At 41.8% G+C, this 57671-nt stretch carries 54 protein-coding genes, 2 pseudogenes and 2 other annotated features (2 of these 58 cut by a window edge); of the genes and pseudogenes, 3 read left to right on the plus strand and 53 right to left on the minus strand.

The genetic code is table 11. The features are described 5' to 3' along the window. Together secDF and I2484_RS07055 are read right to left on the minus strand one after the other, a co-directional pair. Positions 1–1974, minus strand: partial view of a protein translocase subunit SecDF gene (secDF, locus tag I2484_RS07050; protein WP_207150337.1) — the 5' portion only. 297 nt of this gene lie to the left of the window's left edge; 1974 of the gene's 2271 nt are visible here — the first part of the coding sequence; it begins with the start codon at positions 1972–1974; the stop codon falls past the left edge of the window. 181 nt (positions 1975–2155) lie between these two features. Next, on the minus strand, positions 2156–2476 hold the full coding sequence (locus I2484_RS07055; RefSeq protein WP_207150338.1) for a post-transcriptional regulator: 321 nt from the start codon (positions 2474–2476) through the stop codon (positions 2156–2158). Between the two features lie 96 nt (positions 2477–2572). Between I2484_RS07055 and I2484_RS07060 the strand changes: the two genes are divergently transcribed. After that, complete coding sequence (locus tag I2484_RS07060; RefSeq protein WP_207150339.1) at positions 2573–4090, plus strand: putative polysaccharide biosynthesis protein; 1518 nt, start codon at positions 2573–2575, stop codon at positions 4088–4090. Here the strand turns inward: I2484_RS07060 and I2484_RS07065 are convergent. The 44 genes and pseudogenes from I2484_RS07065 to I2484_RS07280 form a co-directional block, all read right to left on the minus strand. Continuing rightward, positions 4084–4725, minus strand: coding sequence for a DUF421 domain-containing protein (locus I2484_RS07065; protein ID WP_207150340.1), 642 nt, complete (start codon positions 4723–4725; stop codon positions 4084–4086). The genes I2484_RS07060 and I2484_RS07065 overlap by 7 nt on opposite strands. A 137-nt stretch (positions 4726–4862) precedes the next feature. Beyond that, on the minus strand, positions 4863–5129 hold the full coding sequence (gene yajC / locus I2484_RS07070) for a preprotein translocase subunit YajC (protein WP_255551177.1): 267 nt from the start codon (positions 5127–5129) through the stop codon (positions 4863–4865). 40 nt (positions 5130–5169) lie between these two features. Further along, positions 5170–6309 (minus strand): tRNA guanosine(34) transglycosylase Tgt, encoded by a 1140-nt coding sequence (tgt, locus tag I2484_RS07075; protein ID WP_207150341.1) that lies wholly within the window; start codon positions 6307–6309, stop codon positions 5170–5172. 1 nt (position 6310) lies between these two features. After that, a complete protein-coding gene (gene queA / locus I2484_RS07080) occupies positions 6311–7360 on the minus strand; it encodes a tRNA preQ1(34) S-adenosylmethionine ribosyltransferase-isomerase QueA (RefSeq protein WP_207150342.1) in 1050 nt (349 codons plus the stop codon). A 29-nt stretch (positions 7361–7389) separates the two neighbouring features. Beyond that, positions 7390–8400 carry a Holliday junction branch migration DNA helicase RuvB gene (gene ruvB / locus I2484_RS07085; RefSeq protein ID WP_207150343.1) on the minus strand — a complete coding sequence of 337 codons (1011 nt, stop codon included), beginning with the start codon at positions 8398–8400 and terminating at the stop codon, positions 7390–7392. Between the two features lie 194 nt (positions 8401–8594). Further along, positions 8595–9200, minus strand: coding sequence for a Holliday junction branch migration protein RuvA (gene ruvA, locus I2484_RS07090; RefSeq protein ID WP_207150344.1), 606 nt, complete (start codon positions 9198–9200; stop codon positions 8595–8597). Positions 9201–9489: 289 nt separating this feature from the next. Continuing rightward, positions 9490–10725: an ATP-binding protein gene (locus I2484_RS07095; protein ID WP_207150345.1), complete on the minus strand. Its 1236-nt coding sequence runs from the start codon at positions 10723–10725 to the stop codon at positions 9490–9492. Positions 10726–10998: 273 nt separating this feature from the next. Beyond that, entirely contained in the window at positions 10999–11868 is an 870-nt protein-coding gene (locus I2484_RS07100) for an aminoglycoside phosphotransferase family protein (protein WP_207150346.1), read from the minus strand. A 7-nt stretch (positions 11869–11875) separates the two neighbouring features. After that, positions 11876–13015, minus strand: a complete 1140-nt coding sequence (locus I2484_RS07105; protein ID WP_207150347.1) for a LysM peptidoglycan-binding domain-containing protein — start codon at positions 13013–13015, stop codon at positions 11876–11878. 857 nt (positions 13016–13872) lie between these two features. Next, complete coding sequence (gene pheA / locus I2484_RS07110) at positions 13873–14763, minus strand: prephenate dehydratase (RefSeq protein ID WP_207150348.1); 891 nt, start codon at positions 14761–14763, stop codon at positions 13873–13875. 15 nt (positions 14764–14778) lie between these two features. Beyond that, entirely contained in the window at positions 14779–15234 is a 456-nt protein-coding gene (locus tag I2484_RS07115; protein ID WP_275956876.1) for an ACT domain-containing protein, read from the minus strand. Between the two features lie 57 nt (positions 15235–15291). Further along, positions 15292–16584: a GTPase ObgE gene (obgE, locus tag I2484_RS07120; protein ID WP_207150349.1), complete on the minus strand. Its 1293-nt coding sequence runs from the start codon at positions 16582–16584 to the stop codon at positions 15292–15294. 11 nt (positions 16585–16595) lie between these two features. Further along, entirely contained in the window at positions 16596–17114 is a 519-nt protein-coding gene (locus tag I2484_RS07125) for a Spo0B domain-containing protein (RefSeq protein ID WP_207150350.1), read from the minus strand. 159 nt (positions 17115–17273) lie between these two features. Then, positions 17274–17564: a 50S ribosomal protein L27 gene (gene rpmA / locus I2484_RS07130; protein ID WP_207150351.1), complete on the minus strand. Its 291-nt coding sequence runs from the start codon at positions 17562–17564 to the stop codon at positions 17274–17276. 15 nt (positions 17565–17579) lie between these two features. Next, the gene (locus tag I2484_RS07135; protein WP_207150352.1) at positions 17580–17906 is read right to left on the minus strand and encodes a ribosomal-processing cysteine protease Prp; all 327 of its coding nucleotides are present in this window, start codon (positions 17904–17906) and stop codon (positions 17580–17582) included. A 6-nt stretch (positions 17907–17912) separates the two neighbouring features. Continuing rightward, on the minus strand, positions 17913–18221 hold the full coding sequence (gene rplU / locus I2484_RS07140; protein ID WP_067208153.1) for a 50S ribosomal protein L21: 309 nt from the start codon (positions 18219–18221) through the stop codon (positions 17913–17915). Between the two features lie 13 nt (positions 18222–18234). Then, positions 18235–18308: a sequence feature (ribosomal protein L21 leader region), on the minus strand. Positions 18309–18350: 42 nt separating this feature from the next. After that, complete coding sequence (locus I2484_RS07145; protein ID WP_207150353.1) at positions 18351–18962, minus strand: M50 family metallopeptidase; 612 nt, start codon at positions 18960–18962, stop codon at positions 18351–18353. Beyond that, positions 18959–19510, minus strand: coding sequence for a M23 family metallopeptidase (locus I2484_RS07150; RefSeq protein ID WP_207150354.1), 552 nt, complete (start codon positions 19508–19510; stop codon positions 18959–18961). Before I2484_RS07150 ends, I2484_RS07145 begins: the two co-directional genes overlap by 4 nt. Positions 19511–19780: 270 nt before the next feature. After that, positions 19781–20779, minus strand: a complete 999-nt coding sequence (locus I2484_RS07155; protein WP_207150355.1) for an NERD domain-containing protein — start codon at positions 20777–20779, stop codon at positions 19781–19783. 259 nt (positions 20780–21038) lie between these two features. Continuing rightward, on the minus strand, positions 21039–21836 hold the full coding sequence (gene minD / locus I2484_RS07160) for a septum site-determining protein MinD (RefSeq protein ID WP_067208143.1): 798 nt from the start codon (positions 21834–21836) through the stop codon (positions 21039–21041). Position 21837: 1 nt separating this feature from the next. Continuing rightward, entirely contained in the window at positions 21838–22509 is a 672-nt protein-coding gene (gene minC / locus I2484_RS07165) for a septum site-determining protein MinC (protein WP_207150356.1), read from the minus strand. A gap of 22 nt (positions 22510–22531) precedes the next feature. After that, positions 22532–23056 carry a rod shape-determining protein MreD gene (gene mreD, locus I2484_RS07170; protein WP_207150357.1) on the minus strand — a complete coding sequence of 175 codons (525 nt, stop codon included), beginning with the start codon at positions 23054–23056 and terminating at the stop codon, positions 22532–22534. Further along, the gene (gene mreC, locus I2484_RS07175; RefSeq protein ID WP_207150358.1) at positions 23053–23940 is read right to left on the minus strand and encodes a rod shape-determining protein MreC; all 888 of its coding nucleotides are present in this window, start codon (positions 23938–23940) and stop codon (positions 23053–23055) included. The genes mreD and mreC overlap by 4 nt, the downstream gene beginning before the upstream one ends. 19 nt (positions 23941–23959) lie before the next feature. Continuing rightward, positions 23960–24976, minus strand: a complete 1017-nt coding sequence (locus I2484_RS07180) for a rod shape-determining protein (RefSeq protein WP_207150359.1) — start codon at positions 24974–24976, stop codon at positions 23960–23962. A 146-nt stretch (positions 24977–25122) separates the two neighbouring features. After that, positions 25123–25269 (minus strand): annotated as a pseudogene (locus I2484_RS07185) (JAB domain-containing protein); the annotation flags it as partial. Between the two features lie 143 nt (positions 25270–25412). Continuing rightward, positions 25413–27335: a group II intron reverse transcriptase/maturase gene (ltrA, locus tag I2484_RS07190; protein WP_481886385.1), complete on the minus strand. Its 1923-nt coding sequence runs from the start codon at positions 27333–27335 to the stop codon at positions 25413–25415. Between the two features lie 729 nt (positions 27336–28064). Continuing rightward, positions 28065–28589: pseudogene (radC, locus tag I2484_RS07195) on the minus strand (RadC family protein); the annotation flags it as partial. A gap of 13 nt (positions 28590–28602) precedes the next feature. Continuing rightward, positions 28603–29217: a Maf family protein gene (locus I2484_RS07200; protein WP_207150361.1), complete on the minus strand. Its 615-nt coding sequence runs from the start codon at positions 29215–29217 to the stop codon at positions 28603–28605. A 95-nt stretch (positions 29218–29312) separates the two neighbouring features. Continuing rightward, positions 29313–29960 (minus strand): hypothetical protein, encoded by a 648-nt coding sequence (locus I2484_RS07205; RefSeq protein WP_207150362.1) that lies wholly within the window; start codon positions 29958–29960, stop codon positions 29313–29315. Between the two features lie 149 nt (positions 29961–30109). Beyond that, positions 30110–30865, minus strand: coding sequence for a prepilin peptidase (locus tag I2484_RS07210; protein WP_207150363.1), 756 nt, complete (start codon positions 30863–30865; stop codon positions 30110–30112). Positions 30866–30877: 12 nt separating this feature from the next. Further along, entirely contained in the window at positions 30878–31321 is a 444-nt protein-coding gene (locus tag I2484_RS07215) for a GGDEF domain-containing protein (RefSeq protein WP_207150364.1), read from the minus strand. Continuing rightward, a complete protein-coding gene (locus I2484_RS07220; protein ID WP_207150365.1) occupies positions 31273–32469 on the minus strand; it encodes a GGDEF domain-containing protein in 1197 nt (398 codons plus the stop codon). Before I2484_RS07220 ends, I2484_RS07215 begins: the two co-directional genes overlap by 49 nt. 317 nt (positions 32470–32786) lie before the next feature. Next, positions 32787–33470: a hypothetical protein gene (locus I2484_RS07225; RefSeq protein WP_207150366.1), complete on the minus strand. Its 684-nt coding sequence runs from the start codon at positions 33468–33470 to the stop codon at positions 32787–32789. Next, positions 33463–34107, minus strand: a complete 645-nt coding sequence (locus I2484_RS07230) for a PilN domain-containing protein (RefSeq protein ID WP_207150367.1) — start codon at positions 34105–34107, stop codon at positions 33463–33465. Before I2484_RS07230 ends, I2484_RS07225 begins: the two co-directional genes overlap by 8 nt. Positions 34108–34109: 2 nt before the next feature. After that, positions 34110–35069 carry a type IV pilus biogenesis protein PilM gene (pilM, locus tag I2484_RS07235; RefSeq protein WP_207150368.1) on the minus strand — a complete coding sequence of 320 codons (960 nt, stop codon included), beginning with the start codon at positions 35067–35069 and terminating at the stop codon, positions 34110–34112. A gap of 54 nt (positions 35070–35123) precedes the next feature. Next, positions 35124–35570, minus strand: a complete 447-nt coding sequence (locus tag I2484_RS07240) for a prepilin-type N-terminal cleavage/methylation domain-containing protein (protein ID WP_207150369.1) — start codon at positions 35568–35570, stop codon at positions 35124–35126. Between the two features lie 130 nt (positions 35571–35700). Continuing rightward, on the minus strand, positions 35701–36906 hold the full coding sequence (locus I2484_RS07245) for a type II secretion system F family protein (protein ID WP_207150370.1): 1206 nt from the start codon (positions 36904–36906) through the stop codon (positions 35701–35703). Between the two features lie 2 nt (positions 36907–36908). Then, complete coding sequence (locus I2484_RS07250; protein WP_207150371.1) at positions 36909–37946, minus strand: type IV pilus twitching motility protein PilT; 1038 nt, start codon at positions 37944–37946, stop codon at positions 36909–36911. Positions 37947–37957: 11 nt separating this feature from the next. Further along, entirely contained in the window at positions 37958–39616 is a 1659-nt protein-coding gene (locus tag I2484_RS07255; protein ID WP_207150372.1) for a GspE/PulE family protein, read from the minus strand. 26 nt (positions 39617–39642) lie between these two features. Further along, positions 39643–40968, minus strand: coding sequence for a hypothetical protein (locus I2484_RS07260; RefSeq protein ID WP_207150373.1), 1326 nt, complete (start codon positions 40966–40968; stop codon positions 39643–39645). Beyond that, positions 40958–41422, minus strand: a complete 465-nt coding sequence (locus I2484_RS07265) for a hypothetical protein (RefSeq protein ID WP_207150374.1) — start codon at positions 41420–41422, stop codon at positions 40958–40960. Before I2484_RS07265 ends, I2484_RS07260 begins: the two co-directional genes overlap by 11 nt. 237 nt (positions 41423–41659) lie before the next feature. After that, positions 41660–43381 carry a sensor domain-containing diguanylate cyclase gene (locus tag I2484_RS07270; RefSeq protein ID WP_346014164.1) on the minus strand — a complete coding sequence of 574 codons (1722 nt, stop codon included), beginning with the start codon at positions 43379–43381 and terminating at the stop codon, positions 41660–41662. Between the two features lie 28 nt (positions 43382–43409). After that, positions 43410–45113: a diguanylate cyclase gene (locus I2484_RS21815; protein ID WP_207150376.1), complete on the minus strand. Its 1704-nt coding sequence runs from the start codon at positions 45111–45113 to the stop codon at positions 43410–43412. Positions 45114–45220: 107 nt separating this feature from the next. Beyond that, positions 45221–46441 carry a bifunctional folylpolyglutamate synthase/dihydrofolate synthase gene (locus I2484_RS07280; RefSeq protein WP_207150377.1) on the minus strand — a complete coding sequence of 407 codons (1221 nt, stop codon included), beginning with the start codon at positions 46439–46441 and terminating at the stop codon, positions 45221–45223. Positions 46442–46503: 62 nt separating this feature from the next. On the opposite strand from I2484_RS07280, the gene I2484_RS07285 reads away from it, so the two are divergent. Further along, positions 46504–47370 (plus strand): ATP-grasp domain-containing protein, encoded by an 867-nt coding sequence (locus I2484_RS07285; protein WP_207150378.1) that lies wholly within the window; start codon positions 46504–46506, stop codon positions 47368–47370. Then, positions 47367–48164 (plus strand): ATP-grasp domain-containing protein, encoded by a 798-nt coding sequence (locus I2484_RS07290; RefSeq protein ID WP_207150379.1) that lies wholly within the window; start codon positions 47367–47369, stop codon positions 48162–48164. Before I2484_RS07285 ends, I2484_RS07290 begins: the two co-directional genes overlap by 4 nt. 416 nt (positions 48165–48580) lie before the next feature. Here I2484_RS07290 and I2484_RS07295 read toward each other — a convergent pair whose 3' ends face one another. From I2484_RS07295 to hemL, 7 genes are all read right to left on the minus strand, one after another. Continuing rightward, positions 48581–49039, minus strand: a complete 459-nt coding sequence (locus I2484_RS07295; RefSeq protein WP_207150380.1) for a hypothetical protein — start codon at positions 49037–49039, stop codon at positions 48581–48583. A gap of 394 nt (positions 49040–49433) precedes the next feature. After that, the gene (locus tag I2484_RS07300; RefSeq protein ID WP_207150381.1) at positions 49434–51110 is read right to left on the minus strand and encodes a hypothetical protein; all 1677 of its coding nucleotides are present in this window, start codon (positions 51108–51110) and stop codon (positions 49434–49436) included. Positions 51111–51132: 22 nt separating this feature from the next. Then, a complete protein-coding gene (locus I2484_RS07305; protein ID WP_207150382.1) occupies positions 51133–51624 on the minus strand; it encodes a PilW family protein in 492 nt (163 codons plus the stop codon). A gap of 13 nt (positions 51625–51637) precedes the next feature. Beyond that, positions 51638–52081, minus strand: a complete 444-nt coding sequence (locus tag I2484_RS07310; RefSeq protein ID WP_207150383.1) for a type IV pilus modification PilV family protein — start codon at positions 52079–52081, stop codon at positions 51638–51640. Positions 52082–52561: 480 nt separating this feature from the next. Further along, entirely contained in the window at positions 52562–55210 is a 2649-nt protein-coding gene (locus I2484_RS07315) for a valine--tRNA ligase (protein WP_207150384.1), read from the minus strand. 187 nt (positions 55211–55397) lie between these two features. Next, positions 55398–55649, minus strand: a binding site (T-box leader). 226 nt (positions 55650–55875) lie between these two features. Further along, positions 55876–56451, minus strand: a complete 576-nt coding sequence (locus I2484_RS07320; RefSeq protein ID WP_207150385.1) for a hypothetical protein — start codon at positions 56449–56451, stop codon at positions 55876–55878. A gap of 915 nt (positions 56452–57366) precedes the next feature. Further along, a protein-coding gene (hemL, locus tag I2484_RS07325) for a glutamate-1-semialdehyde 2,1-aminomutase (protein WP_207150386.1) crosses the window boundary here: on the minus strand, positions 57367–57671 show its 3' end. The gene runs 988 nt beyond the window's last position; only the last 305 of its 1293 coding nucleotides appear in the window; the start codon falls outside the window, past its right edge; the stop codon is at positions 57367–57369.

The following is a 57671-nucleotide window of genomic DNA, read 5'->3' on the forward strand; positions in this document are numbered from 1 at the left end:
GTCAATCCGGCCGCGATGATTAATGTTTTCCCGTATTCGGTCAAACGTAACAATCGTGTCATTGATGGAGTACCCGACAATGGTCAAGACCGCCGCAATAAACGTGATATCTACCTCTAGACGCAGAATACTGAATATCGCAACCATGAAGAATGCATCGTGGAAGAGCCCAATAATCGAGGCAACACCCATTCGCCATTCGAAACGGAATGCAACGTAAATGATGATTCCAAGCGCAGCGATAAGAAGGGCATAAATTGCATTTTTCGCCAGTTCCTTACCGACCGTTGGTGAAACTGTCGAAATACTCGGATCCGTACCATATTCGGCAGCTAGATCCGTTTTGAGTTTATTGACTTCCTCTTGTTTGAAGTCTTCTTTATAACGTATGACACCGATATTTTTCGTATCGCCAGAAATGACGATATCGTCTGTCGGCTGTCCGATTTTATCAAGATAAGTAGAAATTTCATCTTTCGTCACTGGTTGGTCAGCAAGCACTTCGACACGTGTACCTTGTGAGAAATCGATGCCAAGGTTCAATTTGATGATACCAAGCACAGTTACACCACTAATTAGTAACACTGCTGAAATGACATAGAACTTTTTACGTGCTCCAACGAAATTGAATCGATCAAATTTCGTAGTTAGATCCAGCGTTTCAATTTGTTCTTCAGCAGGATGAACCTTGCTCTTTGAAACCCCGAATAATGCTGTTTTTCCATCAAACACACCACTATTGACAAGAAGCCCCAAGAGTATGCGTGACCCCCATACAGCCGTCAAGAAGCTGGCTAGAATACTGATGATAAGTATCGTCGCGAACCCTTTAACTGAGCTTGTCCCGAAACTGAATAGGACTACCGCTGCAAGAAGTGTCGTGATATTAGCATCAAGAATGGCAGTGAACGATGATTTCGCTCCAGCCATAAACGATGTCTTAACAGATTTACCGACACGCAATTCTTCTCGTATCCGTTCATACATCAAGATATTCGCATCGACGGCCATCCCGACTCCAAGCATGAGTGCCGCAATACCAGGCAACGTAAGCACACCGTTAATAAGCGTGAAGACGAGCAAGATAATGAAAATATAAACCGACAATGTAATAACTGCCACAAAACCTGGCAGGCGGTAATACACAAGCATGAATATGAATATGAGCGAGATACCGATTATCCCCGCAAAAATCGTCTTGTTAAGCGCTTGTTCACCGAACTGCGCGCCGACTGACGTCGAGTAAACTTCTTCAAGGTGAACAGGCAATGCGCCTGCGTTCAAAATTCCTGCAAGGCTCTTCGTCTCTTCTAAAGAGAATGATCCCGATATTTCAACGTCTGATGAGTTAATCGGGTTTTTCACATAAGGTGCAGAAACGAATTTAGGTTTCTCTTTCGCTACTTCCGCCCTAAAAGAATCTTCACCTTCTACAAAGTCTAGCCAGATGACCATTACGTTCTCTGGTGCTTTTTGTGAGATCAATGTTGTCACTTCGCCGAATTTAGTCGGCGATTTCATTTCAAGCGTTACGACTGGGTTACCGTTTTCGCCGAAGTTCGCTTTTGCTTTTCCTTCTTTCAAGTCGTTTCCGTCTAATAGAAGATTGTCATCAGCATCCCTGAATGTCAGATTTGCCTGAGTAGAAAGGAGTTCCCTAGCTGATTCCTGGTCCTCTACTCCCGCAAGTTGCACGCGAATTCGGTTACCCGACTCGATTTGGATACTTGGTTCACTTACTCCAAGTACGTCAATCCGGCTCGTCAGCGCATTCGCTGTATCTTTAACCATGTCTTCTGTTACTTTTGGGCCATCCTTCTTCAATGGTTCGACTTGATAAAGGACTTCAAAGCCGCCCTGTAAATCTAGTCCCAGTTTTACATCTTTCACTATCGGACTTGCAGTCGTTCCAATCGTCAAACCAAACACAACGATTAATAATAGAAACGCTACAATCCGTCCTCTTTTTTTCATAATCCAATTTCCCCCTCTAAATATGGAGTGCAGTTGTACGGCATTTATCTATGTACATACTCCGAGAATAGCGACAGCGCCCACGTAAAAATTGGCGCTGAATACTACACAATTATAAAAACACAATATGTCTATTATGAAACACAGTCATTCATGTGTCAAATGGTCATGTTTCATCCTATCATAACTCGCTTTTCGATTTTTGTGGTGTCAGCAAGATTTGAAGTTCCTCACTGTTCAAGTCGGTAAACCAGTTTGCACCGCGCTGTTCTTCAATCTGTGTAAACGTCATATATTCTGCTGGTGAGATTTTGAGGATTCCATTTGCAATTTCATGCATCCCCATATCCTCGACATTTTTTTTACGCCATTTCTTCTGGACACAAAATGTCCAAATATCCTCTTCGGTTACTGTTGTATAACCGTACAGATGAAATTCAGTCTTTTTGCTTTCAATTGCAGGCAGCATATGGGTGAACAGTTGTCCGAATCGTCTTGGCATCTTTTCCATCCCTTTCCTGGACAGTCGTAAGTATGGATATTTCTGCATAGGTTTAGTGTATATGAAATGACCGGAATTGAGAAGGAGTTGTTTAAATTGTCTTCATTCATCCGCGGAACTGTCGTCTTGATGGTTGCCGTCTTCCTAACCAAGCTTTTAGGATTCGTCTTCCGGATTCAATTCATGCGGATTGCAGGCGAAGAGGCGGTCGGCATCTACATGACTGCTTATCCCGCATTTATCTTTTTCCTGTCACTTGTCCAGCTTGGAGTACCGATCGCCATAGCTAAAGTGATTGCCGAACTCGAAGCGAAAGGGCAATCCATAAGAATTCCTTCCCTTATGAAGACAGCTTCCTTCATCACCATTTTGACAGCAGTGGTATTTATCCCGGCTTGTATCTTGTTCGTTCCCTACTTAGCTGAAACGCTTCTCGGTAATTCTGCTTCGTCCGCTACTTTGTACGTCGGTATCGCAATCGTGCCAATCGCTGCCATCGGGGGCTTGATCCGCGGATATTTCCAAGGTATTGCACGAATCGAAGAAACAGCGTGGTCACAAATCATCGAACAAATATGCCGAATTGCACTAATCACATGGCTTTTGCCACATCTTCTTATAGCTGATAATACAGCACTGAGTGCCGCTTATGCGATGGGTATTACGCTTCTTGCAGAAATGCTTTCCGTTTTATATTTGCTGTTCAAATATAGGCAGAAAAAGAAACGACAACCAAAACAACAGGAGAAACTCAAGCGCTATCCGATGGAACCTTTGCTGGCCATCGCTTTGCCATCATCTGGTAGCCGCCTGTTCGGTACGTTTACTTGGTTCCTTGAGCCGATTATCTTCCTCCGCGCACTCGCGTTTTCAGGGGTTTCAGTTGTAGCTGCCACAACGTTGTACGGCATTGTATCCGGTGTACTCGTGCCGCTACTCCTATTCCCAGCTTTCATCCCATATGCCTTGTCTGTTGTCCTGGTTCCCGCCGTAAGCGGAGCAGTCGCATCAAATAATACGAGCAAACTGAAAGAACGGATTCATCTGTCCTTGCGCTTATCCGCTTTAACGGGTGCGTTCGCTGCAACTGTTTTTTTCATTCACGGTGAGGATTTGGCAGTAAAATTATTCCATGTCACTCAAGGTGCTTCCTATATGGCGTTACTTGCTCCTGTTTTTTTCTTTTATTATATTCAAGGACCACTTTATTCGATTTTACAGGCCACTGGTGATGCCAAGGCAGGGATGATGAACTCCGTATACGGTGGTATTGCAAAACTGGCGGTCATGTTCATCCTCGCCTCCCAACCTGGTCTACAGGTGACAGGGGCAGTCCTTGCGATCGGCTTCGGTGTGCTCATTACATCATTCCTTCATATAGCAACACTTCGGAAAAACAAATCGACCGCTTCCGGCTTCACGATTTTCGCTTTGCCCTATGCTTCCTTTATCATGACTTGTATTATGCGACCCATTTTCATTCCGATTGGGGATTTTGGATTATTTACGGAATGTGCTGTCACAAGTTTTTTCCTGCTTGCAATTCTTATTTTGACGGGCCAAGTTAAAAAAAGTGATCTGTTTCTGTTCAGGAGACTACTGAAAAGTCATTGATACTTATCTTTCAACTGAAACTGCAGCTCATTCCTCTCATATGAACAATAGAAAATCTGTTTCACATCATTGACTCCCAGTTGTTGGAGTCCTTTTACAAGCCATTCATCTGTTTTACCGATGAGTTCTAAATGTCTAGATTGAATAAAACCGTCTGAAATAAGCGCAAGAACAGGTTGGACATCATCATGTTTGAAAACAGACAAATTTCCAGATGGCTCTAAATAAGCGAATGACACCTCATGAACAGAGCCGATTTGTTGCTCACGAAGCTGTTGGAATAAATCATCCAAATTATAGCGCTGTTTACGCATTTCCTGCTCTAGTATTATTCCATGTCTAATAATAAGTGTCGGTTCACCATCGACAATGTCTCTGAACTTTTTACTTTTTAATGAAAAATAAGAAGAAACGAGTTGGATAACGAGCAAAACAAGCATGGGCAGAATAGAGTGCATCAATTTATTATCTGGGGAATCGAGTGCAAATGCTGCAACTTCCGCCATAATTATAAAGACAACAACGTCGATAATTCCAAGCTCACCGACTTCACGTTTCCCCATAATTCGTAAGATAATCAAAATAAGAATATAAAGAAACACAGTCCGGAAACCGATGATTAGTAAATCATTCATAACTAAGATCTCTCCCTTTTAAGAAAGGATGCCCTTTACCCCAATGCTTGTATACATGCCCATTATCGAAAAAGAGGCGATTGCCTGAACGGGAAATTTCCCACTCAGCCAATCGCCTCTTCATATACTTAAAATACTTATATTGATTGTGTTACACGTCCTACAGCTTGTCTGTCGAACTGCAGTGTAGTACCTTCAGAAACTTTAAGGAAAACCGATGAATCATCTACAGCATCGATTGTTCCGTGAATGCCGCCGATTGTGATAACCTTATCTCCGCGTTTTAAATCTCCTTGCATCTGCTTCGTCGCTTTCTGTTTCTTTTGCGCCGGCCTGATAAGCAAGAACCACATCACTGCGAACATCGCAACGAATGGTAATAATTGCATAACTCCTCCACTCATATATATATCCCCCCTTCAATCAAGATTCATTATACAAGATTTAAAAGTTTTTTGCATTCGGTTTATTAAATCCGTAGCTTTCAAAAAATTCTTCGCGGAAATCTCCGAGTCGATCTTGGCGAATTGCATCCCTTACTTGCTCCATTAAATTAAGAAGGAAGTGGAGATTATGATAAGACGTCAATCTGATTCCGAATGTTTCATCCGCTCTAATAAGATGGCGAATATAAGCCCGGCTGTAGGTTTTACAGACATGACAGCTACATTTTTCATCAAGAGGACGGAAATCACGTTCGAATTTCGCATTACGGATATTCAAACGTCCTTCACTTGTCATAAGTGTACCGTTTCGCGCGATTCGAGTCGGTAGGACACAGTCAAACATGTCAATACCTCGGATAGCGCCATCAATAAGTGAATCAGGTGAACCGACACCCATCAAGTAACGTGGCTTATCTTGTGGTAGAAGCGGTGTTGTGTGTTCAAGGATACGGTTCATTATATCTTTCGGCTCGCCAACAGACAAGCCACCAATTGCATAGCCTGGGAAATCAAGTGACACAAGATCTTTTGCACTTTGAGCGCGTAAATCCTCAAATTCGCCACCTTGTATAATGCCAAATAGGGCTTGATCTGCCGGACGTGCATGTGCGCCTAGGCATCTTTCAGCCCATCTAGATGTCCGTTCAACGCTAGCTTTCATATACTCATGCGTTGCAGGGAACGGCGGACATTCATCGAAAGCCATCATAATGTCTGCGCCTAGTGTATTCTGGATTTCCATCGCTTTCTCAGGGCTAAGGAACAATTTACTGCCATTCAAATGATGTCTGAAATGGACACCTTCCTCTTCGATTTTACGGAATTCACTTAGTGAAAACACTTGGAAACCGCCTGAGTCAGTCAGAATCGGTCTGTCCCAGTTCATGAACTTATGTAGTCCGCCTGCCTCTCCAATGATATCCTGACCTGGACGAAGCCATAGATGATAGGTATTACTTAAAATAATGCCTGCTCCGACTTCTATCAACTCTTCAGGTGACAATGTTTTAACAGTTGCCTGTGTACCAACGGGCATAAATGCCGGTGTTTCAAATGAACCGTGCGGAGTATGGACAATTCCAAGACGTGCTCCCGTTTGTTTACATGTTTTGATATGTTCGTATGTGACTGCTGTCATTTTATGATTCCTTCCTTTGTGACGGTTTTATGAACATTGCATCTCCAAAGCTGAAGAAGCGATATTTTTCCGCAACCGCCCTGTTATATGCTGCTAAAACATGGTCTCGAGTTGTTAGTGCAGAAATCAGCATGATCAACGTCGATTTAGGTAAATGAAAATTGGTTAATAGACCATCCAAAATACTGAATTCATAACCTGGATAGATGAAAATCGACGTCCAGCCGCTTGAAGGCACAATTTTACCGCCATTTTCCGAAGCGATTGTCTCCAGTGTTCTCGCAGACGTCGTACCGACCGCTATGACGCGCCCACCTTGTGCTTTAGCATCATTTATTGCATCTGCCGTTTGTTCAGTGACATGATAATATTCGGAATGCATCGTATGATCCTCAATCGTATCTGCACTGACTGGTCGGAATGTGCCTAGACCAACATGCAGTGTAATGAATGCGATATTGACGCCTTTATTTCGAATACTTTCCAGGATTTCATCGGTGAAATGAAGTCCTGCAGTCGGTGCGGCTGCCGAACCCCGTTCTTTCGCGAACACTGTCTGATAGCGCGCTTGATCATCCAGCGTTTCAGTAATATAAGGCGGTAGTGGCATTTGCCCAAGTTCATCTAGGATTTCATAAAAAATACCGTCATAGATGAATTTGAATGTACGTCCGCCTTGTTCCAAAATGCCCGTGCACTCTGCCTTCAGACGTCCGTCACCAAATGTGACAATTGTACCAAGCTTCACACGTTTCGCAGGTTTTGCGAGCGTTTCCCACTCGTCATCTGCCGTTTGCTTCAATAGTAATACTTCAATCATGGCACCAGTATCTTCTTTCACACCCATCAATCGCGCCGGCAAGACCCGCGTATCATTGAGTACCAGCATATCTCCCGACTCAAGTTCATCGAGTAGATCGCGAAAATGACGGTGCTCTACTTCCCCCGTCTCTGGGTCAAGGACCATAAGACGACTTGCTGTGCGGTCTAGCAACGGCGTTTGTGCAATAAGAGTATCTGGCAAGTCGAAATCAAAATCATTTACATCCATCGTCTATAAATTCTCCCTTTATAATTGAATTAGAAATCGTTGTGCTCGGGAACTGGATAGCCAAAATGTTCGTACGCAAGTCGAGACGCAATCCGCCCACGCGGTGTCCGTTGGATAAAACCGATTTGAAGAAGATACGGTTCATAGACATCTTCGATTGTTACCGACTCCTCGCCAATACTTGCAGATATCGTATCAATTCCAACAGGCCCGCCACGAAAGCGTTCAATCATTCCTGTGATCAACTTATGGTCAATATGATCAAGACCACGTGAATCGACTTGCAGCATTTCTAGCGCTTCATTTGCCATTTCCATTGTAATGCTCCCATTGCCTCTTACTTGTGCATAATCGCGTACACGGCGCAACAGGCGGTTTGCAATACGTGGAGTTCCACGAGAACGGCGAGCTATTTCTATTGCGGCCTGTTCGTCAATTGCCACTTCAAATAGGCCTGAGCTACGAACGACAATTTCCTTGAGCGGCGCAACATCGTAATACTCGAGTCGAAGTGGAACACCGAATCTATCACGTAGCGGCGCAGATAATGCTCCTGCACGAGTTGTCGCGCCAATCAGTGTGAATGGCGGCAAATCGAGTCGGATAGACCGCGCAGACGGCCCTTTCCCGACAACGATATCCAAACAGAAATCTTCCATGGCAGGATACAGTACTTCTTCGATTGCCCGGTTCAGCCTATGGATTTCATCGATGAATAATACATCCCCCGGTTCGAGAGATGAAACGACCGCTGCGAGATCACCAGGGCGTTCAATTGCAGGGCCGCTGGTCATTCGAATGTTGACGTCCATCTCATTAGCTATGACGGTTGCGAGTGTCGTCTTTCCTAGACCCGGTGGTCCATACAATAGGACATGATCCAAACTTTCGCTACGTCCTTTTGCTGCTTCGATGAAAATACCGAGGTTTTCCTTCACTTTTTCCTGTCCAATATACTGACTCAGATATTGCGGTCTAAGCGATTGTTCAAAACGTTCATCGAAATCCGATACTTCTCCCGATATAACTCGTTCCTCCATTGTCCGCCCCCCTTTCTACTGTTGCTATATAGGTTAAAATAAAGAATTCCATTGAATTCGCTACGGCGCTCGGGGGATGCCTCCCACCCTGAGCCAGGTAGCTTCGCCACCTGGCTAAGGGCTTCGGCTACCCCTTGTAAGGCGCCTTCGCTTAGTTTAAATACGGGACTCAATACTTCAATTTACACATACAATTAACCCTGTTTCAATAATAACCGAAGTGCCATTTTCATGTATCCTTCTGTATCGAGTTCTTCTTTTTCTAATTTCGGCTTCACTTTCGTCAATTCACGCTGAGAGTAACCGAGTGCTTCTAGTGCAAGTATTGCTTCATCAAGCGCACCATTTTCAGCCATTGTTAGAAGTGTGACATCATCATCTGGCATATCCATCGCATTAAATAGATCATACAATTTCCCTTTCAAATCGAGGATCATCTGTCGCGCCGTCTTTTTCCCAACTCCCGGGAATTGTACGAGGAACGCTTCATCCTCCCTTTCAATTGCGCCAATAACTTGTGAAGGGATGCCGCTAGCAAGTATAGCCAAAGCACCTTTTGGACCAATACCGGATACCGTAATCAATTTCTTGAACAACTCTCGCTGTTCCAGAGATTTGAATCCAAGTAGCAATTGGATATCTTCACGGACATGTAGATAAGTGAACACTTGCTGGATTTCTTCAGTTTTATGAAAAGCATACGGATTGGGCGTCATGATGAGCCAGCCAATCCCACCCTGTTCGAGTGTGATATATTCAGGCGTCACACGTGTGATTCGCCCTTTTATGTAGTCGTACACGCTACTCTCCCCCTAAATATATACGTAAAAAATACAGCATTCCATTGAATCCACTGCGGCGCTCAGGGATGCCTCTCGCCTTCGAAAAGCGCCTCCGCTGTTTATATAGTTATTCATACATTCAACTTTATATAGAATCGATTATACCATACGAACGCACTTTCTACTCTTAATTGAGGTCGACCCACAAAAGAAAAGATGACCGCTTTGTCGGCGGCCATCGGTCATTCACTCACATTGATCTAGGTTACGCTTATCATAGCAACTACCACACTATTTATCAATACAGTTACACCGGTATGTATAATAGAAAAGTTGTTCCCTTCCCTACTGTACTTTTCACTTTAATTTCCCCTTTAACATTCCTGATTGTGCTATAAACCATGAACATTCCAAGGCCGGTTCCTTCTTTTTTTGTAGAATAATAAGGTTTTCCCATTTGTGAAATCCCTTCTCTTGTCATGCCGCTCCCGCTATCTTGGATTTTTATTAAGATGTTCTGCTTGTGTTCCGACACATCAACACTAAGCTTGCCGCCGTGGTCTTGCATCGACTCTATTCCATTCTTAACCAAATTAATGAGGCATTGCTGCATTTGGTTTTCATCATATGTTGTTTTTAGTGTATTTGTTAAACGAACTAGGATTTCAACTCGATTCTTCTTCGCATACGGTTGCATGATATTCTCGACGTACTTTACATCTTTTGCAAAATCAGAGAAAACCATATTTTCACTTTGCGGTTTCGAAAACGTTAAAAAGTCACTGACGATGTTTTCTGCCCGCCTTAATTCTTGCAACGAAAATTCAATATATATTTTTTCATCAGCGGTAATCGTTTTAGACTCATTTAACAGTTGGAGAAACCCTCCTGTTACAGTAAGTGGATTTCTGATTTCATGAGCAATACTTGCCGAAAAGTGGCTAACGTCTCTCATTCTTTCTGCTTGCACATACATTTCGCGTCTTTTGACATTAGAGACAATTTTCTCAATTAAAGCCATTAGAACAAAAACTGCCACTAGGTGAGTACTAAGCGTATAAAATACTAAGTACCAAAATTCGCTTGTCAGTTTCGGGAATTTAAAGCTCAACGTGAAAAAATAATACGTCATAGTAAGAAAAGTGACGCATGCCGCATAAAAAATTCGCCACCGAGAGTTTTGTTGCAAAAATCTCGCACTTAATAACGGTACCAAAATAAGGACTCCCGTCGAAAGAGCAAGCGACTGAAAAACACCATCTCCGCCGATAAAGAACCGATAAGCATTTAGAACGATATAAAGTGGAAACGCCATTTTGTGTCCACCGAAAAGGGCGACAATAATAAATGGAATATATCTTAAATCAACGATATACCCTAACTCCAATTTAACTGGGAACGCCATACAAAAAATCAGCGTCACAGAAGCGAGTAAAACAAGCAGATATTTATTGAATTTAGTTAATCTATTTTCAAAGAATATTACAGCAATTAGAATCGGAAAGAGTAAAAACAAAAAGTTCAATAATAATGTTTCAATCAAAAGAAATCTCCTTCCCACGACCCTTATTACCTAATTATTATTTCGCTAGATGTACAGACACCATTAGATTGTACACTAGTTTACAGATCTATATGTATATTTTTTTCACTGGTCATCTACCCTCAAAAATAATAAATATCCATCCACCATAAGAATGAAAACCATTCTTATGGTGGATGGATAAGTAGAATGAATCCTATTTAGAGGGATTAATTTTAGTCTTCCGTTTCGAGTTACTCTATCACGCTAAAAGCCCGACGATTACCTTTTCCACTAAGTGTTTATCCGTTCTACATCATACCATAGTTTTGGCCAATGTGAGAGTGCAGACTCGGTAAAGGGGATCAATTGCTTCGCCTGTCTTTCTCTTCTAGACGGTGACAACGTAAAAAAATGAAGCCATTCACGAAGTATCTCATTCGGAAATAGAAGCAGTGTCTTGGAAGCATGATCTAATCTTCGCAGCGATGGCTGTTCATCAAACAGAAAATCAATGTCATAGCCGATTTGTGGTAGCACCCGATGAATCCAGAGCGCAATTTCAGTACCAGCCGGTCCCGTACTCGCTAGATCGAAATCAATGAAACGGATGACGCCATCTCTATCTCGCAAGATATTATGATGGACGACATCACCGTGAAGCAATGTACCATTCAGATTGTCTCTATAGGTTTTCTTCACTGCACTAATCGCGTTTAATGCATAAAACAGGATTTCATCGACAAGGCCTTTTTCAATATACGCCTCACAAGCCCCGCTAACTTCACGGAAACGACTTATCCGTTCTTCCCACTTCGCGATAAGTGGATACGGATGCAAATAAGGTGAGGCGTGCCAGTCGAGTTGTGCTTTGGTTTCATGAAGTGCATGGAGAGCAGCAAGTGTATCCGTCCGATCTGCCCTTTTCTTAAAGTTTACCGATTTTGCGCCATCCAACCACGGCTGAACAAACGTCAATTGATTTTCTTGGGGCATGACATCTACAATATGTGGAAAAGAAACAGAATGAAGGGCATCATGTACACGTTGTACTTTCATTGCGGTGGAGTTGGAGTGATATCGCTTCACCGAAAAGCGTTTGCCATCTTTCTCTAATTTCCACACATTATCTTTTATTTTTTCTAATTTCCCATCCAGCGCCATATGCCGATCAATACGCTCCGAACCAGTTGGAACCTTGATTAGGAGGCATTCCAGAATATGGTGTTGCCTGTTGCATGCAAGTAGGGCAATTGCATGGATGGCCGTAAAAGAGCGGAATCATCATTTGCTGGTGGTGATGATGATGCTGTTGTTGGTGATGCTGCGGACCTTCGCAACCACAGCCACAACCTTGTTGATGACCTGGGTGCTGCATAGGGTAACCGAACTGTGCGGGACTCCATTGCCCTTGTAGAGCTGGTGATATAGCCTGCGGTACGTAACCCGGCCCAGGTGGACACGGAGCAGGCGGTTGCAAGTCAAACTCTGGTGATGCTTCATGCATAAATTCTGGTGAACACTCGACTGGTTGCATAACCATTTCGGCCGTTTCTTCAAACATGAAATCAGGCGATTCGAGCAACTGCCACCCTTCTACCATAGGTATTCCTAAAGGAGATGTTGCAGGTCCTTGGCCAGAGAAAATCGGTGATTCTTGTTCATACATCGGAAATTGCGTCGATGGTAAAGGCATTGGTGGTTCTGGTCTTGGCATCGCTTGAATTTGCCCTGAATGCATGAATGGGAAACAGTCTGCGTCAAAAATCGGCATCCATCCACATGGAATACCTATCATCGGATGCATTGGCATTGGCATTGGCATCGGCATTGGCATTTGCGCCTGCGGAGGCGCTGGCATTGGTGTCGGCGTCGGTAATGGTATCGGAGCCGGTGTTGGTTTAGATGGTGGTACTGGCGTTGGTGGTCTTGGTGTTGGCATTGGCGGTCTCGGAACTGGTGCTGGCGGTCTTGGTGTTGGTGGTTTCGGTGTTGGTGGTCTCGGTACCGGTTTCATCGGTTCCTTCCCGTGTTCGGGATGCTTGATATGGTCGGGATGCTTGACATGTTCCGGTTGTTTGACGTGTTCCGGATGTTTGACATGTTCCGGGTGCTTGACGTGTTCCGGGTGCTTGACATGCTCATTCGTTCCGTGATGCTGTCTTTTTGGCAAGAAAATTTTCATTCCAGGCACGATATAATCTGGATTTGCAAGATGCGCATTCACCCGCTTTAAATCTTCAAACGGGATACCGTATTGACGCGCAATCTTCCAAAGCGTATCCCCTTTTACAACAATATGGACTTCCACTTAAAAATTTCCCCCTTCCGTCAATCCATCGTATGAACGGACGCCCGTCTGTGTGACGCTCCTCTTTAACGAGATATCCTCTCTTGCCATGTATATGCGGCAGTGGGTGGTTTATTCTAAAGAAAAGCTGGGGGTGGAAACTATATATGTTGAAATAAAGAATTTCATTGAATCCGTTTCGGCGCTTAGGGATTCCTCCTGCCATATGCCAAGTGGTATCGCTCCTGTTAATTAACCATTTTTTCGCATAAATTACTCGTGAGAAGGGCTTGATGACCTTCATTTTCACTGGACTAGTTTCGGCCCGCTAACGGCTAGCTATTCATGACAGATTTACTGAGTGGATCCTAGTGTGTCTAGAAGCGACTCCGTCACTTCTAGACACACTCTTTTCAGTCACACTGTTGTGAATAGTTGCCAGTCGCGCTCCTACACTATTCAAGTGAAAAATGCAGTTGTTTTGGAAGAAAAGAGTAGATGACTTTCTATAGAGTTTGTAAGTGCCCGAAGATGCAATTTCGGGCACTTTAGCACTTTGTACAATGTGTTCCTTGTTTACTTCTATATATTCGGCACTACTTATTTAGAATTAACTAGGTGGCATACCTCACCTGTATAACGAACAAATCTAGCGAAGAAGCGACAAGTGTGAGCCGAAGCAATAAGACTTAGGAGGGATGCAGTTCAATCCCTCCCTAGTGTTCTTCTGGCGGGCTTATTGCGTAAGGCCATCACCAAGCGACTAAGCGGTGTTGGAAGTACATTCTATTTGTTAAGTGCCGACTATATAGTCATTAATTCACTATTTACAGGAAATTGCCGAAGTGATTTATTGCCCAATAAAAAAACCATCACGGTCATATTGAATGACGTGACGGTAGTTGGTCGTACATGAAATATGAACCGAATGAGCGAGCAGTACAATTCAGTGCGACGAGTTCTTCCATAGCACCTTTCATCATTGGGTGTTCTTCGGATTCCATTACATCGATAATGAAGAAGTAATTGCCGAGTCCTGTTTTTAAGGGCCTTGATTCAATTTTACTTAAATTGAGTCTGCGCCATGCAAAAACGGATAAAACCTGGTGCAGGACACCTGAACGGTCATCTTCTGGTAGTTTTACCATTAATGTCGTTTTTAGTTTTGCAGAATGACCATTTGTTTCCAAACTTTCTTTTCGCAGGGATAATACCACGAATCGCGTATGGTTAAAATGAAAATCGTGAATATTCTCTTCTGCGATATGTAAACCATATTTTTCAGCCGCCAGCTTGTTTCCGATTGCCGCAACCTTCACATCTGGGTTTTCGGAAATAAATTTGGCAGCCGCCGCCGTGGAAGTCGTCTGGATAAGCGGAACACGACGGTAATGGTACTGCAAATATTTATGGCACTGAGCAAGAGCATGGGGATGGGAATTAATGGATTCCATTTCGGCGATAAAAGGCACTTGCTTTTTATTGACCATAAGATGCTGTTCTATTGGTATCGAAATTTCAGCGTTGATGAACAAATCTGCCCCATGGAACAGGTAATCGATGGTCATCGGAACGGATCCTTCCAACGCGTTTTCAAGTGGAACAATCGCATAGACGACACGCCCTTCTGCCACAGCCTCTATACAATCCGGTATCGTAGGGTGAGGTATCAATCCCGAAGTTCCAAAAAGAGTGCTTGCCGCAACGTGCGTGAATGATGCTTCCGGCCCCAAATAAGCGACAGTAGGCGTATACCTTTCATTTCCCATACTATAATCCCCCCATCAGAGTGCACCTGAACTGATTAAGACAACCGAATCGACAAAGTCAGGTGATTTCAACCGTTGCAGGAACTCTTCCATTTTTATGATCATTTCTGTCACATCGAGTGACAAGGTAATATTAGCCCTTGCTTGAACAGGAATCGTTTGATGAATTGTCAAGACATTACATTTTGACTCCGAGACGATCTGCAACAATGTCGCTAGCGATCCTTTCCGGTCTTCAAGCTGAATGAAAATCGTCAGGATACGCTCACGTGCAATTGATTCGAACGGGTAAACAGTATCTCGGTATTTATAAAATGCACTACGGGATAATCCTACCCTTTTTGTTGCATCTTGTATCGTCGATTCCTCTCCGCTCGCTAAAAGCCGTTTCGCTTCTAACATTTTCAGCATCGATTCCGTCAGTACGTCTTCCCTTACAAGATAAAACTGACCTTCCCCCAACTGTTTCATAGGATATCCCCCTTCGTGCGTACCATTAGTCATTTTTTAGTCATTCATACGAGCTGATTAATCTACGAATTCAAATTCGAAGTCAAGAAGTCGCACTGTATCTCCGTCTTTCGCGCCACGTTTACGAAGTTCATCATCTACGCCCATACCACGCAATTGTCTAGCGAATTTACGAACCGATTGATCAAAGTTAAAGTCCGTCATCCTGAACAGACGCTCAACTGTATAGCCCGACAATACGAATGCACCGTCATCATCACGTGCAACTTTAAACAACTCTGCTTCTCCATCATATTTGTACAGAACTGAGTTCTCTTTGTCTTCGTCCTCAATCTCGTGCATTGGGAATTCAGGAGTTGTTTCAAGTAAATCCGCAACCGCATGTAGAAGTCCGTCAAGTCCAGTTCTTGTAAGTGCTGAAGTTGGGAAGATCAGTGCATTGCTGTCATTCAGTTTTTCCTTGAAGACTTTGAGATTCTCTTCCGCTTCAGGCATGTCCATTTTATTTGCAACAATGATTTGCGGACGTTCTGTCAAACGCATATTGTATTGTTCTAATTCTTCATTGATTGTCAGGAAATCCTCGTATGGCTCTCGCCCCTCAAGGCCGGACATATCAATCACATGGATGACGACGCGTGTCCGCTCGATGTGGCGTAAGAACTGATGACCTAGACCGACACCTTGGTGCGCTCCTTCAATCAATCCTGGAAGGTCAGCGAGCACGAAGCCGCGATGATCATCCGTTTCAACCATACCCAAATTCGGAACTAGCGTTGTAAAATGATAATCTGCAATTTTCGGTTTTGCAGCGGAAACAACAGATAATAGTGTCGATTTCCCTACGCTCGGGAAGCCAACAAGGCCTGCATCCGCTAGCACTTTCAATTCCAGGTTAATTTCTTTATTAGCGCCCGGCTCACCTTTTTCAGATAGTTCAGGTGCAGGGTTTGACGGAGTCGCAAATCGGCTATTCCCGCGTCCACCACGTCCACCTTTAGCAATGACAGCTGTCTGACCGTGCTCAACGAGGTCAGCGATGATTGAACCATCCTCTGCGTCTGTCACAATCGTACCAGGAGGAACTTTGACGACTACATCGGTCGCGTTTTTCCCGTGCATATTTTTACTTCCACCGTGCTCACCGCGCGGCGCCTTGAAATGACGTTGGTAACGGAAATCCATTAGTGTCCGCAATCCTTCATCCACGATGAAAACAACGCTAGCACCTTGTCCTCCATCACCACCGGCTGGGCCACCATATGCGATATACTTTTCCCGACGGAAAGCAACCATTCCATCACCACCGTCGCCGCCTTTTACATAAATCTTTACGTGATCGACAAACATTTATTTTCCTCCTATTGTCCACTGATTGTGAACGTCCATTGATTTTGTGAAATTATTTCTTCAATCGTAAAATTTCCATCCGCTATCGGTGCGGGAAGTCTATTTCCCATCTGACCATGCACCGTAATCGTAATTGACCAACTTTCGGCTGATGCCTGCACATCGATCTGTGTTTCATATTCAGAAGTCGGGTCCAATGTTTTTTCGGCTTCACTAAACAGTCGTTCTAAATAAGTTACAACTTCCGTATCGTCGGATTTTCGGATTCCGGATGCTATCGTGCACGTCATCGTCTTAGTAAACGCACCGTATAGCCAGTCGAACGTAGTAAGCCATGTCTCAACGGCTGGAAGTCCCAGCCTTTCTAACAATGCCACTTCACGCATACGATCGGTCGCTTCCAAGATTTTTTGTTTTGCTTCCGGTAATTTATCAAGATCGATATAGAGCAAGACTAATTGAAGTTCATTTAAAAAATCATGTCTTGCAAATTTCAGCGCTTCCGCCGTGGTAAGTTTATTGTTCCCCATTCCCATTCACCGCCAACAATTTTCATGTATACAGTATAGCATCTATATACCTTACTTCGCTATTTGCGGCAAGCACAGAAAAATATGATTTCTTTCTGTGTCTAAAAAAAGAAAAAAAGGACTGCACATTCGTATGCAGTCCTTTCTGTCGTACGTATATTAAGCTTCCTGAGCTTCAGGGTATACGCTAACTTTCTTTTTGTCGCGACCAAAACGTTCGAAACGAACGACGCCGTCAACTTTTGCAAAAAGAGTATCGTCACCACCGAGACCGACGTTTTCACCTGGATGAATTTTCGTTCCGCGCTGACGATAAAGGATTGAGCCGCCAGTAACAAACTGTCCGTCCGCGCGTTTTGCGCCAAGACGTTTCGAGTGTGAGTCACGACCGTTCCGAGTAGAACCTACCCCTTTTTTCGATGCGAAAAACTGGAGATCTAAACGTAGCATGTATGCCACCTCCTACTATTTAAGAATAATTTTTATATGTTGCCCATAGTCATTTTCAATCGTCTGCAACGAAACAATCATTGCCTTTACAATCAACTGTGTATCGTGATCATTTTCTTCAGTTTCCGGAAAACTGACTTTCAAATATCCACTCTCAGATCCTTGTTGAATCTCAGGGGTTTTGCCTGTAAGTGCAATGATTGCATTGACAGCACCAAATGATACTGCTGATGCAGCTGCACAGACAAGGTCTTTTCCGTATTCTGCGAAATTGGCGTGGCCTGTCATCTCAAAAGAGTTGATACGGCCGGATGATTGTTTCTTGATGATGATTTTGATCATGCCGGCTTACAGGTTAATACCGTCAATGACGATTTTAGTGTATGGCTGACGATGACCTTGTTTTTTGTGATAGTTCTTTTTCGGCTTGTATTTGAAAACCGTGATTTTTTTAGCACGACCCTGTTTAACAACAGTTCCTGTAACTGTAGCACCTTCCACGAATGGAACGCCTACTTTCACGTCTTCTCCACCTACGAATAGAACTCTGTTGAAAGTGACAACTTCGTCAGCTTCACCAGCTACTTTTTCAATGTAGATTTCCTGGCCTTTTTCAACTTTAATCTGTTTTCCACCAGTTTCAATAATTGCGTACATACTTGCACCTCCTCTATAATTACAGACTCGCCTTCCAAGGTGATCCGTACGGATACTTGTACCTTTTCAGCGCGGTTGCAGCACGGGTGCTACAAACATTAACATTTGAATTTTAACACGTATATTTTATTACGTCAACCTATTTAATTTCATTTCTGCAAATGCCTTTTCATATTTTCGGAATCGGAATGCGAAAATGTTTTGTAGCAGGAGGAACGTTGCTAGAAGAATATAAGGCAATGTCTTAGGTAAATCAGTTGCTAACAGGAAAATACCAGCGCAAAGAAAGACAATAGAATGGAGTAAAAAGAGCGTGCGTGTGCGATAAACGGAACCCTCTGTTTCGAGCAGCGCACATATTGCCTGTCCACCATCGAGCGGTAAAATGGGAAGTAAGTTAAGTATTAGCAAGGCAACTTGGATCCGGATAACTTGATCGTTACCCGGAAATGGAATCCATATTGCGAGTAAAAGTACTAACAGTGTCGCCAGAGGACCGCTGAGCGCTACAAGGAGACGATCTCTTCTTGGTGCCATATGTTTATTCCAAATGACGATTTCGCCACCGTATGGCATGATTGTACAGGATCTAATGCGCATTCCAGTGAGATAGGCAGTAAGGAGATGACCGGCTTCATGAATCAGAAGCGAAATAAAAATAATGGCATAGATCGAAATACTGCCGGTCACTATTAAAATAAAAAAGAAAGGTAGGAGAACAGGATGGAGCCTAAATTTCATTGTTCCCCGCCCGAAAGATATGCCGGCAAAAGTGATGCATCCATTTTCACCCCATCACGCTTCACCTTCAGATAAATCGCCTCCTCACCCATTAACCCCAGCGTGTCCCCTTTTTTCACAGCTGTATACGGCAGTTTGGTAAATGTTCCGACGTAACCATACGTCACTTCATCCCCACTATCATATAACACCGTGATGGTTTTCCCCGATTCACGAGTGAAACCTGTAAAAATGACAAGCCCGCTCTCTTGCGCATCAATCGCCAATGGCTGTGAATAGGATACAATCACACCTTCTTTATATGGCTGCATTGATTCATACGCAGAAAAAGGGTTTTCCTTATGTGGATCTGCCATGACCGCCACTTTATCAGCCCCAGGATCATTAATCATCGTCGCAACCCATTTCTTCATCGCCATAAAGTCCTTGCCAGACGTGACATACTGCGTAACAGGTTCCCGTATTACCCCTGCATCCTCCAACTTCGCCACACCTATCACCCCGAGCGTCAACACAATCGCCACCATCCACTTCGTTCTCCATTTCAACCGGTCACACCACCCGTTTTTTTTAGTATATGACGGAGCTGACGGGAATAGTATGGGCGGTTGGTTAGAATTAGTGACAGTGAATTTTGTATCGTTTGATTTCTGCGAGCGAATTTGGGTGATGAATACCCGTGCGTTCATCTTTCGTTGCAACTTTACGATTCTAATTGCAACTAGTGAGTTTTAACTGCAACTAGTAGATTCTAATTGCAACTTTCGAATTCTAACTGCAACTAGTCAAACCTAATTGCAAACCCCCTATTTCAACAACTACTTTTTCAATTCTTCCCGAATGAATTCCGATAATAGATGTTTTTCATCGTTAATTTGAAATAATCGATACCTTGCCTTCACTTTTTTTATTTCAGCATTATTAGTAAGCACACGTATCGCAAAGTAGATGGAGTTGTGCTGCATGAAATCAATCGCACTTCTACTCGTAATTTCCGGCCCAAATAGTAACCGATATTCCTGCAGGGTATTGAGGTGAGCATCACGCGATTCCTCTCCACATTTTCCACAACACCATCGCGAATGTTTTCTTAACATTGGAATGTAATTGCATCCCGGACATCTGACCCCTTTTTTCACTTTATCAACCGAAACATTATAATAGTCAACGATACTTACTAGTTTTTCCGGCCTGTCTTCAGCCAATAGCTCCAATGCCAAACGTTTGCATGTTTCACTTGGTACCACACGTTTAGTCTGGTCTTCTAAAAGTTCAATATACTCGACCAGCGAATCAAGCGGAATCGTTTTCCACTTTTCCGATGCTTGCATAACAATACCCGCACGGCTAACGAATACGATAAGTCCCTTGGCGGACATCTCAATTCCTTTGTCTCGAAGGAAAGAATCGATAATAGTTGTCGACCGACTCAGCTGCGCTTCCGGGTTCCTCATTCCTTCCTTTTTCCCTTCGTCGTTCAGCCTATAAAAATGTTTATTAACGGGATCAAAATAAAATTCCCCCCGCATATTTTTTATTTCTATTACCAAAATGAAATTGGGATGAATAAGTATTGTGTCAATCTGAACTCTCTTTTTTCCAACCTTGATAGTCAAATTCTGCAAAACGTAATAGGGCATCTTCAGTTCAAGCTCTTCTAAAAAATTATCAACCCTTAATTCACCCGCAAATCCCGCACGACAATTTTTATAATCAGACTTGATTCTTTTAAACATTTCATCAGATTCCGATATACGTGAAACAAGCGACGCTAGCCCTGCAAAAGTCCCTGAAATACCTCGTTTTTTAATAATCAATCAAAATCTCCTCCTATTTTGACTTTCTCATTGAAAAAGTATCGATTTCTAACTTAAATCACGTAACCCCATTCATTTACTATCGCTAATTGCAACTCTCCATGTTTAATTGCAACTCTTGAAACGTAATTGCAACTTTGCACTTTTAATTGCAACTTCCGAATTGTAATTTCAACTCTCAACCACCCAAACTCTCCACCCCCAACTAGAATTCCTCAAAAAACCCCCAACACAAAAAATATGTGTCAGGGGTTTGGGGTTATTTCACAAATATCGATTTAAGTTTACCGAAGAATCCAGGTTTTCCAGTAGTAAGTGACATGAGCGGTACTGATTCACCGAGGATACGGCGTGCAATGTTGCGATAGCCAATTGCTGCAGGGTTCGCTGGATCCATGACGACGGGCTCTCCTTTGTTCGAGGAGGTGATAACGTTCTCGTCATCTAAGATGATGCCGAGCAAGTCGATAGATAAATGCGTTGTAATATCGTTGACATCAAGCGCATCTCCGCTATTCATGAGGTGCCGCCTGATGCGGTTGATGATTAGTTTCGGAGGTTCAATGTCTTCCTGTTCAAGCAAACCAATGATTCTATCAGCGTCACGGACGGCCGAAATTTCAGGTGTCGTGACAACAATGGCACGGTCTGCGCCGGCAATGGCGTTTTTAAAACCTTGTTCAATTCCAGCCGGACAGTCAATTAGTATATAATCATAATCCCGTTTCAGTTCAGTAACCAGGTTTTTCATCTGTTCAGGATTTATTGCATTTTTATCAGTAGTCTGAGCAGCCGGCAATAAAAAGAGTCCATCTTCAAAACGTTTATCCTTCACCAGTGCCTGTTGAACTTTGCAGCGACCTTCAATGACATCCACTAAATCGTAGATGATACGGTTTTCAAGGCCGAGAATGACGTCAAGATTACGGAGGCCGATATCAGTGTCAATTAGACACACTTTTTTCCCTTGGAGAGCCAGTGCAGTTCCAAGATTTGCGGATGTCGTCGTCTTGCCGACACCGCCTTTACCAGATGTTATTACGATTGCTTCTCCCAAACTAGCTTCCTCCTTTGAATGATGACAGACCAGGCCGAAGAATCCGGAGTTCCTGCAGACGATCGATGGCGATGAAGCCGTTCGGATGCAAATAAGCACATTCCATTTCCGGTTGTTCCGACAAAATCGTTAACTCATCCGTCATCGTTTCCATTTTGTCCGCGATAATAAGATGTGTTGCTTCAAGCCAAGAAGCCGCGATAACAGCCTTCGCATTGCCGCTCGAACCTGCATGAGCGATTCCTTTTAGTCTACCAAGGACATAGATGCTGCCGGCAGCGACGACGCGGCCGTTGGGATTTACATCTCCAATGACAACGAGGTCCCCTTCCGCCTGCACAACTTGACCCGATCTCACGATGCCGATGTAGGTTTCGGATTGGTTTTCAAGTACTTTTCTATTGGATTCTTCCATCGTGATAACATCACTTTGGATTTTTGATACGCGTAAATTTGGAGAATCGTGAATCGCGTTCATAATTTCCCGCAATTCTTCTTCATTGCAATAGCGGTTGCCAGTATGAACCTGTACTTCCGCAAGCCCCTCCAAGCCGTCTTCGTCCACTTTTTTACGGAGTTCGGCAATCATGTCCGAATAAGCGCATTTGTCGTCAAGCCGAAGAACAAGACCGTCCTTTGTCCCTTTTATCGTTACATATTGCTGTTTCGTCAATTGCGTCACCCCGCACTTTCTTTTACAAAGTTTCGCCTTGTCGCTCTATTACTCTTTTAAAAATTAGAGTTTTGAAAAACCAGCCAAACATACCAACGAAAATTGAGTTGGCAATTATCGTCGGAATAAGTCTCCCTGTAATGAATTCATCCAAGCCAATAGATGTCAATGAAACGAGACTTGCGAAAAAGTATGATAGTACTTCAAGCACGATAATCAGAAGTAGCGCCAGGAACATCACCGTTACAATATGGCGATGGATTTGGCGAATAATTAGTGTTGCAATAAAGCAAATCAAAGGATAAAGAAATGCATATAATCCAATAATATCAATATGGTACATATCATACAAGAGTCCAAGCACAATTCCGTAAATGAATGCATGTTTTCTACTGTAATAGACAGCTATAAAGATAAGGTACACGATAACAAACCGCGGAACAAGTGTATAGCTATCATTTCCAATGTTCACCGGTGAAAACAGGCTAAATACAGGCTCCAGGAAAAACAACAAGACGGCAATAAGAGGGATGATGGACCGGATCATGATCCATCTTCCCCCTCAGTATCTGCTGAGCCGTCTCCGTCTGTTCCCTCAACAATTGATGAGCGCTTCGCAATGATGACATGATCCAACAACGAAAAGTCCGCTGCAGGACGGATATACGCCAACTTCGTCAGTCCATAATCATCTGTAGACACTTCTGTTACTTCTCCTATTAAAAGCCCTTTCGGAAAAATACCACCAAGACCAGATGTTATAACTTTCTGTCCGACTTTAACTTCGAAGCTAGAGTCAATCCTTTTCATGATGAGCTCGCTGCGTTTACGGTCGTACCCTTCGATAAGTCCGTAAGTCTTTTCACCTGCAACAACCGCAGCAACACGGAAATTACGATTTTCAGTCGACAATAACTCAACTGTGGAAGTAAACTTTGTAACAAGTACAACTTTCCCAACCAGGCCATTCGCTGTAATGACCGCCATATTCTTTTTAATGCCGTGTTCTTCGCCCTTGTCGATGATGATTTTCTCTTCCCACTGATCAGGGTTCCGCGAAATGACCGTTGCCTGAACCGGGTCATACACACGTAAATCATCCTTTTTACCTACAATTTCGAGCAAACGTTCATTTTCCGCTTTAACATCCGCCAACTCTGCTTGTCCAGAGGCGTATTCACTTAATCTTACTTTTAAATGTTTGTTTTCTTCGTATGTATTCAAAATCCCATCAATATTCCCAATGACGTTTGTTATGTAAAGCGCCGGCTTCGAGAATAGTGATTGCCCGAAGCCGACGACATCTTTCACAACTTGTTCTGGAAGGGAGGCATTCTGCCGGTCTTTGAGGGAGAATGAAATTAATGCCACAAGGATAATGACGCCCACGAGCAGTAATATCAAACGTTTATTCGAAAAAAATCGCGGCATTGCCCATGTCCTCCCTTACTTATCTACCTTGCATTTTTTTGATCAATTCAAAATTATCAAGTGCTTTACCTGTACCGATGGCAACACAATCGAGTGGATCTTCAGCTATGAATACAGGCATTTGCGTTTCATCAGAAATGACTTTATCAAGATTCTGAAGCAATGCACCACCACCTGTTAGCACGATTCCGCGTTCCATAACATCCGAAGATAGTTCTGGAGGTGTTGTTTCAAGTGTTTTCTTCACACCATCTATGATTTGTGCAATTGACTCACGCAATGCTTCTGCGATTTCATCTGAAGAGATTTCGATTGTTTTCGGCAGACCAGTCAAAAGATCGCGTCCACGAATCTCCATCTTCTGTGTATCGCCAATTACTTTTGCAGAACCAATTTCAATTTTAATAGCTTCTGCAGTCCGTTCACCGATAGTCAAATTATACATTTTGCGGATATAGCTAATAATCGCGCCGTCCATTGTGTCGCCACCGACACGGATTGACTCGCTTGTTACGATGCCGCCAAGTGAAATGACTGCAACTTCTGTTGTACCGCCACCTATATCGACGACCATACTACCAGTAGGTTCCCAAACAGGTAGATTTGCGCCAATCGCAGCTGCAAACGGTTCTTCAATCGTAAATGCTTCTTTCGCACCGGCTTGACGTGAAGCATCAATAACCGCACGCTGTTCAACGGAAGTAATTCCGTAAGGCACACAAATTAGGACGTTCGGCTTTTTCCAGGCTCCGCCTGCCGCTTTCGTCGCTTCTTTCATGTAGTGCTCAATCATAGCCGTCGTAATTTCGAAATCAGCGATAACGCCGTCTTTCATCGGGCGTGTTGCCACGATAGATCCAGGTGTACGACCAATCATATTTCTCGCAGCGCTACCGACTGCTACAATTTCACCAGTATGTGTATTTTTCGCTACTACTGAAGGCTCTCTGAGGACAATGCCTTTTCCTTTGATGAAAACTAATGTATTTGCTGTGCCGAGGTCAATCCCGACATCTCTAGATCCAAATCCAAACAAATGTGTTCTTCCTTTCTGCTAAACCGTTAATTACGGCATTCATGAAATCATACACCATAGTATAACGGATAGAAGAGCAAATTCACAGTGTCACATGTACCCTGATTCATTTTTCGTGCCATTCGAGCCATTATTTCAGAATATATTCACATATAGCCCTTCTCTTTCAGGCTTAAAAACTGGTGATCTCCGATGATAACGTGGTCGAGGACTTCAATGCCCATAATTGAGCCCGCTTCAATAAGTCTCTTCGTCACTTCGATATCTTCTGGAGATGGTGAGGGGTTTCCGCTCGATAGCAATAGGTAAGGTTTTGATGTAATCTTCGCCTTTTCCCCTGCTCCACACCGTGCATGCAACTTTCATCGCACACGGCGTTCCATCGTTTGTCATCTATTTCATTTACCTCAATCTTGCATTAAATTATATCCATTCCCTAGGTTGTTTGTTTAATTTCTTCTTTGCCAACTAATAATCGTAGATTGTTCACTTTCTTGATTTGTTCCTTATTTAATTTCAAAAGTTCAAGATAGCTATGGATAGTATCTTTTTCTGTGGCGTGAATCAGCCGATGAATATCTCTAGTAATCAATACTAGATTGGAATATCTATCGTCTTTCGTCAGACTCCATAATTGTTTATGGTGACAATCCATTTCCGTCAGAATTAACTCTTCCCCTAATACAGCACATTTTCCTTTTTGAGCAACGAACTGCGATATTCGATTATCATTAAACTCTATCGTTGCCCGTTCGTTAATGACAGGATGCTTCCTAATCCATTGAACTTGCCAGTTTGGAACCGACTTTTGTTCTTTATGCATTAGTTTCCGTCCCTTAACGGTGAATTTATTAACACCATTTTTGTGCATTAACGCTGTTTTGGTTTTAATAAACCCTATAGGAATAAGAGGATATCCATTTATATATCTTGTCATTTCCGATTTTAAGTAAGGCTTCAAACCTTGGTCTTTAATTACATAGTTGGTTGTTTTCCTTAATGAGAACTGTCTTAACCGATGGCGTTCTACTAGTGTTAGTTGGTATTGTATTGGCATCAAACTTGCATTTACTTGCGTTGCGATTTGATAATAATTATGAATGCCAATGACCATACTATTGTAGATTTGAACATTTTTGATTAATGCCGTTCCGTTAGGTGCTTTTTGCATAAGTTTGATATGGTCTTTGAGTTGTTTCTTAATCCTCATTCGCGCTTTTTCTGCTATATGTGATTGACAGACATAATTCTTACGACCCAAACGGTCATATCCTTTTCGTTCCATTTTCAGTTCAAAGCCAAGAAATTCGCTACTCTCTTTTTTAAGATTCGTAATTCTAGATTTCTCTTCTGATATGGGAAGGTTTAACCGTTCCTCTAGCCACATTTTACTTGCCGTAAATATTTTTTCAGCATTTGAACGTGTTGTCGTAAAGATTTTAAAGTCGTCAGCGTAGCGAACAATATACATTTCTTTTAGTTTGGATGTTTCCCTCAGCTGTCTGTATCTATATTGATGGCTATACAGTCCCGTTTTCTTAATAAGGTAGTCGTTGATATTACGACATTTCTTACTTTCCCATTGATTAGCTATCCACCAATCGAATTCATTTAAATTGATATTCGCTAACAAAGGAGAAAGTATTCCTCCTTGTGGTGTCCCTTTTGTTGGATATACAGTTTTTCCATTAGGCAAAACAATTGGTGCTTTGAGCATTTTCCGAAGTATAACAAGTAATTGTTTATCCTGGATGCCCATCGTCCATATTTGTTGCATAAGTTTTGAATGTTTCACTTCATCAAAGAAGCCTTTGATATCCACATCCACTACGTATTGCATTTTGCTCCTGCTTATCCGAACAGCACATGCGGAAATTGCATTTTCCGCTGATTTAGTGGGTCGAAAACCGAAACTGTATTTATAGAATTTAGCCTCGCATATCGGTTCCAAAACTTGTAGAATGCATTGTTGCGCTACTCGATCCCACATAGAGGGAATTCCTAACGGTCTAGTCTTTCCATTAGGTTTTGGTATTTCCACACGTCTTACTTTCCGAGGATTGTATTTAGCGAATCTTTTCCTCACAATTTCAATGAATTCATTTGTACTCAACTTTTCAATGTCATTGATTGTGACTTTATCTACTCCAGCTGTCGCACTCCCGTTGTTTCGCTTGATATTGCGATAAGCGAGAAGGATATTATCATCTGAAGTAATAATAGACATTAGATTCGTCAACTTTTGATTTTCTTTACTTTTTGCAAAAAGCATATCAAAGGTTTCTGTCATGCCGTAGTATTCTGCATGTCGTAACCTCGTATTTTTCATTCTAGGGATTTTCTTATAATTTTCTTTCAAGGTCTATCACGCTCCATTTCTGGCCCGTGACCTTTTTAGTCATACGAGAATCCTTGAGGTGATTGAGTTGAAATAAATTTGACTAAACGACTTGAGGCTGTTGCTTCATTTCCATTACAGAAACTTCAAAGCTCATGCCTCTACTCTCACTATCACAAAAGAAAGTTATAGACGAATCCTTTCCTTCCTACCACTTCATCGAGTGTATACTCTCCATGTTAATAGCTTTCCACGTTCCCTTAACTCTATCCATGTCTTAACTTAGGTGCTAGCTCTTGCCTGGCGTCCTCTCCACCGCCTGTAACGGTGCATGAAGCTTTCGAAACCACCATAGGTACTCGCCCACGGAACGCACTTGATTCTTTCATCAAGCCCACTCATTTCTAAGTGCTCGCCACTTACAGACATTTCATTCGCTAGTTCGTCAGTGTTTTACCACATTCTCACCATATCAAGTTTTTTATGACTCCCGACCTATCGGTTGCACCAACCACCTCTGGTTAGCTTTCGGTTACCAAATGGCACTACGACAACTTTCAGCCGACTTTACCGAGCTTCACACCCTATTCTTATATACACTCGAATAGCGCATGTCGGAGTATCAGAGTAGGCATTTCAAGGCGTTACCCCATCATTCTACCTATCGAGTTAAGAGTTCACGACTCTCTTACAGTCTTTTGGACTTTCAGACAGCGTGCGTAACCTTTTCAGTTACGAACATGTCACACGATGATTATGCGCCACTATGATTGACGCCGCGGATCGTTTTACTGCCTCACGAAAAATTTCGCGTGGATGAACTATGCTTGAGTTCAAGCTACCGATAAAAATAGTCTGTTTATGAAGGACTTCATTTTTAACATTCATAAATAGCACAACGAAATGTTCTTGATTGAGTGAGGCCATATCCGTCATTAGATAAGCAGCCGCATCTTCCGGGGACCTTATCGTATACCGCCCCTCTGAGTGCTTACGATACATCCGCTTGCCAATCTCTGCGGCAGCAAGAATTTGAACAGCCTTCGCCTGACCAACTCCTTTTACCAGCATCAGTTCTTCAATTGTAGCGTCTTTCAAGTCTTGGATTTTATCGAATGAAGATAGAATCCGGTTGGCAAGAATGAGAACAGATTCCTGTTTTGTACCTGTACGTAACAATATTGCAACTAACTCTTGGTTGGATAAACTTTCCGCACCTTGCCTGATGAGTCGCTCGCGTGGCCTGTCCGCTATATGTACGTCGCGAATCATCATTTTGTGTTGAAGATCAATTGTCAATGAATGATACACCGCCCTTCAATTCCATAAAGGCCAGCTCCCGCATATGCTCCGTCAACTTTGCAATCGGTAAACCCATAACATTGTAATAATCACCATCAATTTTTTCGACCAATAATGCGCCAGCCGTCTGAATACCGTATCCGCCAGCCTTGTCCATCGGATCCCCAGATTCTACATATGCGTTGATCAACCTATCGTCGAGTTCACGGAAGGTAACCTTTGTCTCAACGGAAAATGTGCGTAACTCATCATCCATAAATAACCCGACGCCCGTTATGACTGTATGCGTTTTACTAGACAGCTCCTTTAAAAACGCTTGCGCTTGTTCTTTACTCTCGGGTTTCGAATATAATTTTCCTTCATGCACAACAATCGTATCCGCTCCTATTACGATACAATCGGGATTATCATTCGCTACTACCTGTGTTTTCATCGCAGCAAGTTGCCGTGCATAGCCTTCAAAATCATCTTTTTCTACAACTAAATCCTCTGACACATTGCTCGGCACAATTGTAAATGGAAAGCCAAGCAAACTTAGAATCTCTCTCCGGCGCGGAGATGCTGATGCTAGAATAACTGGTTTAACAACTGTAAATTTCATTAGTATTTCCCCCTTTAGCCAATCATACTGGATAAAGGGGTTTGTGAAAATTGTCTCAATATCTTCAAAACTCAAATCCGACCCCTTTTCAAGCCTCAAAAAGTGATTTTAACGCAGTTTTCTGTATGTGAGTACTGGGAAAGAAGATGCAATCTGACGATACGTAAATCCTTCGTAAACACTGTAATAGCGGTGATATTCTTGTAAAAACCTTTTGTCTTTTCATCCTCTTTCCCTTCCTTTTTAGTATCGTCCAAATTATTAATTTCGGCTATTTCTGTTTGCATGAGGACCTCGCGCAATTTCCCTGCACCGATTGCCCCGCAGGATGAGGTATCTGCCCTGAACGTTTTCCGATACGTACCTTCAGATTCACTGGAGTCAATGTCATTTTCCGTCAATCCAACAGCGCTCCAAACTAAGTATTTATCGCCCGCCTTTATGACGGCCGCTTTTGATAGTGTTGGATCCTCTGCAATAAATAGGGATGCAGATTCCTTGGATGAGAATGCACCATGTTGTTTCGCAAATAATTGTAACGGCTCTTCATCAGGCTTTGCTGAATTTTCAACAGCTGCTGGACCCGATGCTGCTAACTCTTTGCCGCTCGTCTTGACATCATCTTTCCCTTTGGTCCCAACAAGTAGTAGACCAATCACCGCAACAGCTGCGACACCTATGAGGACACCGTGAAGCATCGCCATGAAGACTGTCACTTTTGAGTAGCGTTTTCCGAATTTCATTACTGACCACCCCGTTTTAAGTTTATCTAGCGCCTAAGTGCTCAGGCCATAAGTTTGCCCTAACCAAGGTGCTTTTATGTTTAACCGTATCAGAATGAACGTGAAAAAGAACAAGACGTATGTCGCCTTGTTCCAATAAATTTATCGACTTAATAGAATAGATTGCCATACCAACCGACAAAATCAGCTCCCCAGAAGTAAGCAATGACAGCAGCCACCGCAATTGAGGGACCGAATGGGATAGGTGTTTTTCGTCCTTGCCCTGTCCGTTTCAATACGATTATCCCAACAATAGACCCGATAAATGCCGCTAAAAACAGCGTCACGAGCGTATTCGTTGTACCCAGCACAAGCCCGATAACGAAGAATAATTTGATATCCCCACCACCCATGCCCCCTTTCGACACGACCGCGATTAGATAGAGGACTCCGAAGCCCACCAGAGCCCCGAGCAGGCTATCCCACCACGGCTCTAGATGAATGAACAGCCGAAGCCCAAGCAAGACGACAGCGAACGGTAACAGCACCTTATTAGGGATAAGCATATAGGCGATGTCCGACACCGTAATGATGACAAGAAGCGACATGAACAAAATGGCGATAAATAATTCGCCGCTAAATCCGAGCATCGCGTAACTTAACACAAATAAAATCCCCGTCACCAACTCCATGATTGGATAAATCGGGCTGATTTTCGTACCACATCCCCTACATGTACCTTGTAGAAATAGATAAGAAAAGACTGGAATTAGATCGACAACACCTAATTTCCGATCACAGATGGTGCAGTGTGAAGGAGGCGAAACAATTGACTCCTTCTTTGGCACACGTAATCCGACAACATTGAAAAATGATCCTAATACAATACCGTATAGGAAAAAGAAAACACCAATACTAATTCCCATGCAATCCTCCTTCTACTGTTTATCTACTAGGTCTATTTTGGCCGCCCTCCGCGTCCTTCTAGACTTTTCCTTATTTTCATACATTTTCACATCAGCCAATTGAAATAGCTCATCGAATTGGCTTGCCTCAACTGAATAAAAAGCAACCCCGATACTTGGCTCAATTTCCAACACAAAGTCATTTCCAACAAACGGATTGGCTGCGAATTCATCGAGTAAAACATCCACCCAATCATCCACCGCTTGATCCGTTGGGTATTCCTCGAGGAAAATGACGAATTCATCGCCGCCAAAACGTGCGACAATGTCACTTTCTCCTGTTATTTTCATCAAAATGGATGCTGTATGCTTCAACACTTGATCGCCGACGGCATGTCCATATGTATCATTGATCGCTTTAAATCGATTTAAATCAATGAGCACAACCGCTGTCCCATTCGTTGACTCAACGGGCAAAGCTTTAATCTTCCCTCTACTTCAGCAACGAAAAACGCTCGGTTGTAAATAGTAGTTAGCGCATCATGATAGGCTAAATGCTGAACAAGCTGCTTACTTTCCAATTCCTCGGTCACATTACGACAAATCAAATAATAAAAGACATCCTCATCCACTTTCAACAGCGATGCATCCAGCGAAAAATAGAGGTATTCATCCTGGGCTGTGTTCATAATTTTAATGGGGTAATCTCTGATGGTCACTTCTTTTTCCAACTGCTCACTTAATCGAAGAAGTTGCTGTCTATTCGTTGTCACTTTAAAATAATCGATAAAAATGAAACCTTCTCTAACTTGGGGCCCGAGCTCAATAGCCGCATTGTTATTGTACTCCAATACTTCCCACTGATCATTCGTAATAATGATAGATACCGGACTTAAGTTGAACAGTTCTTTATATCTTCTCGTAACGGAAGGTAATAACTGAAAACGCAAAACGGAAATGGATAGGAATCCGGTAAACACAATGCCGGATAGTAGATATGGATAGGGAGGTAAGAATCTGCCATAATTCGGATAACCCAAAATGACTGTCAAAATGAGCATACTTATCATTCCCACCATTAAAACTTGAATGGATTTACGTTTTCTGAACGAAGTCGCGTGCTTCATCCCATTCCATAAAGTGGCAACCATAAGAATTAATATTACATTTGATAGGATCAGCTTCATATAATAGGACTTGCTAAAAATCTGCGAGTACCATATGCCATTTTGAATAAATTCAGTGTTATCCACGACATTGACATTCATTACCGTTAAAATGATGACGATTACGACAGGAACGTAAAAGAGATATGGATAGAAGAGTATACGAAAACGCTCGTACATTTTCGTCGTATGAATAAAAAAGTGGAATAAAATAGCTGACGTCAATAACCTAATTTGGTAAAAAAACATGCCGACCATCCAAGCACTAGAAGACAATGGCAATAAATGCCGAATAAATTCTTCAAGAAACAGCAGACAATACGTAAAACTAAATGCCACCATTAACTTATGTTCCAAACGTCGAGGGCTTTGCGCCAACACCATACAGCCTATTCCGAAAATTACAAAGGCAGGAACCATATACACTAGTAGATAAATACCAAGTTGTTGAGTTTGCAAGTGTCCCACCTCTTTCGGCAACTAAAACCTAAAAGGAGAAATCGTTTTGATTTCCCCCAGACCGTTGTGAAACTTCGCAGCACCTAGCACCAGCTACTAAAAATTATACTACTTTTCAAAAATAAAAGAAATAAATAGTTTGCCAGTTTTAAATAGAAAAAACCGGCGCAAGCTCTAGGGGCAACTTGTTCCGGTCATATGTCGTGCAAGGGAAAGGCAGTGAATACATTCATTCATTTTGGTCCTTACATTCAAAACCTGTGAAGATAGGGACCAAACCAATGCCTAAAGGAAGAACCAGATTGTAAGCATAACCGTCATTCGAATTCTCCCGCTTCCGTTCCATCATTGAAAGGTGTCGGATCTATTTTCTCACTTGATGGCGGTGCATTTGTTTTCGGTGCCTCATGTTGTAAATTCACTAAATCGGGACGATAAAAAGCAGAAAACGACACGGTCATTTCAATTATCTCTTTTGAAGCTTCCTCATCGCGAATTTCCTGAGGCATGTTAAAACGAATCGAATCTATAATGAAAATACGTTCCATCTTTTCAATTTCATCGACAAATTTTTCAATTCCTATGTATGAATCAGATTGAAGAACAACTTCGGTTAACAATTGATTGACGTTTTCAACCAATTCAGGCGGATTTTCAATCAGGAATTCACCCTGCGTAAACGTTATATCCTTTACTGTTGCGCCTGATTTTATTTCCGCTTTGCCGATTTGAAGCACAACAGCATCTTCCAGTGACTTTGTAGGAACTTTACGTTGCAATGGCTGAGAACTGGCAGCATCGGTTTTTCTGTTCGATGCTGATTGCTTTAGGAGTGCAAAATAGACATCGCGTTCATTGGAAGTCGTAAGCTTTATTTGCTCATTCGTTTCTTTAGCGGGCGTATAGACTTTAACATACGAATAGGCTGCAATGGAGAGTAAAAGTAAAACGGATAAGACGACAAGGGCAATCTCCTTTTGACGTTTAGTCCAATTAGTCACTCGATTCATCCCCCTCAACCGTGCTAGGCACTTCTTCTATCTCTTCCGTTGTTCCAGCTGTCCCTTCGGCTACAATTCGATGATCAATAAATTGTATGGAATACGTCGCAAGATAACGCGGCAGAACTTCCGTCGAATCACTGCCTTCTTCATCCGATTCTTCATCAATTACGACTGAATCTAAATGGATTTCTGAAACGGAAGGAGACGATTTCAAACGGGTGAAATAATAAGCACTTTCCGGTTTTGAATCGAACTGGATTGAAACTGTCGCTAAATTGGGCCCAGTAAAGTCAAATGTTTGAAAAAAACCGCGTTCAGGTAATAACACGATTAGTTCGTGCAATAGAGGTACAGTATCATACTGATACTCTTCTGCCCATCCAACAGTTGTGGCTAACACTGTTTTCTCGTCGCCCGATTCAGAGTGTTGAAGTTCAGCACGAATTTCCTCTTGACTCGCTTGAAGAGAAGTTAGCTGACTTTCAAGCGTTGCACTTTCACTAACAAGACTGTTTGTCAGCATGAGCGTGACAATATATACAAGAATAGCGGTGCCTATGATAGCCAGTGCTCCAACGAGAAGTTGTGAACGATCCTTCTCTCTTTCTGGCAATAGATTTATATCGACTAGCATATCTACACCTCTTTCAATGCCAACCCAATTGTCCGGTTAAAGCGTGCTGGTATTTCTTCCCCGTTTGCTAAATGTAAGGGTTCTTTAACCAATACATCCGCTTTGATGGCAAGGCGATCTCTGATGACAGAAAGTAACTCATTCATCCGGCTGTATTCGCCGTTCACAAGAAGATGCGTGATAGACGCCGCCCCATTCCACAAATTATAACGATAAAAGTTAATGAGTTTTTCAAGTTCCATGACAATTGTCGAAGGCGTCACAATGCCCGTATCACTCGTAAAATCCCGAACGACAGATAAATCAGTAGAATTTTCAAGATCGACTGGTCTCATGAAGAGCGGATAATGCTCATGAAAAATAGAAACGGTCAACTTTCCATGTGTTAAATCCGCCAAAAGGATATGCTCTTTACCTGATAATTTGTGTTGTTTGAACGCCAGACGGTACAAGGCAAGTGGAGTAATATCAGCTTTCAACGGATCAAGTTTCACTTCTTTCAGGACATCTTCATAACGGTCAAGTACGCCTTCTTTTGACGCAATAATAATCGCTTCGTTTGTTTCAGTGTTCGGTTTATAAGGGACAACGTCAAAGACCGGATCATCAAAAGGAAGATACAGCGTAGAGCCGATTTCAATGAAGAAATAGCCTTTCAATTCGTCAGCCATGACATCCATGGGGTAGGGAACTTTGCGGATAATAACATATTGATCCGGGGCGAGGAATTGGACGGATCGATTGGAGATTCCCCACTGTCCGACAGCCCCGTCCAAAATCGTCACAAGTGTTTCCGAATCGACAATCTTCCCCTCGACAACGACGTTCGGAGGAAGTAGTACTTCCTCCGCAACATCAATGACGAGCGGTTCAATAGACTTCAACCGAACGAACCGAACTGCATCTTCTTCAATTGTCATGGATTCGGTGCGCTTGCGGCGGGTGAATATGGACATGGGCATGAACAGCTCCTAACTTTACAGACTATACAACAGATACAGACATCAATTTGCTATTTATTCACTAATTGTCTTATCACCGTCCGATGTTCCCTTAACTTTATCTTTATTAATTCCTGTAATTGTGGCCTTTGTAAATGTAATTTTCTTTGTTCCAGAAAATTCTATAGCAGCTGTAGTTAACAAATTTTCACCTTTAGCAACTGGTGCTACAGAAGCCGTTCCTGGAATTTTTCCAAGACTATCTAGATAACCTTCACTTTCTAATATAGTTGCTGTAACAGCATCTGTGGCTGTTGGATCTTCAACAAAGTATAGATTGGCTGCACTTAAAACATTTAGTGCATCAGCTTTAACTGCATTATATTTACTATTTTCAATAACTCCACCAATCGCTGGAATCGCAATCGCCGCAATAATCCCCAAAATAACAATAACCGCCAATAGCTCGACAAGCGTTAATCCTTTTTCATTGTTTAAACGTTTCTGTATAAATTTCTTCATGTGTAATTCCTCCCTTTTCATTGTCGCATTTTGCTTACCTCTTCAGTATACCTCAATAAAAGTAATATGAAACTAGTAATTTATTAAAAACTATGTCGTTTTTACTAATATTAGAAATTACCCCTACCATTCAGTCTATATTATTAAATATTTCGAACATCGGCATCATTATCGCAAGGACTATAGTCCCGACTAATCCAGCTAATAAGACAATCATCAATGGTTCAATTAGCGCTTTCAATCGATCCGTCGCAGCTTCCACTTCTTTCTCGTAGAAATCGGCAACTTTCGCCAACATCGCGTCCAGCGACCCCGTTTGCTCGCCAATCGCAATCATATGTGGAATTAGCGGAGGAAATGCCCAATGCCCGTTCATCGGTTCAGTCAACGAACCGCCACGTTCCAACGACTCTCGCGATCTTGCAATCACGCGCGAAATAACTTCATTTTCGACTACCTTTTCCGTCATGGACATGGCTTGTAAAATTGGTACGGAACTGGCAAACAATGAACTCAACGTCCGTGTCATTGTTGCCAGGACGGATTTCTTCATGATGTCACCGAAAATAGGAAGCCTCAAAAGAAATGTATCGAGCAAAAACTTTCCTTCTTTATTACTCTTCATCATCCAAATACCACCAACAACTAACAATGCGAATAATACGAGTAAGTACCAATATGTGGTCACAAATTCACTCGCGTTCATCACGAAACGCGTAATCCAAGGCAACTCTCCCCCAAAACTAGCAAACATGTCAACAAACATCGGCACAATCGTCGTCAATAGAAAGATAACAACCCCAATTGCGAGTACTGCAACAATCAACGGATAAGACATGGCTGAAACTACTTTTTGTCTCAATTGATGTGATTTCTCAAAATGGTCAGCAAGACGGTCAAGTGAATCATCGATTGTCCCTGACATCTCTCCAGCCCGCACCATATTCACAACGATCGGTTCAAATGCTTTTGGATGCTTTATAAACGCCTCGGATAATGAGCCGCCTCCACGCAAATCATCGTTCACAGTGACGAGAATCTTTTGAAACGGTTTTGATTCGACTTGCAAGGCAAGAATTCGGATTGCATCAATGATTGTAACCCCTGCACGAAGAAGCGTTGAAAATTGACGGAGGAACATGATTAAATGTTCTCGTTTCACGGGTTTTCCAATGACAATATCTTTTGTCAGCGCCGTTTCCGCCTGGGCAGTCATGTTAGTTACTCGAATCCCCTGGCTTTTTAGCTTAATAGCAGCTTCACGCTTGTCCACTGCAACGATTACACCTGAACGAATGGATTTAGCGTCGCGTCCTTCATATTTAAACCGAGCCATCGCTACTCATCCCCTTCCAAATACGGCATAGCAGTGTCATATGAAATGATTCCTTTGTCGAGGAAGGTCTGGACGGTCGATGCCATCATATGCATACCTGCTGCACGATTTGTCTGGATGATGGAGGGAATTTGATGAACTTTCTCCGTTCGAATTAAGTTCGCAATTGCAGGATTATTAACCATCACTTCTGTCGCAGCCCTTCTCCCTTTTCGATCTGCGGTTTGGAATAAGCGCTGCGAAATGACGGCTGTTAGCACACCCGCTAGCTGTACTCGGATTTGAGATTGCTGCCCATGTGGAAATACGTCAATAATCCTGTCAATTGTAGAAGCCGCACTCCAAGTATGCAGCGTCGCTAACACGAGGTGACCCGTTTCTGCAGCAGTGATTGCTGTCGAAATCGTTTCTAGGTCACGCATTTCACCGACAAGAATGACATCAGGATCTTGCCGCAGCGCCGCTCGTACACCTGATGTAAACGAAGCCGTATCAAACCCGACTTCCCGCTGATCAATAATTGAGGTGCCATGCACATGCATGTACTCTATCGGATCTTCCAGCGTAATAATATGTTTTCGCATCGTTTCATTCATGTATTTTATCATTGCTGCAAGTGTCGTCGATTTACCCGATCCTGTTGGCCCCGTCACAAGGATGAGTCCCTGAGGAGTATGCGCCAACTTCTTCAATGTATCGGGCAATTGGAGATCATCGATTGTTGGAATTTTTGTTGGAATCGTCCGAAAAGCAAGCGAGACCGATCCGCGTTGTTGAAATGCATTAACACGGAACCGCGCGACCCCAGGAACTTCATAAGAATAATCGATCTGACCATGTTCTATAAAGTCAGGATACAATTTATCGGGAATCGTAATTTGTGCAACTGATTCTGTGAAAGGATTAGTAACCACCAATTCGCCATACCGTTTCAAATCGCCATGCACTCTGAATACAGGTGGCACTCCAACTGTAAGATGGACATCTGAAGCACTAAATTCAAACGCTATCTTTAGCAGCTCATCAATCTCATTTTTCAAAAATAATCCCCCTATTCAATCAATGCGACGCGCAATACTTCTTCTGTCGTCGTAATCCCTTGTTTCACTTTCAACAAACCATCGTCCATTAAAAACACGGTCTTATTGCGAATGGCAATTCCCCTTAATTGTGCAGAAGAACCGCCCCTATTTATAACGTCCCGCATGTCATCATCCAATACGAGCACTTCATGAATTGCAATCCGCCCCCGGTAACCGGTCAAATTACAAACCGCGCAGCCAGAACCTCTCATCACTTTTTCAATCGTAATACCACGCTTCGCAAAAATTTCGATTTCACGACTCGTTGCCGCCATTTCCCGTCCGCAATCTCTGCACACTCGTCTGATAAGCCTTTGCGCAATAACTGCGTTTAACGATGACGTAACTAGAAACGGTTCAACCCCCATGTCGAGCATTCTTGTAACGGTAGCAATAGAGTCATTCGTATGGATGGTGCTGAGGACTAAGTGACCGGTTAACGAAGCTCGAATCGCTATCTCAACCGTTTCCCGGTCCCGTATTTCCCCAACCATAACGATATCGGGGTCTTGCCTTAAGATTGATCGAAGTCCGGCCGCAAATGTCAATCCAACATTCGGATTGACTTGAATCTGATTTACCCCAGCTAACTGGTACTCGACTGGATCCTCAACCGTAATGATATTGACTTCCTCGGTATTCAATTTATTGAGCGCAGCATAGAGCGTCGACGATTTACCTGATCCGGTAGGGCCTGAAATTAGGACAATGCCACTCGGTTTCTCAATTTGTTCAAGGAAGCGTTCTAGATTCAAGCGATTAAATCCTAATTTCGTTAAATCATTTAATGAACTGCTTAAATCCAGAATTCGCATAACAATTTTTTCACCATAAACCGTGGGTAACGTGGAGACACGAAGATCGATCGGCCTGAAATCCACGTTCGTCTTAATCCGACCATCCTGAGGTATCCGGTGTTCCGTTATGTCCAAATTCGCCATAATTTTTATGCGCGCACTAATCATCGCTTGCATATGTTTCGGTAAAAAACGTTCCGATTTCAGCATGCCATCTATTCGAAAACGGATGGCAACCTGGTGTTCCTGAGGATCAAAATGGATATCACTCGCCTTTTGCGTAATAGCTGAAGACATCAACTGATTGACCAACCGAACAATTGGTGAATCCAAATCCGTCAACTCGTCTTGCTGCTCCAATTGTTCAGGCGTCTGCTCCATAAAGAGCTCATCAAATGATTCCTCATCATAATACTTAGAGATTGTTCGCATAATATCGTCTTTTGAAGCAATTGCAGTTTCAATATGAAATCCAGTGGAAAGCCTTAAATCGTCCACAGTTATATAATCCATCGGGTCGGACATCGCCACGAATAGTCTATCCCCATCAGCTTTTAGGGGTACAATTAAATTACGTTTGGCGAATTCTTTCGGCACAACATTAAATAACTTCGGATCGAAAGGATATCTAAAAAGATTGACGTGAGGAATACCTAATTGGAATTCCAACACTTCAATAAGTTGCTGTTCTGTAATAAATCCGTGTTGGAGGAGCGCATCGCCGAGTTTTAGATCTCTTGGTTTTTCACTTAATGTTGTTTGCAGTTGTTCATTCGTGAGTAGACCGGACTCGACGAGCAAGTCACCGAGTCTTTTGCGTGTTGTCGTCATGCTGTCCCCCCATTTCCAACCGATAATTAGTTAATGATATTTCCACCTTTATCATACTGAATATCAGGTGTTTTTCCCTCTTCATTGCCATCAGAATCCTGTCCTTGTGACGGATGAGTACCAGACAGTGGATTTGATCGATCGCCGGAATCTATTGGATTCCCCAGCGAATCGACGGTGCCAATATCATTACTTCCTGTACCCCCAGTCTGCGTTAAATCTTTCTTTAATGGCTGTAGTTCTATTTTAGGCAGTGGTGCATAGAAATCGGATGCTATCATTTCATCCACTACTACCACCCCTTCATATGAAATGGTTCGATGAACTTCTACTTCCATCCCTTTACGACCTTCATCTACAATACGTATTTGTCCGTTTGGCACGAATGCACTAAACTGTTTGACCGTTTTTTGCTCATATGATTGGATTTGGTCAATATAAGGCTGATAAGAATAAAGCAACGGCATGCCTGTAATGGACGATTGGATTGTTCCACCTACGGATGCAAGAGAAAGCCTGAAAACTGTTTTATTTGGATTGGTGAAAATGAAATTCAGTCCGAGTTTTTCATTTATTGCCGCTTCGAATCCCGGTTCCGCAGATGACGCTAGCGTACTGCCGATATTTCGTTCATCTACAACAAAGTTTGTTTGCAATATTGTCGCGTAAAGAACAGATGCAAGCACTGTTAATTCCTCATCAGACACGACACCAATCTCCTTACTTTGAATAAAATCAGCTAAAGAAAACGTTGCAAAAGAGGCAATTTCCGCACCATTTAATGCATTGATTAAATTCATCAACGAAGACGAGGGCTCTGTTACTGCAATTGACGAGGTTGCGATTTCTATTTCTGTGAAGTCCGAGTAGTCTGTAATGTGAACATTAAGTGGCATAATACCTGTTTCTAACTGCCGTTCGATACCAGTTGCAATCGATTGAATACTGTCCTCACTAAACAAAATTGAAGTGAACTGCTGTGTCAGAATCGTTCGAAGTCCATCGACTGAAACTGTTGCGACAATCGGATTTTCTTTCCCTGAATTTGATTGTTCGACCGTTTTTTCAACGTCGAAAGTAACTACTTCTGGAGGCAATGCAACAGTAATATCCTGATAAGTTAAATCGACTGCAAAATCCGTTTGAAGTGTACTGAAATCTGATTTCAGTTTCTCTTTCACTGCTGGTTCTTTTTGTCTCGAGATGTCGAAAGGACCGACAAAGGTTTGATCCCCAAAATTCTTTGATGACCCATTAGAAAAAGCGAGGGCACCAACAGATGAAAATCCGTAAAAAACGAGCGTCGACGTCAAGACTATGATAAACGTATTTAAGAATCCTTTACTTCCCATCAGAACCCTCCTTTCTATCGTAATACTCACTCTGCTCGCTTTCAATTTCTTCTCGATTTGCGCTCATCCATTGATTCAAACCATCCTCGATTGGTTCCATCGAGAAATCAATATCCTTGTCGACTGACGCTGCTAGTTCTTCATTCGCATCGATACGTGTAGAGTGGATAATTTCACGAGGGATATCTTTTACCACGGGGTGTTCAGAAACAGTTACTGCTTCCGGTTCAGACCGCTTGTCCAGCAAAACTGAAACAGCGAATGCAAGTCCAAACATCGCCACTAGGACATAGGGAGGATCAAATATACGTTGCATCACAAGACCTATAAAAGATATACATAATCCGGCAATCGTTCCCAATACAAACCGATTACTTATTCTTTTCCGACGAACTATATATATTAATATAGGAAGGGCTAGAATTGCAGCTACTAATAGAATGATATATTCCAATATGCGGTCTCCCCTTACTCATTTAATGATTGATATTTTATTTTAAATTAAGAACAAAATAATTGTGGTAAACTTACAATGTTTATTTATTGACTTCTCATTACTATTATCATAGACTTCACACAGTTTGTCACGGTAAAATTTGTCGAACAGTAGAAAGGATACATAAAAAAGACCGGTTTCCCGGTCTTTTTCTTAAAATGAATTTTATGGAATTAGATTTTCATTGATTTAGATTCATAATGTTTCGATTAATTCCTTTCCATAAATCCCGACTTTATTCCTTCCAGCTTGCTTGCCACCTATGTACATTGCTCGGTCGGCATTACGCAACAGCTCTTTCGCATCTCCTGCATCCTCAGGAACACAAGCAACGCCAATACTAACAGTCATATGGATATCAACAGGCTCGCGCTCTTTAGATAGATCTGGAATGATTCGGAACGCAGATGATTCCACTTCTCTACGAATTTCTTCAGCGAGTTTGGCAGTTTCACGTTTCCCGTAATTCGGCAAGACGATGACGAATTCTTCCCCTCCATATCGTGAAAGTGTTGCTTCGACTGGAACAAATGATTCAAGCAGTCTAGCAAGTGCCTTAAGAAGGTCATTCCCACTCTGATGTCCATATGTATCATTAATCGATTTAAAATGGTCGATATCTAGCATTAAAACTGAAAGCGAATTTATTTCCCCTATATGAAATCGGATGATTTCTTCGTCCAATTTTGAATTGAGGTAGCGGAAGTTATGCAAACCGGTCAAACCACACCGTACACTTTGCTCAACAGTCTTTTCGTAATAGCGTGCCTTCACTAATGAAATTGCAAAGTATCCAGTTAGAACGTCAACGATTTTCATTTCCAGCGCCTGAAATACATTTTTCCGCCTGGAAGTTAGTATAAGAAACCCTTCCGTTTTCTGATTTCGCTTGATTGGAGCGGTCATGACACTTTCTACTCTTTGTAGAAATTCGAAGTTATTTAGTACCATTGCTTCCTTTTTAGTCGCAAAAATTTTTGGATTGTCTATATCCAATCCATCATCCACAGTCTTTTTCAGTTTGAATGAAAGTCCATTCACTTTTTTTGTAATAACCCCATATTCTGAAGCCATCAACGTTATCAAATGCTCCCCATTTCTTAGGTCCAGGACATAAGCATTATCATAAGGGACCACATCTTTCAGTTTTTCGATGAACGTCCGAATCACGTCTTCAAAGCCAAGGCGCTCGGCAAGTTCGCGCCCGATAATACCGGCAGAAGAAAGTTTGTCATTCAAATTATCGGACCGATTATACATTCTTGCAATTAATAAAACAAGAAGGAACGGGATGCCAATCAAAAGGATTGCATTATTACCAAAGTGGCCATTTAGAAAATAAAGGGTAATGCTGAACGGTAGTAAAATCATTGTAGAAGCAAAATCCCATAGAACAAATTTTTCCTTCAAAGAATATATGCCGAGTTCAAAATATAAATAGACTTGCATCAAAACACTATTAATAGTCGTATAACTAATGGCATAAATAAGTCCGAATAAGCAGATGTTCAAAAAATCCGTCGAACCAATTTCTCCACCTGCAAAATGAAATAAAGTTCCGCTCGCTAGTGAGATGAGTGTGAAGATTATCGAATTCACGCAAAAACGATGCAAAAGTGGCAAATCTGATTTCGTGCTCAATACTAGTATAAGCATTGCAATTTGCGTGAAAACCAACTCCGTAAATACCCCGTATTGAAAAAAAATAGTGAATGTAATCCAACGTTCAAATGAAACCGTAATATTGTTTAATTGCAAAGGCATTGTCATCGTCACGAATAGCAGTGCGAACAAAATGCTCAGATTCAACCATTCTATTTCTCTTGAAGGAAATAAAGTGAATGCAAGAAAGATGCCGAGAGGAACGATACCAATCCACGTAATAAAGGAAATAATCTGAAATCTTATAGATATCACCAACTCCACGGCACTTCCTTTCATTAATTCATTTCACATATTCAGCAACCCTATTGCGCCCTGCCTGCTTCGCACCTAAATATAGTGCACGATCCGCATTTCGCAGTAATGTCATCGCTTCATCTGTATCTAAAGGAGATGACGAAACACCGATACTGGACGTAATATGGACGACAAGCGGATACTTATCCTCGACTAGATCTGGAATTATGGTGAAATCATGGCTACCAATTTCAGCGCGAAGTTTTTCTGCGAACTCGACGGCTTCAGCTTTCGCAATACCTGGTAAAATGTAGACGAACTCTTCTCCTCCATAGCGGCCAACTGTCCCGCCAGTAGGTAGTGCAACTTCAAGTTTCTTAGCAAACAGATAAAGTATGTCGTTCCCACTTTGATGTCCATAAGTGTCATTCACTTGTTTAAAATAATCAATATCAAGCATAACGACTGAAAGATTGTTTATTTCGTTGTTTTTAAGCCTGTCCATTTCATACGTTAACCGTTCCTCAAGATACCTGTAGTTATAAAGCCCGGTTAACGCACAACGCTCATTCTTTGCAACTGCCTCTTGCATATAACGTGCTTTTTCCACTGAAACAGTGAAATAGGAACATAGTAAGTCTAAGATTTTCAATTGATAGCCATCAAAGAATGATTTCTTATCTGAGGCTAAAAACAAAACTGACTCAATTTTCTGGTTCCGTGAAATTGGGACACATAGTATACTTTGCATTCCATTAGGTGAATAATCTTTTGAAACCAATTCCCACTCTTTCCTTTCCGAATAGATGATTGGCTTATTCTGTTCAAGAACTGATCCCGCAATTCCTTGGCCCGCGGATAGAAGGGCAAAATCAATGTCAATGAATTTTTCATGTTCATAGGAACGGATGAGCTCAAGCCAACCATCCTGATGGTCAAATAAATACGTATAATCTGCATTGAACATGGTCGAAACTTTCATAACAAATTGGTCAATTACAGCCTTTTCCGTTAATAATTCTGAAAGGCCGTTACCAATGTCCCCCGCTTGCCGCAAATCAATATTGATTCTTTCCGAATTGTTATAAAGGCGGATAATTATTGAAATAAAGAAAAAAGGAATTCCTATTAATAAAAAAGATCCTGCTCCAACAAATTTCAGTAAATAATAGAACGTAAGCGACAAGGGCAGAACAACAAGAATCATCGCATAGTCAACCAATAGATCTTTTGAAAAGAAAGGCGAGTTAACTTTTTTGTAAACCGCATATATTCTCAGCACTATGTCATTGAATACTGTATGGATGAATTGATAGCAGAATACCGCAATGATTACTGGCCAAAATTCAATAGAGCCGATTTCCCCACCCACCCTATCAAAAACGACAGCAGCGATAATCGATAAAAAGATAAACAGTGTCGAGTTAATGAAAAAACGTTGTAGCAATGGTAACTTACTCGGCGATGACATAAGGATTGCAAGAATTGAAATTTGCATGACGATTATTTCAATAAAGAGTCCATACATTAAAAAAGCGGGCACAGTCACCCAGAGAACCAGGAATATCGGTATACCGTTCCTTAACATCGGATAGTAGGTTGTGAGGAATCCGAATACTATAAAAACCACCATGTACATCCAGTTTACTTGCACTGGAGGATAATTCAAAAAAACATAAATCAATCCAGTTGGAACCGTCAGTAACCACAAAATGAAATAACGCATAGTGGACTTATATACAACCTTCACTTCATTATCCACTCCCAAATAAATAAGTCAGAAAAAATAGAAGTAACCAAAAGTTTATCAGACCAAAACGGGTTTGTCACTATTATCCAAAATAATTCCCCTGCTAATTAACCCATTCCATAGTCCATTAGACTACTCAATAGATACAAGGAACCTGTTACTATTCTCTTTGTATCACTCTCCGTTACTAGTATTATAGTATTACCTTCAGTCGTTGTCACCTTTTTATCTCCATGGTGGCAATATTTCATTAATTGATCACCAGTAGCCGCTTGAGGATGGGGAAACGTCAAGAACGTGAATGATGCCGCAACCGGGATGAGCTCATCTAGCGTTTTCTCGATGTCTTTCCCTTTCAGCATCCCTATCACAAAGTCCACTTTCTCACCCGGGAATTCCGAGCGAATTGTGGCTGCTAATACTTTTGCAGCTGCTGGATTATGTGCCCCGTCCATAAATACACCAGGTGAAACCTCTTGGAAACGATGTGCCAGCTGCGTTGTAGCGACTCCCTTAGAGACCGCTTGTTGAGTAAGCTTGATGCCCGCCACAAGAAGTGATTGAATGGCAACCGCGGCATTCACACCTTGGTGAGGCCCTTTCATCTTTCGCCCAGCTAGCTGGAACGTTTCAGTTCCTTTAAATAGATCATCCTTCATAGTAAATTGCTCACCGTACATGAAAAACGGGCTACCTTGCTGATTCGAAATAGCGCGGATGACCTTGAGTGCTTCCTCTTCAAGTAACGGCCCTGTTACGACAGGAATCCCCTGTTTTATAATGCCCCCCTTATGCCTTGCCACTTCCGCAACAGTCGTTCCTAGAAACGCAGTATGATCAAGCGCTATTGAAGTAATAACCGAAACAAGTGGTGTCACGACATTCGTACTGTCCAGCAATCCACCCATCCCTGTTTCGAGTAAAACATAATCGGGCTCAAGTCGTCTAAACGTTGTAAATGCAGCAACAGTTAGCAATTCGAAATCTGTTAGGAACCCGCTCAATCCAACTTCCTTCATCGCCTTAAATGATTTATCTAATTCCTCTTCCGTTATCTTTTCGCCATTCATACGTATCTGATCATGAATGTCGATAATTGCGGGCGACGAAAAAACACCCGTCGACAATCCATGTTCCTTCAAAATTGCTTCCATAAATGCAATCGTAGAACCTTTTCCATTCGTCCCTGTTACATGGATGACTTGCAATTGTTTTTCGGGACTATCCATTTTTACAAGCGCTTCCTGCACTGCCTCCAGACCTGGCTTAATAGAGTCATCACTATCAATTCCCCATCGTTTTTTATATACATTCATTTTTGGAATCAAAACTATCCCTCCGTATGTTAGAATCTAGTTAGAAAAAGTATATCATTCCCGGAGGGTTCCTAATGCAAAGTTGTTGGGTTATTTATAATGGAAGTTTGACAAGTGATAAATTCAAGGATCAGGCTGAACTGATGAAAGAGGCTGCGGAACGTGCGGGTGTATGCACTGAACTTAAGAAGAACTATGAAGTGATGATGAATTTGGATACGATTTTAGAGAATCGTCCCGATTTCGTTATATTTCTAGATAAAGATATTCTTCTCGCTAATTTCCTGAAAAACTCGGGAATCCCTGTTTTCAACGATCCCGATGTCATTGAAACATGTGATAATAAAGCGATACAATATCTTGAACTTTCAAAGCAAGGCATTGCGATGCCCGAAACAATTATTGCACCAAAAGTGTATCCAAATTTCACAATTAAGGATTCAGACTACTATGAACAAGTGCTGGCACGTCTAGGACTACCGATGATCATTAAAGAAGGCCATGGTTCATTTGGCATGAAAGTGTATTTGATTGAAACGGAAAAGCAGTTTTATGAAAAAACGGATGAATTGCGTGGCATCGACTACGTATTTCAGAAATTCATCGCCACAAGCAGGGGGCGTGATATCCGGGTAAATATCGTCGGGGGTGAAATTGTAGCGGCAATGTACCGTCACTCTGAAACTGATTTCCGTGCGAATATTACGAATGGCGGTGTGGCGACAGTAATCGAACTATCACACCAACAAAAAACGTTAGCGATACAAGCTGCCCACGCTGTCGGTGCAGAGTTTGCGGGCGTCGACTTATTATTCGGTGACAATGAAGAGCCCCTCGTCTGCGAGGTCAATGCGGCCGCCCATATCCGTAATATTTACAATGTGACTGGGATTAATGTAGCAGATGCGATGATTGCGTATATTTTAAGGAAACTTGAATGAAGGGATATGTTTATTATTCAAAGGCTGAATCAGTGAGGAATCATCTGTTTATTGATGATTTGATAATCGAATCTGAAAAACTTGGGATTGAGCTCCGATTATTAACTGGGGATGAACGGCCCGATTCGAATACTGATTTCATTCTTTTCCGGGATCGGGATACTGGTCGAGCTTTCCAGTTTGAAAGGGATGGTTTAAGGCTATTTAATCGTGCTGAAGTAAATCGGATTGCGAATGATAAATTACAGACATTTGAACTGGCTACCCTGCTCGGTATTCCTGCCGTTCCGACAAATAGAATTCTTTCTATTGATGAAATCAGTTCCTATCCTTGTGTATTGAAAACGGTCGATGGTCATGGAGGGAACGAAGTTTTTCTTTGTACATCTGCTGCAGACACGAAGTTGTTTTTCACCAAATTCCACGACCGAAAACTAATTGTCCAACCCTTCATCGAATCCGGCGCCCGAGATATACGCGTATTTATGATTGGCAATGAAGTTGTCGGAGCTGTAAAACGCACCGGCAACGGGTCATTCAAATCAAATTATACGCTTGGTGGTTCCGTCGAAAAATACATACTATCTAGCTGGCAGGAAAAAGATGCCAAAACTATTTCCTTAGCAATAAAAAGTGATTATGTCGGAATTGACTTCTTGTTGTTGCCAAATGGCAGATGGATGTTGAATGAGATTGAGGATCCTGTTGGGGCGCGATCACTGTATATAACGCATGAGTTTTCGGTGGCTGGGGAATTAATGAGGTATATTAAGAGGAAGCTTTCCAAGGATTAATTAGTGACAAGTATTTGGGAAACATAAAGACAAACTCCATGAGTAAACATGCAAAAGCTCAGACATCTTCGTAGATGTCTGAGCTTTTGCATGATATTTTAATTGAGTAAGTGGTATTAAGAATGGCATCCGAGTGACTGACACCATGGATGAAGTTGAGATACAGATTCCCTTCCAATCCGCTGCGGCGCTTGGGGGATGCCTCCCGCCATAAGCCTGTAAGGCGCCTTCGCTCGATTTTCGCTTCTAGTCATATGTTTAATATATATTCGTTAACCTAAAGACAGATAGAATTCCAAAGCTGTTTTTAGCCAGAGAACTCATTATAATTGAATTGTGAGAGTGACTGGCACTAAAAATTAATTTGTTCTCGTCTAAGTTCCCAGTAACTCCAATGAATTTATGACATAAACATCTTACCATTTAATAATCTTGGACTCTTTAAGAATCTCAAAATCCTCAGAAACCAAAATTACTTTGTCTACCTTATACTTCGAATCTAATGTCTTATCATTGAAATAAGACAAAATGCCACCCATATAGTTGTGTGCTTTCCCATCAAAGCTTTCCCCCTTAGATTGCACAACAAAAACCCTACCACTTTCATTAATAGTGGCAGATGAGCCTGATATTGAATCATACCAAGTTGTTTCGAAAACACTTCCGAAGTTTAGATACATATACTGATCCACTTCTTTTTTAATGAAGGCTTCTAAGTTCGGCTGCGATCCATCACTTCTTAGCTCACTATAAGGATCTCGAGTATAAATTGTGTCGTTAGCAAAAAAAGTGCTCGACTCGAAACTATTCGTACTCAGGTAAATTGCTGCAATTGTAATAATTACGATAATGAGTGCATGGTGTCTTTTCTTCACAATAACTTCCTCCGAATTTCATTATTCTGTAAGTTATTTATGAGAATACTATAGATCTTTCAAGGATAGCTTGAGTGACCCCCAGCATCCGGGATTAACTAAATATTTTATATGTACTAGGAATATTAGGAATGACATCCAATTGCCTGTCACCACTGCCCTCCGACAACGTTCTTCACGTTGCCATAATACAAACTCAGTAACAGGGCAAACGGTGACTCGCACCGGAGATTAAAAAGCTCAGTTGAAAAGGTGCCAGGTTATAAAATGATTTAGAATTGCTACACAACCTGGCACCTCGCACTCTATGCAATGCTGGTTGGCGCCTCTTGCAAATATTAACCTTCTATTCTTAAAATTCGTAAACACCATTGAATTATATTAAAATATGGTGTTATTTATAATCTACTTTTTCTGTAATAGGTTTGTATTTATACCAGTCAATCAAGTTAGGCACTACCGTTGATTCTTGGTTCTGAATATCCGGAGTCTTTGGATATTCTATTTTTAATGTAAAACTACATTTTTCATTATATTCTTTTTGTGATAATTTAATAATACTGTTATTTGACTTATTCGAAGTGTTCAAGTAAAATACTTTACTTCCTAGCATATTGAGATCTCTAACTTCAAAGTTTTCTGTACAGTAAGTGGAGTTTTGTAATTCCAAAACATCAATCTTGGTAGACTTAGTTATGACTATTGAATTTCCAACTTTAATCTTTACTGGTGAGCTGAAAGTCTGGCCAACTTTTAATACTGAATGATCAAATTCCGAGGGAGTATTTATTTTCAAATAATCTCCTATTACCACCTCTGATTTTTGTAGTTTCAAAGATTGGGGTGAATCTAAATAAGAGTTCACTTTCATTTTTGTATCTTGAAATTCCCCGCCAGTATTTAGTTTTAAATAATCTCCAATAATTATTTCAGAATCCCTTATACTTAATCTGGAAGGTGCATCTAAGTATTTACCAACCTTAAGAGAAGATGATTCTAGATTTCCACCACTATTAAACTTCATAAATCCTCCTACAGTAAGTTGAGTTTTATGAATTATAATGGAGTTTGGTGTATTGAAATCTGTGCCTACCTGCATGATAGAGTCTAGTATCTTACTACCTGAACTAGATGCGAGGTAAGATTTCCCAATCAAAACATTTGATTTTTCAAAGTGAATTGTCCCCGTATCTTTAAAGTCGCCACCTATAAAGGCAGAAGAGTCATGTATCTTTGAACCTCCATATTTACTTATATTCCCATCAACAAATAACTTGGATTTTTGTACGTCTAAAAAGCTACCATTCGTATAAGCTTTCATGCGAAAATAAGAATCCTGTATTTTCAAGTCTTTATATCCAGAATAATCACCATCTAAATACACAACAGACATTTTTGAAATAGACTCTAAATCGGATGTTTTGTTCGTCGGATACAAACATTTTTCATCTGTAATATGCGTTAACTTTTCACATGTTTTTGTGGGCTTTATAACATCTTCACCCTTATCAGTACTAGGAGTAATATTAGGTATAAAAAAAACCATTTGAAACATCAGCTCTTCACTCTTTTTTTCCTTGTCATTTCCATTCTCCTTCTCACCTATTACATCTCCTGTAAAAGTAATTTTACGATTTCCATTTTTAAGTTGTTCTTCATTGATTCTTTTAGTTAGAAGTCTATGATAGTATTTATCAGTCATCCTGACTGGTCCTAATTCCATCATTTCATTTGCTTTATTATCAATTTTATCCATTAAATCACTCACCAAAAAGTCCTGGATTCCTTGATAATTTATAGGATTATCTTTACCATTTTTCGCATCTTGGACTTTTTTCTCTAACAATCTCTGTAGTTCATCTCCATCATATTCTTTTTTTAATTCCCACGTATAATAGTCTATACCTGATTCAGCAGACACGACGACTAGATTATTTTCATCAAGCGTTTTTTCTTGTGTAGCGTTACTTAACGCACCATGCATAAAAACGGCCGTTATTACAGTGATAAATACAATCGCAAATAAAACGATAAGTAGAGCATACCCTTTTTCATTGTTTTGCTTTTTCATCTAATTAACCCCCTTCTTCCGTTTAATCTGGATCAACAAAATCGATTATATAACGGGAGATTGTAGTAGGCACTTCAACACGTTTTTCTTCATTATTTCTTTTAATCACAGGATCGATGACCATAAAATCTTTGAGTTCCAAATTATCCTTTGGAGATGTATATGCCTTGTCAATATAAGGAGATTCTCCACTGTCTTTAAGCCGGTATTTAAATTGATTACTGATTACCTTATTATATTTCGGTATGCTATTGCCTATATCATCCATACATTCCGCAACTTTAACTTTGTCACGAATAATTGTCAATTTATATTTGTAGCAATGCCGATGAACTTGTTGTAATTCAGCAATAATATAGTTTGCTTCTTGCTGTAATCGCAGACTAGAAGTTTCTGAAATATTAAACTTAGTAGCAATTGAAACAGTCGTCCAAATAATTCCTGTGATTAATGTCATAATGATAAGGGTAGCAAGTACTTCCACTAAAGTCATTCCATCTTCATTTTTCAGCATGACAATCCCTCCTCTACTCTAACTTTAGATAACCAAACGTTTCACTGTTTAATTTACCATCCTTCTCTACTTTGATATGAATTTTGTATAGCTTAGGTATTCTAGAAGTCTCGCCCGCACCACTACAAGTCTGGAACTGTGTATCGTAGCAATCCACTAGGATATCATAGTTGCCTTCAGACAAATCATATGTTTCGAAAAAGTAAGGACTCTTACTATTCATAATCCTTTTATCAGGATTTAATCGAGTAGGTGCACCCTTTAACTTTGTTAATTCTTGCTTAGCGATGTTCATCGTCACCAATTTTGTCTCTGTCCTATTATTAATATTATTCATCTGAGGGAATATCGACATGAATCCAATAAACACAATACCTATAATAACAAGTGCGGCCAACACTTCAACCAGTGTCAGTCCACCTTCCCCCATACCCCTCTTCAGTTTAAACTTCCCCATATCTATCATCCTTTTCATTCGTACTATTAATGCCTATCCAAACCAAGCGAAGGTGCCTTACATGGGGTAGCAGAATTCCTAAGACTGACGGCGAAGCTGTCTGGCTTAGGGCTGGAGGCATCCCCTAGCGTCCTAGCGAATTCAATAGGATTCTCTATTTCAAGTTATATAATTGGAACATTTTGTAGAAAATCAAAATAATGAGTAACAAAGAATTCTCATCCATTCCTTTACTCCTATAAAACCGATATATTCTTAATATTTCACAGACTCATATAAACCTATACTACCACATTTAGCGATTTTTAATCAAAGTTAAATTAACAGTTATTCAGTTTACTAAGCACTATGTATAAGCTAAATGGAAAACCGCACAGGCGTTTTTCGACAGAACAATGACCGATAATTTCTTCATGACCCCCACGGCAAATTTATCAAAACAAAAAGACCCTATCGCAATCGGGTCTTTTCGTTTTAAAATCAGATTTCCTTCAATTCCTGCATACGACGCTCTACCGCCGCGTATTTTTCTAGATAGTCACTTTCTTTAGCTCGCTCTTCTGCTACTACAGCTTCAGGAGCTTTTGACATGAAGCGTTCGTTTGCTAGTTTGCCTTGAACGCGTTTCACTTCGCCTTGCCATTTCGCAAGTTCTTTTGTCAGGCGTGCAAGCTCTTCGTCGATGTTCAGCAAACCTTCCAGTGGTAAGAACAGTTCTGCTCCAGTAACGACCGCTGACATCGATTTGCCTGGTGCTGTGATGTTGTTGCCTAGCGTTAGCGTCTCAGGGTTACAGAAACGTTCGATGTAGCTACGATTCGCTTCTAGCACGGCTACAGTTGCATCGTCTTTAGCTGAAATGTAAAGTGGAACTTTTTTGCTTAATGGTGTATTTACTTCTGCGCGGATATTACGTACTGCGCGGATGATATCCATCAGCAGTTTCATATCTGTTGCACGCGTTTTATCAGTTAGCGCAGGATCTGCAACCGGCCATGCAGCGATTGTAATTGATTCGCCTTCATGCGGTAAGTTCTGCCAGATTTCTTCTGTGATAAACGGCATGAACGGGTGTAATAGACGCATCGTATTATCGAGTACGTATGCCAGTACAGAACGCGTCATTTTCTTAGCTGTTTCATCTTCACCGTATAGTGGCAGTTTTGCCATTTCGATATACCAGTCACAGAAATCATCCCAGATGAAGTTATAGAGTGCACGGCCAACTTCGCCGAACTCATAGCGATCTGCAAGTTTTGTTACTTGGTCGATTGTTTCATTCAAACGTGTCAAGATCCATGCATCTGCTACGGATTTTTCACCCGTTAGATCGATTTCTTCGTAGGTCATGCCATCCATGTTCATTAATGCGAAACGAGAGGCATTCCAGATTTTATTGGCAAAGTTCCAGATCGCTTCAACTTTCTCAGTCGAGTAGCGAAGATCCTGCCCTGGCGATGAACCAGTTGACAAGAAGTAGCGCAATGCATCCGCACCGTATTTTTCAATAACATCCATCGGGTCGACGCCGTTACCAAGTGATTTAGACATTTTACGGCCATCTTCTGCACGTACGAGTCCGTGAATTAAGACGTCTTTAAATGGACGCTGATCTGTGAATTCGATTCCTTGGAAAATCATCCGAGATACCCAGAAGAAGATGATGTCATAGCCTGTTACAAGTGCATCAGTTGGGTAATAGCGTTTGAATTCTTCGTTGTCGAGATCCGGCCAACCCATTGTAGAAAACGGCCATAACGCAGATGAGAACCATGTATCAAGAACGTCATTGTCCTGACTCCAGTTTTCGCTGTCAGCAGGCGCTTCATGGCCAACATGTATTTCACCCGTTTCGTTGTGGTACCAAGCCGGGATGCGGTGGCCCCACCAAAGTTGACGCGAGATACACCAGTCATGGACATTTTCCATCCATGTTAAATACGTTTTTTCAAAACGGTCTGGTACAAAGTTTACTTTGCCATCCGCTTCTTGTAACTTAATCGCTTCATTAGCTAGCGGCTGCATTTTTACGAACCATTGTGTTGATAAATACGGTTCAACGACAGCACCACTGCGTTCTGAGTGACCGACAGAATGATTATGTTCTTCAATATTGAATAGAACAGCCATCTCCTGCAAGTCTTTAACGATTTCTTTACGGCATTCGAAGCGATCCATTCCTTCGTATTTACCGGCAAGCTTATTCATTGAACCATCTTCATTCATCACAAGGATACGTGGAAGATTATGGCGATTACCAATTTCAAAGTCATTCGGGTCATGTGCAGGTGTAATTTTCACGGCGCCGCTTCCAAATTCCATGTCGACGTAATCATCTGCAATAATCGGAATTTCACGGCCAACAATCGGTAATTTCACCGTTTTGCCGATTAAATGCTTGTAGCGCTCATCTTCAGGGTGGACTGCAACTGCAGTATCCCCAAGCATTGTTTCAGGTCGAGTTGTCGCAATTTCGATACTTCCTGTTCCGTCTGCCAGTGGGTAACGCATATGATAGAAAGCACCCTGTATGTCTTTATGGATGACTTCGATATCAGAAATAGCTGTTTTCGTTGCAGGATCCCAGTTGATAATGTATTCGCCACGGTAGATAAGCCCTTTGTTATAGAGTTTAACGAAAACTTCCTGTACAGCTTTCGAAAGTCCTTCATCCAGGGTAAATCGTTCACGTGTGTAGTCAAGACCCAAACCAAGTTTCGCCCATTGCTCACGAATATGTCCTGCGTACTCGTCTTTCCATTTCCATGTTTCTTCAACAAATTTTTCACGGCCTAAATCATAACGTGTCGTTCCTTCTTCACGAAGTTTTGCTTCTACGCGAGCCTGTGTCGCGATTCCCGCGTGGTCCATTCCTGGAAGCCATAGTGCATCATAGCCTTGCATACGTTTCATACGCGTCATGATGTCTTGTAGCGTTGTATCCCATGCGTGGCCTAGGTGAAGTTTACCTGTGACGTTCGGCGGTGGAATAACAATTGTATAGGGCGTTTTATCGCTTTCAGGTTGTGCTTCAAAGTACTTCCCTTTCAGCCACCATTCGTAACGACCTGCTTCAATTGTCTGTGGATCATATTTCGTCGGCATCGACGTGTTGTTTTCTGTTGACATGTTGTTTCCTCCTTTATTTTGAAGAGAAAAGTGGTAGCGGCCGTTCAGACGCGACAGGCATAAGACGTAACGGCAAAGCGGCGCATTTTGCCGCATAGCTGGAACGGCTTATGACCCAAGCGTCTGGCCGCTAAAACTAGACACTTCGAAAAGTGTTAAAAATGAACACAAAAAAACTCCTATCGCCTTAAAGGACGAAGGAGCTGTTCGCGGTACCACCTTTATTCGTGCACACAAAAGAACTGTGCACCTCAAACTTCGATAACGGCTTCAAACCGGCTTCCGCTACTACGTTCAAAAAATGTTTTTTCTTTTTGAACACCCTTTCACGGAAACTGCTCATGGGTTACATTCAGTAAATAATCGACAGGTCCTTTCAGCACTCGAACCCTCTCTTTAGTCTAATCCATTTACGTACTATCCCAATCATCGCATCCATATGCAATTGCAATAATTGTAACGGAATAACCGGTTGCTCGTCAAGTATATAACGAAAGGATTGTGTCATGCGTAGAGGATATAACCCTTATTTACTTCCTCCCTGGCTTCGAAGATGTCGATTTTACTGTAGAGGGATCATTATCCCAATTTGTATCTTTCAATTGATACGATTATTGATCGTGCCAACTACAGGCGATTTTCTTCTGTTATGTTTACTCTGTGGTTTAGCTTTCGTTCTTTACAAAAACATCATTTGAACGGTAGGCTGTTGTCGATACGCCATCTGTGAGCTCCGCAATGAACGACAGCACTTCGTCCAGCTCGTCTAACGGAGTGCTGTTAATTGCTACTAGCGGCGTCGCAACTACTACTTGCACTTCCTCAGGTTGTTCCACTAGGACAACTGCTTCTGTGTACGTACATTCTACATTCCAGACAACTCCGTAAGTACCTTGTCCGTCCGATTTACCTGTTGCATGCGTTGTTACAATCTCCAGCGGACTCTCTGCGATTGAAGGCAAGTCAATATTTAGCGGTACTGCATATTCAAAATATCCGTCTTTGCCATCCACTTCGACATCGTCAATGAGGATAAATGAATCGTCCCACTCCACCGCCCGTAGCCCTTCATCAAATTCGATATTCGCCGCAATATGATAAATGCCTGTCAACCGGACCGCATCTTCCGTTCGCTCTTCAGTATATCTTGGCGTAACTGTGACTGACTGTACCCCAGTCGGTACGCCAGCATGTTCCGGGAAATAAAAATTTTCTTGCATTGACCACTGTTTTTTCTCCATACATGTTCCCTCCTTCTATTCCTTCACAAACAATTGTATGCGCGGTATGGTTGCAATAGAAGAATAAATCGATCGAACGCAAATATCCTCCGACCTGTAAACCAGTCGAAGGATATTGTTTTTATTAAAACCATGTCTGTTGATTAAGCATTTATCCGCATAAAATACAGGTGAGTAGGGCTTGGGAAAATCCGTTTTCACTGGACCATTTCCGGCTCGCTTTCGGCGAAATATTCATGACATGTTTACCGAGGGGGCATGTGTGTCTAGAAGTGACTCCGTCAATTCTAGACACACTCTTTTCAGTAATACTATCGCGAATAGTTGCCTGTCGCGTTCCTACAATGTTCAAGTGAAAAATGCAGTTATGTTTGAAAGAATCGAATAGATGACTTTCTATTGGAATTGTAAGTGCCCGAAGATGCAATTTCGGGTACTCTTGCACGTTGTACAATGCGTTTCTTGCTTACTTTTAGTAAACTTTATGTATCTAATTATGTGATATCCACCAGAAAGTGACACTTCTTTAATGAAAAAGGGAAAAACCATAGAGAAAGCATCAGCCGCCAAAATTGCATCTTTGGCGGCTTTTATCCAGATCGTTGCCCCTCTGTTCTTTCGTCCCACTAAGCCTTAGCACTTCGTATACTTACCCATTTGGAGCAGGGCGGATGAAGGACTACCATACGATTACTGGGAAAACGGATTAGGGATGCGACAATGTCGCATCCCTACACGTCCAGACATCTCGATAATCGTAATGAAGTCATTCAATCCAAAGCAATCCAAATCCAACTATACACCTAGCACACAGTGTTTGATCAAGTTATATGCTGGTTACCTTGGTTAATCAACAGACGTGTAGTAAAACACACATAAATGTCAAGTTCGTTTTTGAATTGACTTGTCACTTTTTTAAGCACGAAGTTTAGCAAATACCGTATGGAACGCTTCAACCGTCTTCTCAATATGCGTTTCTGTATGCGCAGTCGATAGGAACATGCCTTCAAACTGTGATGGTGGAAGGAAGATACCTTCTTCCGCCATCAAGCGGTAGTAATCCGCGAACAATTCAAGGTCAGCTGTTTTTGCATTGTCGTAATTCGACACTTTTTCATTTGTGAAGAAAAAGCCAATCATCGAACCTGCACGGTTTACTGTGTGCGGGATATCAAACTTTTTAGCTGCTGCACGGAAACCGGCTTCTAGCTGATCACCAA

The sequence above is a fragment of the Sporosarcina sp. E16_8 genome, assembly GCF_017347095.1.
Lineage (GTDB): Bacteria > Bacillota > Bacilli > Bacillales_A > Planococcaceae > Sporosarcina.

Bases quoted from the DNA above. Each gene is read 5' to 3' on its own strand.
- ruvB (WP_207150343.1), bottom strand. From the start codon at position 8,400: ATGGAGGAACGAGTTATATCGGGAGAAGTATCGGATTTCGATGAACGT.
- obgE (WP_207150349.1), bottom strand. From the start codon at position 16,584: ATGTTTGTCGATCACGTAAAGATTTATGTAAAAGGCGGCGACGGTGGT.
- tgt (WP_207150341.1), bottom strand. From the start codon at position 6,309: ATGACAGCAGTCACATACGAACATATCAAAACATGTAAACAAACGGGA.
- pheA (WP_207150348.1), bottom strand. From the start codon at position 14,763: ATGGGAAATGAAAGGTATACGCCTACTGTCGCTTATTTGGGGCCGGAA.
- rplU (WP_067208153.1), bottom strand. From the start codon at position 18,221: ATGTACGCAATTATTGAAACTGGTGGAAAACAGATTAAAGTTGAAAAA.
- I2484_RS07240 (WP_207150369.1), bottom strand. From the start codon at position 35,570: ATGAAGAAATTTATACAGAAACGTTTAAACAATGAAAAAGGATTAACG.
- rpmA (WP_207150351.1), bottom strand. From the start codon at position 17,564: ATGCTACGTTTAGATCTCCAGTTTTTCGCATCGAAAAAAGGGGTAGGT.
- I2484_RS07260 (WP_207150373.1), bottom strand. From the start codon at position 40,968: ATGGGAAGTAAAGGATTCTTAAATACGTTTATCATAGTCTTGACGTCG.
- I2484_RS07305 (WP_207150382.1), bottom strand. From the start codon at position 51,624: ATGCTGAAAAATGAAGATGGAATGACTTTAGTGGAAGTACTTGCTACC.
- I2484_RS07065 (WP_207150340.1), bottom strand. From the start codon at position 4,725: ATGAATGATTTACTAATCATCGGTTTCCGGACTGTGTTTCTTTATATT.
- I2484_RS07310 (WP_207150383.1), bottom strand. From the start codon at position 52,081: ATGGGGAAGTTTAAACTGAAGAGGGGTATGGGGGAAGGTGGACTGACA.
- I2484_RS07145 (WP_207150353.1), bottom strand. From the start codon at position 18,962: ATGAAATTTAGGCTCCATCCTGTTCTCCTACCTTTCTTTTTTATTTTA.
- queA (WP_207150342.1), bottom strand. From the start codon at position 7,360: ATGGATGTAAATGATTTTGATTTCGACTTGCCAGATACTCTTATTGCA.
- I2484_RS07245 (WP_207150370.1), bottom strand. From the start codon at position 36,906: ATGGCTCGGTTTAAATATGAAGGACGCGACGCTAAATCCATTCGTTCA.
- I2484_RS07115 (WP_275956876.1), bottom strand. From the start codon at position 15,234: ATGAAACAGTTGGGGGAAGGTCAGTTTTATCTTGTAAGGGAAGACGTA.
- I2484_RS07100 (WP_207150346.1), bottom strand. From the start codon at position 11,868: ATGGCGCTGGATGGGAAATTAGAAAAAATAAAAGATAATGTGTGGAAA.
- I2484_RS07205 (WP_207150362.1), bottom strand. From the start codon at position 29,960: ATGAAATTCGGAAAACGCTACTCAAAAGTGACAGTCTTCATGGCGATG.
- mreC (WP_207150358.1), bottom strand. From the start codon at position 23,940: ATGCCGCGATTTTTTTCGAATAAACGTTTGATATTACTGCTCGTGGGC.
- I2484_RS07320 (WP_207150385.1), bottom strand. From the start codon at position 56,451: ATGGAGAAAAAACAGTGGTCAATGCAAGAAAATTTTTATTTCCCGGAA.
- I2484_RS07285 (WP_207150378.1), top strand. From the start codon at position 46,504: ATGCAAAGTTGTTGGGTTATTTATAATGGAAGTTTGACAAGTGATAAA.
- I2484_RS07200 (WP_207150361.1), bottom strand. From the start codon at position 29,217: ATGAAATTTACAGTTGTTAAACCAGTTATTCTAGCATCAGCATCTCCG.
- pilM (WP_207150368.1), bottom strand. From the start codon at position 35,069: ATGCCCATGTCCATATTCACCCGCCGCAAGCGCACCGAATCCATGACA.
- I2484_RS07230 (WP_207150367.1), bottom strand. From the start codon at position 34,107: ATGCTAGTCGATATAAATCTATTGCCAGAAAGAGAGAAGGATCGTTCA.
- I2484_RS07135 (WP_207150352.1), bottom strand. From the start codon at position 17,906: ATGATCAAAATCATCATCAAGAAACAATCATCCGGCCGTATCAACTCT.
- I2484_RS07055 (WP_207150338.1), bottom strand. From the start codon at position 2,476: ATGCCAAGACGATTCGGACAACTGTTCACCCATATGCTGCCTGCAATT.
- I2484_RS07125 (WP_207150350.1), bottom strand. From the start codon at position 17,114: ATGGGGAACAATAAACTTACCACGGCGGAAGCGCTGAAATTTGCAAGA.
- I2484_RS07210 (WP_207150363.1), bottom strand. From the start codon at position 30,865: ATGGGAATTAGTATTGGTGTTTTCTTTTTCCTATACGGTATTGTATTA.
- yajC (WP_255551177.1), bottom strand. From the start codon at position 5,129: ATGAGTGGAGGAGTTATGCAATTATTACCATTCGTTGCGATGTTCGCA.
- mreD (WP_207150357.1), bottom strand. From the start codon at position 23,056: ATGATCCGGTCCATCATCCCTCTTATTGCCGTCTTGTTGTTTTTCCTG.
- I2484_RS07290 (WP_207150379.1), top strand. From the start codon at position 47,367: ATGAAGGGATATGTTTATTATTCAAAGGCTGAATCAGTGAGGAATCAT.
- I2484_RS07255 (WP_207150372.1), bottom strand. From the start codon at position 39,616: ATGACGACAACACGCAAAAGACTCGGTGACTTGCTCGTCGAGTCCGGT.
- I2484_RS07300 (WP_207150381.1), bottom strand. From the start codon at position 51,110: ATGAAAAAGCAAAACAATGAAAAAGGGTATGCTCTACTTATCGTTTTA.
- I2484_RS07315 (WP_207150384.1), bottom strand. From the start codon at position 55,210: ATGTCAACAGAAAACAACACGTCGATGCCGACGAAATATGATCCACAG.